The organism is Streptomyces sp. SDr-06 (assembly GCF_003324565.1).
Lineage (GTDB): Bacteria > Actinomycetota > Actinomycetes > Streptomycetales > Streptomycetaceae > Streptomyces.
Map to the genome: position 1 here is coordinate 342,360 of NZ_QOLA01000004.1, position 57,671 is coordinate 400,030.

Consider the following 57,671-nt stretch of genomic DNA (forward strand, 5'->3'; position numbering starts at 1 on the left):
ACGTTCGGCGGATTCGCCACCTGACCTCCCCCTCGGTCGCTGCCTAGGCAGTATGGCCGCAGGGACCGACAACCATCCAGGGGTGTCTGGATCTTGTTACCTGCGGATGCGTGCCCCTGGCGGTGTCCGCCGGAAACCCCCTTGCCCCCTGCCCCACGTCCCCACCATGTATACGCGGCCGAGGACCATTCGGTTCCCCGGGGCCGCCCACCCCATCGGCTACGCGTACTGGGCGCGCAGCCGCGCGTGGGCCGCCTCGGGCGCGCCCACGTGGTCCAGGCCGAGCAGCCCCGCACCGAGCACGGGCGAGGTGGTCACCACCCGCGGCACCGCCTTCGGGGCCCGGACCGCCAGCAACTCCCTTACGCCATCGTCCAGTTGGGGATGGCGGGCGGCGAGCACGCTGCCGCCGAGCAGCACGTGCGTCTCCACGCCGAGCAGGCCGAGCCGGTCCAGGGCGACCGCCGCCAGGGCCACGATCTCCTCGGCCTGCCGGTCCACGAGTGAGCGGGCCACCGGGTCCCCGGCCGCCGCGACCGCGAACAGGACCGGGCTCAGCTCGTGCCGGCGCGCGAGCGGGATCTTTTCCAGGTGCAGCGCCTCGATCAGGTCGTACATGGAGGTGAGCCCGAAGTGGGCGGGCAGCGCGGCCGCGAGCGCGGTCGGCCCGCCGCGGCCGTCCTCGGCGCGCGCCGCGAAGTACAGGGCCTCCTCGGCGAGTCCGCCGCCCCCGCCCCAGTCGCCGGAGATCTTCCCGATCGCGGGGAAGCGGGCGGTGCGCCCGTCCGGGGTCATCCCGACGCAGTTGATGCCCGCGCCGCACACCACCGCCACCCCGCACGGCTCGGCGCCGGCCGGCAGTCCGGCGCGCAGGATCGCGAAGGTGTCGTTGTACACCCGCACGGAGTCCCCCCAGCCGCGCGCCCGAAGGGCCGCCGCCAACTCCTTCTCCTCGACCGGCAGATCGGCGTTGGCCAGGCACGCCGAGACGTGCCCGACCCGCGGCGGGCCGGGCACGCGGGAGGCGAGGTGGGCCTCCTCCACCGTGGTGGCCAGCATGTGCATGGCCACCTCCACGCCCACCGACGGCGGGCGGAACCCGCCGCCCCTGGCGGTGCCGAGCACCGTTCCGTCCGCCCCGATCAGTGCCACATCGGTCTTGCTGTTGCCGGCGTCGATCGCCAGCACGCTCATGCCCACGCGAGGTGCTCCCGGTTGTGCGCGATCAGCCGGTCGGTGAGCCCGTCGGCGTATTCGTACTGCCCGACCAGCGGGTGGGCGAGCAGGGCCCGGAACACCCGGTCGCGCCCGCCGCGCAGGGCGGCCTCCAGCGCGAGGTCCTCGTACGTGGTGACGTGCGCGATCAGACCGGCGTACAGCGGGTCGAGTTCGGGCACCGCCAGCGGGACCGCGCCCGTGGCGTCCACCCGGGCCGGGACCTCGATGACCGCGTCGTCCGCGAGGAAGGGCAGGGTGCCGTTGTTGTACGTGTTGACGACCTGGAACGGGCTGCCCCCGTTGCCGAGCAGGGAGGCCGCGAGGTCGACGGCCGCCTCCGAGTAGAAGGCGCCGCCGCGCTTCGCGAGCAGCGCGGGCTTCTCGTCGAGCGCCGGATCGCCGTACATCGCGAGCAACTCCCGTTCCATCGCGGCGACTTCGGCCGCCCGGGACGGCTTGGTGCCGAGCTCGCGCACCACCTCGTCGTGCGCGTAGAAGTACCGCAGGTAGTACGAGGGGACCACGCCGAGCCGGTCGAGCACCTGGCGGGGCAGCCGCAGGTCGTCGGCGATGGCGTCGCCGTGCTCGGCTAGCAGTTTCGGAAGCACGTTGTCGCCCTGCGGTCCGCCGAGCCGCACCCCGAGCTCCCAGGTCAGGTGGTTGAGGCCGACGTGGTCGAGGTGGACCTCGGCGGGCGTCACGTGGAGCAGCGCGGCGAACTTGCGCTGGAGGCCGATGGCCACGTTGCACAGGCCGACCGCCTTGTGCCCGGCCTGGAGCAGGGCGCGGGTCACGATGCCCACCGGGTTGGTGAAGTCGATGATCCAGGCGTCGGGGTTGGTCCGGCGGACGCGTTCGGCGATGTCGAGGACGACCGGCACGGTCCGCAGGGCCTTGGCGAGGCCGCCCGCACCGGTGGTCTCCTGGCCCACGCAGCCGCATTCGAGCGGCCACGTCTCGTCCTGCTGACGGGCGGCCTGGCCGCCGACGCGGAGCTGGAGCAGCACCGCGTCCGCGCCCTCGACACCCGCGTCCAGGTCGGAGGTGGTGACGATCTTCCCCGGGTGGCCCTGCCGGGCGAAGATGCGCCGGGCGAGCCCGCCCACCAGCTCCAGGCGGTCGGCGGCCGGGTCGACCAGGACGAGCTCACTGATCGGCAGGGTGTCCCGCAATCGGGCGAAGCCGTCGATGAGTTCGGGGGTGTAGGTGGACCCGCCCCCCACTACTGCGAGCTTCAATGTGATCAGCCCTTCACTCCGGTCAGTGTGACGCCCTCGACGAAAGCCTTCTGTGCGAAGAAGAAGACGAGGATCACGGGGGTCATGACCAGGACGGTCGCGGCCATGGTCAGGTTCCAGTCGGTATGGTGCGCGCCCTTGAAGGACTCCAGGCCGTAGCTCAGTGTCCAGGAGGCGGGCGTGTCGGACGCGTAGATCTGCGGTCCGAAGTAGTCGTTCCAGGCGTAGAAGAACTGGAAGAGCGCGACGGCGGCGATGCCGGGGCGCGCCATCGGCAGCACCACCTTGATCAGCGTCCTGAGCTCCCCGCACCCGTCGACCTTCGCCGCGTCCAGGTACTCGTTGGGGATGGTCATCAGGAACTGGCGCAGCAGGAAGATGGAGAAGGCGTCGCCGAACGCCAGCGGGATGATCAGCGGCCACAGCGTGCCCGCCATGTCGAGCTGCTTCGCCCAGAACAGGTACATCGGGATGATGATCACCTGTGGCGGCAGCATCATCATCGAGATGACCAGCACCAGCGACAGGTTGCGGCCGCGGAAGCGGAACTTGGCGAGCGCGTAGGCCACCGGCACGGACGACACGACGCTCAGCACGGTGCCGAGCCCGGCGTAGAGCAGGGTGTTCTTCCACCAGGTCAAGAAGCCCGGGGTGTCGAACACCTTGCGGTAGTTGGACCATGCCCAGTGGTGCGGGACCAGGTCCCGGGTCAGGGTCTGCTGGTTGTCCATCAGCGAGGTGAGCAGCAGGAAGACGAAGGGCAGCACGAAGAACAGCGCGGCCGCGACGCCGAGCGAGTGGACCGCGATCCACTGGAGCACGGCCTTGCGGCGGGCCACCCTGGCCGCCGGCGTGGCGGCCGCGGCCTCCGGTGCCTCCAAGACGTAACTCATGTCACTCACCTGCCTGGATCAGTCCGCCGCGGCGCTTGATGAGGAGCGCGGTGAAGACCATGGAGAGGGCGAACAGGACCAGCGCGACCACACAGGCGGAGCCGTAGTCGAAGCGCTGGAAGCCCAGGTTGTAGATGACCTGGGGCAGGGTCAGCGTCGACTTGTCGGGGTAGCCGGGCTCGAACTGCTGGCCCGAGTTGCCGACGTGGCCGGAGGCGACCTTGCCCGCCACCAGCGGCTGGGTGTAGCTCTGCATCGCCTGGATGACGCCGGTGACCACGGCGAACATCACGATGGGCGAGATGTTCGGCAGCGTGACGTACCGGAACCGCTGCCAGGCGGACGCGCCGTCCAGCTCGGCCGCCTCGTACTGCTCCCTGGGCACGTCGAGCAGCGCGGCCATGAAGATGACCATGAGGTCGCCGACGCCCCACACCGCGAGCAGGGTGAGCGCGGGCTTGGACCAGGCGGGGTCGGTGAACCAGTCGGGCGTCGGGATGCCCAGATCGCCCAGGAGCGAATTGACCGGCCCGGTACCGGGGTTGAGCAGGAAGACGAAGCCGAGCGTCGCCGCGACCGGCGGGGCGAGGTAGGGCAGGTAGAACAGGGTGCGGAAGACGCCCGCACCCGTCTTGATCTTGGTGATCAGCATGCCGACGCCGAGCCCGAACACCACCCGGCAGGCGACCATCACGATCACCAGCCACAGGGTGTTGCGCAGCGCCGGCCAGAACAGCGGGTAGTCACCGAACACGTACGACCAGTTCTTGAGGCCGTCGAAGGTGGCCGCGCCGAAGCCGTCGTAGTGGGTGAAGGAGAAGTAGATCGTGGAGATCAGCGGGTAGGCGAAGAAGAGGCCGAAGCCGATCAGCCAGGGCGACAGGAACGCCGGGGTGCGCAGCGCGGAGCGGCGGTGCTTGGCGCGCAGGGTGTACGTGCTGCTCATGGCCGGGCTACTTCGCCTGCGCGATCGCGGCGTCGATCTCCTGGGCGGTCTTGGCGAGCCCCGCCTTGATGTCGCCCTGCTTGCCGCTCTCCACCTCGTAGCCGAGGTTCTGGAGCGACACCAGGTACTGGCCGCCGTTGACGGAGGCGGGGCTGGTGGTGGAGTTCGGGTTCTGCGCGATGTCCAGGAAGGTCTTGAAGCGCGGGTCGGCCTGGAGCTTGGGCGACTTGAGGGCGTCGAGGGTGGACGGCACGTTGTGGATGGCGTTGGCGAAGTTGACCACCGCGTCGGTGTCGGTGGTCATGAACTTGACCAGTTCCCAGGCCGCGTTCTGCTTCTTGGAGGTGGCCGCGATGCCCGCGATGGTGCCGGTCAGATAGCCCTTGCCCCAGGTGGCCACCTGGTCGTCCGGGACGGGCAGCGGCGCCACCCCGATGTCGAACTTCGGCTTGCTGTCCAGGGCCATGCCCAGGCGCCACTCGCCGTCCATGGCCATCGCCAGCTGGCCGGTGTTGAACGGGTTCTTGTCGCCGTACTCCTCACCGAAGGAGGAGCGGTACTTCTCCAGCCTGGCGAAGCCGCCGAGGTCGTCCACGAGCTGCTTCTGGAAGGCGAGGCCCTTCTCGAAGGCCGGGTCCTTGGCGATGTTCGACTTGCCGTCCGCGTCGAAGTAGGTCGGCGACCACTGCGCGAGGTAGTGCTCGGTCGTCGTCTCGTAGCCGTGGTAGTCCGGCATGAAACCGAGCTGCTCGAAGGAGTCGCCCTTGGGCCTGGTCAGCTTCTTGGCGTCCTCGGCGAACTGCGACCACGTCTTGGGCGGCTCGGTGATCCCGGCCGCCTTGAAGGCGTCCTTGTTGTAGTAGAGGGCGTAGGAGTCGCCGAGGAGCGGCAGGGTGCAGCGCTTGCCCTCGAACTGGGTGTACTGGTTCATGGTCTTGGGGAACGTCTTCGCCGGGTCGATGCCGTCCTTCTTCAGGAACGGGGCGAGGTCGACGAAGGCGTTGGACGAGCAGAACTTGCCGACGTTGTTCGTGGTGAACGACGACACCACGTCCGGTGCGCTCGAACCGCCCGCGCGCAGCGCCTGGTTGATCTTGTCGTCGTTGATGTCGCCGACGACCTTGACGTGGATGTTGGGGTGCGCCCGCTGGAAGGCGTCCACGTTGGCCTGGATGGCCTTGACCTCGTTGGGGGCGTTCCAGCCGTGCCAGAACGTGATCGTCGTGTCCTTGGACGCGTCGTCGCTCGCGCTGGTGCTGCTCTGGCCCGTACAGGCGGAGGCGAGCAGGGCTATGGAGGCGGTCGCGGCCAGGGCGACGGCCGGGGTCCGGCGGATTCTGGGCATGGCGGTGTCTCCCGACGGGGGGTGAGAGGGGGATCGGGTGGGTGTTCAGCGAGCGGTGTCGAAGACCTCGTCGCGCGTGGTGGCCAGGGCCGCCTCCAACGCGCCGCGCAGGACGGGTAGTTGGGCCACCTCTCCGATGACGAGCCGGGGCCGGGAGGCGGCCAGCTCGGCCAGTTCGTGCTGCACGAGCGCGCGCAGCGGCTCGCCCCCGGCGGCGATCAGGCCGCCCGACAGCACGACGAGCTCCGGGTCGAGCACCGCGACCATCGAGGCGAGGCCGGTCGCGAGCCCGGTCGCGAAGGCTTGGAGGAGTTCCCTCTCGGGGCCCCGCTCGGCCTCGGCGCCGCGCGTGATCAGGGCGGCGGCCACCTCGTTGACGCTCCCGCAGGGGAGGTCGCGGACGCCGAGCTCGCGGGCGAGCCGGGGCAGCGCCTGCCCGCCGGCCAGCTCCTGGAAGCCGCCCGAGTTCGCCTTGGTGACATGGCGGACGAGCGGGGCGCCGGGCACCGGCAGGAAGCCGACCTCGCCCGCGCCGCCGGTGAACCCGCGGTGCAGCCGCCCGCCGATGACGAGCGCGGCGCCGAGCCCGCCCTCGTTCCACAGCAGCACGAAGTCGTCGTGGCCGTGCGCCGCGCCCAAGCGCTGCTCGGCGATGGCGGCGAGGTTCACGTCGTTCTCGTACTCGACCGGCATCGGCAGGGCCGCCGCCAGCTCGTCGAGCAGCGTGGGGGAGTGCCAGCCCGGCAGGTGCGAGGCGTAGCGCAGGCGGCCGGTGCCGGGGTCGAAGGCGCCCGGGGTACCGATCACGACCCGGTGCACGTCGGCCCGCGCGAGCCCGGCGGCCTTCACCGCGCCGTCCAGGGCGTCGGTCACCTGCCGCACCACGGACGCGGCGCGCCGACCGGGCGTGGCGACCTCGAACTCACCGACCACGCTGCCCGCCACATCGGCGACGGCGGCCCGGATCCGCTCGGGCGTGACGTCGAGCCCCGCCACATGGGCGGCCGTCGCGTTCACCGCGTACAGCTGGGCGTTGGGGCCGGGCCGCCCCTCGGTCGTGCCGGTGGCGACGACGAGGCCCGCCGCTTCGAGCCGGGCGAGAAGCTGGGACGCGGTCGGCTTGGAGAGGCCGGTGAGCTTGCCGATCCGGGTGCGCGACAGCGGCCCGTGCTCCAGGAGCAGGTCGAGCGCGGCCCGGTCGTTCATGGCGCGGAGTACGCGCGGAGTTCCCGGGGTAGTACCGGCCACGACGAATCCACCTCCCCTTCGCCGTTCCCACATCACTGTTAGGAAAGTTTCCTATTCGATGAGAGGAACGTAGGGCGCACGTCATCGGCGCGTCAATGGCCCGGAGCGCCCCGGCTACCAAAGCGTTACCTGCTGGGGCACGCCCGGGGCACCGGGCCCGCAACGACCGAGGGGCGCCGCGCCGCGGTGTGCGGCGGGGCGCCCCTCGGCGCGAACGGCTACTTCGACAGGTTCGCGTTCGGGTTCGGGATCGGCGTCGTGGCCAGGGACTGCGGGGACGCCGGGTTGGCCAGCGCGGACGGGGCGGCCACGGCGGCCGACGGGTCGCTCGCGGACGGCTCCTCCGCCAGCGGCAGGCCGCCGACGACGCGGATGCCCGCCGCGTCCAGCGCGACCTTGATCCGCCAGCGCAGCTCGCGCTCCACGCTCAGCGCCTTGCCCGGCATGGTCTTCGCCGAGACGCGCACCACCATCGAGTCGAGCAGCACCTCGTCGAGACCGAGGATCTCGACCGGGCCCCACAGGCGCTCGTTCCACGGCTCGTCCTTCGCCATGGACTCGGTCGCCTCGTTGATCACCGTACGCAGCCGCTCCAGGTCCTCGCTCGCGCGGACCCGGACGTCCACCCCGGCCGTCGCCCAGCCCTGGGACAGGTTGCCGATGCGCTTGATCTCGCCGTTGCGCACGTACCAGATCTCGCCGTCCGCGCCGCGCAGCTTCGTCACGCGCAGGCCGACCTCGATCACCTCGCCCGAGGCCACCCCGGCGTCGATCGAGTCGCCGACCCCGTACTGGTCCTCAAGGATCATGAACACGCCGGACAGGAAGTCCGTGACCAGGTTGCGCGCACCGAAACCGATCGCCACACCCGCCACACCCGCGGAGGCGAGCAGCGGGGCCAGGTCGATGTTGAGGACGCCCAGCACCATCAGGGCGGCCGTGCCCATGATCAGGAACGACGCCACCGAGCGCAGCACCGAGCCGATGGCCTCCGAGCGCTGGCGGCGCCGCTCCGCGTTGACGAGCAGCCCGCCCAGCGCCGTGCCCTCGACCGCCTGGGCGCTGCGGTTCATCCGCTCTATGAGCTTGGTCAGCGCCCGGCGCACCAGCACTCTCAGGACCGAGGCGATGACGATGATCAGGAGGATGCGGAATCCGACGTACAACCACGTCGACCAGTTCTGCTCCACCCAGCCCGCGGCCTCCGTGGCCGACTTCTGGGCGTCCTCGAGCGTCGCGGGCGTGGGCGGTGGCGATCCGTCGGCCAGGACGGCGGACCAGTTCACGGCAGGAACCTCCAGCGTTGCGGTGCCGCGAAGACTGCGGCAGACCCACCACACTATCGGGGCAAGGACTGTGTTCCATTGACGTGTTCGAGGGAGAGCGACGCGGCGCGCGGGAATGGCAGGGGGTGTGGTCGAAAACACTTCGAGCCCGTTACCTGGACGTGGTGGCGCTTCGACCAGCCATGAGGAGAGACTGGAGAGCAGATCGTCCCGGCGCGAGCCACGCGCCGCCGGCGTAATAGGAGGCACCCGTGCCGCATGTCCTGGTCCTCAATGCGTCGTACGAGCCCCTCGGCGTCGTACCGCTCCGCCGCGCGCTCGTCCTCGTCCTCGAAAACAAGGCCGTCAGCCTTGAGGAGTCCGGCGCCTTCATGCATAGCGCGACCCGTGCCGTCGCGGCGCCCAGCGTCGTGCGGCTCAAAAGATTCGTGCGGGTCCCCTACCGGGGGCCCGTTCCGTTGACCCGCCGTGCCCTGTTCGCCCGGGACGGCGGCCGTTGCATGTACTGCGGTGGCGTCGCAACCAGCGTCGACCACGTCATCCCGCGCAGCCGCGGCGGCCAGCACGCCTGGGAGAACGTCGTCGCCGCCTGTCGGCGCTGCAACCACGTCAAGGCGGACCGTCACCTCCTGGAGCTCGGCTGGCGCCTTCGCCACCAGCCGGCCCCGCCCACCGGTCTCGCCTGGCGCATCATCGGCACGGGGCACCGCGACCCGCGCTGGCTGCCCTACCTCCAACCCTTCGGCGCGGACGACGCCCTGGCCCGGATCGACGGCATCTCCGCCTGACGCGATCCGGGCCCTGTCGTCGGCGGGGTCAGCGCGTCACGGCGTACGCCTCGACCGACCACAGGGAACACCCCGCCGTGGACGCCCGCTTCACCACCTGGACCCGGATGAAGCGGGCGTCCCGTGCGTCCATCCGCACCGACTCACGCCCGCCCTTCCCCGCGTCCACGGTCCCCGCCGTACTCCAGCTACGCCCGTCGGACGACACCCGCACCTCGTAGCGCGCGGCACCGGCCCCCTGCCACTGGAGCACCACCAGGCCGACCCGCGCGGGCCCGGCGAGCTCGGCCTGCCACCAGGCGCCGTCGTCCGGGAGCGAGGCCCAGCGGGTCGCCGGGTCGCCGTCGGCCGCCGCCCGGGCCGGGAACGCGGGGTCCGCGTCACCGGAGGAGGTCGCCCCGGCGCCCGCGATCAGATCGGGGCCGCCGGTGCGCGGGTAGGCCCGCACGGTCAGGGTGGTCTCCTGGCCCGCGAAGGCGAGTGGCACCCGGTACTCGCCCGCGGGCGTGCCCGGCGCCACGCTCACCTCGACCGGCACGCCGGTGCGGGTGCCGCGGGCCACGACGGTCCCTCCGGGCAGGCGCACCGTGATGCCCCGCGGGGGCCGTGCGGTGAGCGCGCCCCGCACGTCCGCGGGTCCCATCGCGGCCACCGAGGCCGTGATCCGCTGCGGGGCCCCGCCGATGTCGGCGTCGGCCGTGGCGCGGTCCAGGGCCAGCAGGGCCTGCGGGGCGTCCGCGTACCAGGGCACCAGGCGCCGCACGCCCGACGCGCCGCCGGACACCCGCACCGCGTCGGCCCGCACCCCGTTCGCCGCGATCTGCGTCCACCCGGACGCGTCGAGCCGGCCCAGGGTGCGCCAGTCGTCGCCCGGGATGTACGCCTGCACCTCGCCGGTCGTGCCCGGCTGCGCCATCACAGTCAGCGCCTGCACCGGGCGGCCGCCGCCGAGCCCGACCGTGTAGGCGTCCGGCGCCGCGGTGACGTCGGTGCGCGGATGGTCCGCGCCCGTCCACGCGTCGGCCCCCCGCGCCGCCCGGTCCAGGAACGCGCCGAGGACGCCCTTGCCCACGACGACCGGAGCGGCGGCCGCCGCCTCGCGCAGCGGGGCCAGCGCGAGCGAGGCCCGCCAGGCCGCCGCGCCGTCCCCCGCCGACTGGGCCTGGAGCAGGTCGACGGCGAGCTCCCCGGCCTGCCCGTAGCGGGCCAACTGGTCCAGCCAGGGCGCCAGTTCACCGCCCACCGCCGCGTTCGCGAGGCGCTGCGGGGCCTGCCGCATCACCGCGAACGCGGCCCGCAGTTCGGTGGCCGCGCGATCGCGCGCCGCCGCGTCCGGGCCGGTGCGGGCCGTCCAGAAGGCGTCCATGAGCGGGCGCAGATACGCCGACTCGGAACCGTCGAGCACCGACGAGGAGTCGTTGCCCGCCAGGGCCGTCAGCGCCTCGCGCACCTGCGGGTCGCCGCCCGCCAGGTCGTCGACGGCGGCCCGCCAGGACGCCCGCGGCTGGTAGGCGCGCGGGTTCCAGGCGAAGTCGGCGGCCGTGAACAGCGGGATGCGGGAGGCGGCGGGCTGCTCCATCGCGTTGGCGAGCAGGGCCGCCGAGCCCGCCGCGACCGCGGGCTCGCGGCCGGTGTACGGGCCGAGGAAGATGCGGCCCGGCGCGTAGTCGTTGACCGGGTAGTTGTCCATCGTGACGAGCGGATGGCCCAACGCGGCCCGGGCGTCGGTCAGTTCGGACCCGGTGATGGTGCGCGGCACGACCCCGACGCCGGTCCAGGCCACCTGGACGGCCGGGGCGAGCGCGGCCGACAGCGCGTCGCGGTAGGCGGTCGAGCCGTTCTGGTAGTACTCGGTCGGCATCAGCGACAGCGGCTCGGACCCCGGATGGGCCGCGGCGAGGTGGGCCGCGACCGCGTTGGCCACCCGGGCGTGCGCCCTGGCCGCGGCCGCCGGGCCCGAGCCGAACGTTTCCGCGTCCGCGTCGCAGTGCCACTCGCTGTACGAGACGTCCTGGAACTGCAGCTGAAAGGCCCGCACCCCGAGCGCCCACATCGCGTCGAACTTGCGGTTCAGCCGCGCCACGTCGGCGTCCGAGGACAGGCACAGCTCCTGGCCGGGCGCCACCGCCCAGGCCAGCGTCACGTGGTTGCGGGCCGCCCGTTCGGCGAGCGCCCGGAAGCCGTCCCGCTGCTCGGCGGGGTACGGGTCGCGCCACTGGGCCTGGCGGTAGGGATCGTCGCCCGGTGCGTACAGGTAACGGTTCTGCTTGGTGCGGCCCATGAAGTCCAGCTGGTCCAGGCGCTGTTCGAGGCTCCAGGACCGGCCGTAGAAGCCCTCGGTGGTGCCGCGCACGGCCGTGCCCGGCCAGTCGCGCACCATTGCGCCCGGGATCCGCCCGTCCCCGTGCCGGTCCCTGCCGAGCAGCTGGCGCAGCGTCTGTACGGCGTGGAACAGGCCGTCGTCGCCGACCCCGTCGAGCGCCACCGTGTCCCGGCCGCCGACCCGGCCGGACGCGATGCGGTAGCCCCCGGAGGGCAGATCGCCCCGCGCGGGCACCCGCAGCGCCCGCAGCGCGTCGTCGGCGCCGGACCCGCCGAGCCGGAACACCGGCCCGGCGCCCGGCAGTTGCAGGTGCAGGGTGCGCACCCCGGCCGCCTTCAGGAGGTCCGCGAGGGCCTGCACCGCGTACGGATCGGCGCCGGGGTCCGCGAGCAGCACCGCCTCGCCGCCGAACACGACCGGCGAGCCCGCGGGTGTCAGCGATTGTGGGCGGGGCCACACCTCGGGCAGCGGGCCGGTGTCCAGGGCCGGGTCCCGGGCGGTGAGGGCGGGTCCGGCCGGGGTGGCGAGAGCGCCGGGCGCGGCCCCGATCAGGCCGCCGATCACGGCGATGGCCAGGGCCGTCGCCCTCTTCCCGCGGCCGAGCTGCACGGGCCACTCCTCACCTGACACTGCGTGAGCCACGAGCCCACCACCCGTCTGCCGAGGGTGTCAATGCGCGTGGCCGATGTGTCTGATATGCCTGGTGTGATGGACCCGGTACGAGCTTGTGTGCGGCGGAACGTCTGGCGGGCCGTCCGCTGGGTAGGGCATCTCTGTCCCTGCCGTCCACCGAACCTGGAGGCCCCCGTGGTCGCCACCGCCCCCGAGCAGCCGCTGACCAGTGAGCCCCCCATGGCCGACGCCGAGCCCTTGATCAGTGAACCCCCGATGGCCGAGATCGCCCCGCTGACCAGCGAGCCCACGCCGGTGGCCGCTGCCGCGGGCTTCTGACGCCATGACCCTGGCCCGGCTCGCCGCCCGGCACGGCGTGGCCACGTCCTACTCCCCGTCGGCGGGCGTCACCGTCGATGTGCCGGACGCCACGGTCGTCGCCGTCCTCGCCGCGCTCGGCGTCGACGCGTCGACGCCCGCCGCGGTGCGCCGGGCCCTGGCCGAGGCCGAGGCCGCCGAGGCGGCGCGGCTGCTGCCCCCCACGCTGGTGCGCTGGGGCGACGGCCCGGTGCCGGGTCTGTCCGACGACCTGACGGTGACCGGCACCCCGGTCGCCCAACTCCCGCTCGGCGTACACCGGTTGCACGTACGCCACCGGGACGGGCGCACCGCGTCCGCGACGCTCGTCGTCGCGCCGGAGGCCCTGCCGCAGCCCGCGTCCCGCACGCACGGCTTCCTGGTCCAGCTCTACTCGCTGCTGTCCGCCCGCTCCTGGGGCATGGGCGACCTCGGCGACCTCGCGGAGCTCGCGAGCTGGTCGGGGCGCACCATCGGCTCGGGGTTCGTGCAGGTCAACCCCCTGCACGCGGCCGTGCCCGGCGCCCCCACCGACCCGTCCCCCTACCGCCCCTCCTCGCGCCGCTTCCCCGACCCCGTGCACCTGCGCGTCGAGGACGTCCCCGAGTACGCGTACGCCACCGGGCGCGCCGCCCTCGACGAGCTGATCGCGCGCGCCGCCTCGCTGCGCCAACGGGTGCTGGCCAAGGGTGAGTTGATCGACCGGGACGCCGTGTGGGAGCTCAAGCGCGAGGCCCTCGGCATCCTGCACCGGGTGCCGCTCGCGCCCGGGCGCCGGGCCGCCTACTGCGACTTCCTCGCCGAGCAGGGCCAGGCCCTGGAGGACCACGCCACCTGGTGCGCGCTCGCCGAGCGGTACGGGCCGCACTGGCGGCGCTGGCCCGAGGGGCTGCGTGACCCCCGGTCGGCCGCGACCGCCCGCGCCCGGCGCGAGCTCATCGACCGCGTCGACTTCCACTGCTGGCTCGCCTGGCTCACCGACACCCAGCTCGCCGCGGCCCAGCGCGCGGCCCGCGAGGCGGGCATGCCGGTGGGCCTCGTGCACGACCTCGCGGTCGGGGTGCACCCCGAGGGCGCCGACGCCTGGGCCCAGCAGGACGCCTTCGCGCCCGGCATGTCCATCGGGGCGCCCCCGGACGCCTTCAACGCGCGCGGCCAGGACTGGGGCCTGCCGCCCTGGCGCCCCGACGTGCTGGCCGCCCGCGGGTACGCCCCGTACCGCGGGCTGCTCCAGGGCCTCCTTCGCCACGCGGGCGCCCTGCGCATCGACCATGTGATGGGCCTGTTCCGGCTCTGGTGGGTGCCCGAGGGGCGGCCGCCCACCGACGGCACGTACGTCCACTACGACGCCGAGGCGATGCTCGCCGTCCTCGCCCTGGAGGCGCACCGGGCGGGCGCCGTCGTCATAGGGGAGGACCTCGGCACGGTCGAGCCCGGCGTACGCGAGACCCTCGCCGAGCGGGGGGTGCTCGGCACCTCGGTGCTCTGGTTCGAGCGGGACTGGGCGGGTGACGGGCGTCCGCTGGCCCCCGAGTCCTGGCGGCCCGGCTGTGTGGCCACCGCCACCACCCACGACCTCCCCTCCACCGCGGCCCGGCTCACCGGCGAGCACGTCCAGCTCCGCCACCGCCTCGGCCTGCTCACGAGCCCGCTCGCCCAGGAGCAGGGCGCCGCCCGCGCGGAGGTGACCGAATGGCTCGGCTACCTGGAGCGCCTGGGCCTGCTCCCCGACGCCCCCGGCGACGAGGAGGCCGAGATCCGCGCCGTCTACCGCTTCCTGCTGCGCACCCCGGCCCGGATGGTCGGGGTGTGGCTGCCCGACGCCGTCGGCGACCGCAGACCGCAGAACCTGCCGGGCACGTGGGACCAGTACCCCAACTGGCGCCTCCCGGTGGCGGGCCCCGACGGCCAGCCGCTGCCCCTGGAGGCCATCGCGGCCTCGCCCCGGCTGCACGAACTGATGCGGGTGTTCCCGCGGGCGGAGCGCCCCGGGCGCACCCTCTGAGGTGGGGCTTCCCGCCGTGCGGGCCCCCTACGGCACCCCCGGGCGCGCGGCCTGCTCGGGCGTTCGCTAACTTTGCACCGTGGACAAGAAGAACGCCCTGCGCGCCGGCGCCGTAGCAGCCGGTACGACGCTGATGATGCTGCTCATGTCGTCCCCCGCGCTCGCGCTCACGCGCGATGACGGTGACGACCCGGGCCCCGGTCTGAGCGTGATCGACACGATCGGTCTGTTCGTGGTCGCGCCCATCGCGCTGTTCGCGATCATCGCCGGTCTCGTGATGGTGCTGGACAAGTCCCGCAAGGCGCCGAAGAAGGCGTAGCCCTCCGGGTTTCTCCCCACCCGCCCGCCCGTTCCGCCCCCCCCGCGAGGGCCGACCCGGCGGGCGCCCGCGCTTGGCCCCCACCCCGGGGGGAATCCCCCACCCCGCCCCTCCCCGAAACCCTCCGGGGGCTCCCGAACCCCCTGAAGCGCGCTAGGGGCGCGGGGAACTGCGCGAGTAACCACGCACGGTCCGCAGGCGCCCTGGGGCTCCGCCCCAGACCCCGTTCGCGCCTTGAGGGCGCTCGTCCTCAATCGCCGGACGGGCTGAGGTTGCCCCTCCGGGCCAGCACGATGCCGCCAAGGGGCGCGGGGAACTGCGCGAGCAACCACGCACGGTCCGCGGGCGCCCTGGGGCTCCGCCCCAGACCCCGGTTCGCGCCTGAACGGCGCTCGTCCTCAATCGCCGGACGGGCTGAGGTTGCCTCTGCTGGCCAGCACGATGCCGCCAAGGGGCGCGGGGAACTGCGCGAGAAGCGAGTACGGCCCGCGGACGAAAGCGGGGTCGGGGCGCGGCAGCCCCCGGTGCGGGGGGCAAACACCCCCCGCGGGGCCACTCAGTGCGCGGCCAGCAGCTTGCGCAGCAGTCCCGAGAGCTGGTCGGCCTCGGCGTGGGAGAGGGCCGAGGCCAGAACCGAGGTCTGCGCGGCGAGACCGGCCGTCACGGACGCGTCCACCAGGCTCAGCCCCTTCTCCGTGAGGCTGACCCGCAGCCCCCGCCGATCGTGCGGATCGGGGCTGCGGCGCAGCAGACCCGCCTTCTCCAGCTTGTCCAGCCGCCCCGTCATCCCCCCCGTCGTGAGCATCAGCGTCGCCGAGAGCTGACGCGGGGACAGCGTGTACGGGTCGCCCGAGCGCCGCAGCGTGGCGAGGACGTCGAACTCCCCCCGCCCGATGCCGAACGTCGCGTACTCCTTCTCCATCCGGTCGCCCATCGCGCGCGCGATCCGGTAGATCCGCCCGTACACCGCCATCGGGACCGTGTCGAGGTCCGGGCGGACCGCCGCCCACTGGGCGGTGATGGCGTCCACCGCGTCCGAGGGGGCGTCCGGCGGGGTCGGGGGTGTCGTCTTCGCGGAGGTCATGCGTCCAGTATCCGAGCCGGGTCGATCGGGCGCAAGAAAGTTGCTTGACGAAAAGTAGCTTACGAGTAAGCTACTTTCCGTCAAGTCAACGCCCGCCCCGCCTCCTCGTCCCCGGAGTCCTCATGCGTACGTTCCGCAGTCGTACCCGCACCCCGCGCATAGCCGGGGAACGCCGGATGCTCGTCGCCATGGCGGTCGACGCGACCGGCTCCGGGATGTACGTACCGTTCAGCCTGGTCTTCTTCCACCATGTCACCGGGCTCCCGTTCGCCACCGTCGGCCTCGTGCTCACCGTCGTCGGACTGCTCGGGCTCGGCGCGCTGCCGCTCGCCGGGGCGGCCGTCGACCGGTACGGCGCCCAGCGCGTCCAGCTCCTGCTGTACGGGGTGCGCGGCGCGGGCTTCCTTCTCTACCCCTTCGCCCACGCACTGCCCGCCTTCGCCGCCGTCGCTCTCGCCACCGCCTTCGGCGACCGGGCCTTCCCCGCCGTCCAGCAGTCGCTGCTCGGCGAGGTCGCCCAGGGTGCCGACCGGGACCGGCTCCAGGCCTCCTCCCGCGCCCTGCGCAACGGCGGGCTCGGCGCGGGCTCGCTGCTCGCCTCGCTGGTCGTCGGGTTCGCGGGGGACGCCGGGTTCACCGTCGCGGCCTGGCTCAACGCGGCCAGCTTCGCGCTCGCCGCCGTCCTGATGCGGGGTGTGCGGGCCGAGCGGCAGGCACCCGCGGAAGGTGCGGCCCGGCCGTCCGCGGGCTACCGCCAGGTCTTCGCCGACCGGCCCTTCCTCGGCCTGACGGCGGTCAACTTCCTGAACGCGCTGGGCTATTCGGCCCTGTCGGTCCTCTTCCCGCTCTACATCACCACCTGGCTGCGCGGCCCGCAGGCCATCACCGGCATCGCGTTCACGCTCAACACCGTGATGTGCGCGGCGGGCGGGGTCGTGATCGCCGCCCGGGTCCGCTCCCGCGGGGCCCGTCGCACCCGCTCGGCGGCCCTCGGCTCGCTCCTGTTCGCCGCCGCCTTCGCCGCGCAGATCGTGCTCGGCACGATCCGGCCCGGCTCCGGGATCGTGCTGGGCGGGGCGCTCCTGCTCATCGTCGTCCTGTACACCCTGGGCGAGCTCGTCCACAGCCCCTCGGCCGGCGCGCTCTCGGTGACGGCCGCGCCCGAGGCCCTGCGGGGGCGCTACCTCGCGGCGTACCAGCTGTCCTGGTCGCTCTCCGCGGCCGTCGCGCCCTCGCTCTTCACGGCGCTGATGGCGGCCGACGGGCGGCTGCCGTGGCTGCTGCTCGTCGTCACGTCGCTGGCCGCGGCGGGGGGCCTGCTGCGCCTGGAGCGGGCGCTGCCGAAGAGCGCCGTCCAGGTCGCCCCGGTCGTCCCGGTCGCTTCCGTCGCGCCGATCGCGGCGGTGCCCGCGGCCGTCGCCGCCCGCTGAGCCGTCCCCGTCCCGACCCCACCGTTCACAGGGAGCCCCGTCATGAACCGCAACCGACTCGTCACCGTCGCCCTCACCGCGCTCGCGCCCGCCTCCTGGGGGTCCACCTACTTCGTCACGACCCAGTTCCTGCCCGCCGACCGGCCGCTGTTCACCGGCATGATGCGGGCGCTGCCCGCCGGGCTCGCCCTGCTGGCGCTCACCAGACGGCTGCCCCGAGGGGACTGGTGGTGGAAGGCGGTGGTGCTCGGGGCGCTGAACATCGGGGCGTTCTTCCCGCTGCTCTTCCTCTCCGCCTACCGGCTGCCCGGCGGCATGGCCGCGGTGATCGGCTCCGTCGGACCGCTCTGGGTGGCCGGGCTCGCCGCCCTGTTCCTCGGCGAGAAGCCCACCCTGCGCACCCTGCTCACCGGCATCGCGGCCGCCCTCGGGGTCAGCCTCGTGGTCCTGAAGGCGGCCGGTTCCTTCGACGCGATCGGGGTGCTCGCCGCGCTCGGCTCGTCCGCCTCGATGTCGGCGGGCACCGTGTTCACCAAGCGGTGGGGGCGGCCCGAGGGGGCCGGGCCGCTGGTCCTGACCGGCTGGCAGCTCACCGCGGGCGGACTCCTGATCGCGCCGGTCGCCTTCTTCGTGGAGGGCGCGCCGCCCGCCCTCGACGGGCGCAACATCGCGGGATACGTCTACCTCGCCCTGGTGAACACGGCCATCGCGTACTGGCTCTGGTTCCGCGGCATCGGCCGGATGACCGCGACCTCCGTCACCTTCCTCGGGCCGCTCTCGCCGCTCACCGCGGCCGTCATCGGCTGGGCGGCGCTCGGCCAGGCGCTCGCCCCCGTCCAGCTGCTCGGCATGGCGATCGCCTTCGGTGCCACGCTCGCCGGACAGGCCACGCCCAGGAAGCGGCCGGTCGCGACCACCCAAACGTTCAGTTCTGCTGAAGACATCAAACGGGAACTTTCGATGGACCTGACCGGTCCGGCGGTGCGACGGTAGGGGCCTGTCGGGGCCCGGGGGACACCAACCCACCCGGGCCCACCCACCCGCCGGGCGCACCCACCCGCCGCACGAAACGGAGTCATCGTGACCGTCCTGGACCGAGTCCCCAGCACACCGCGCGCCACCTCGGCCAAGAGGGCGGGGCAGGCCTCCGGGCTCGGGCTCGTGTTCGCGGCCGTCGCGACGGTCGTCTGGTCCGGGAGCTTCGTCGCGTCCCGGGCGCTGCACGACTCGGTCCCGCCCGTGCAGGCCGCGTTCTGGCGCTGGCTGATCGCCATCGCCGCGGTCACCCCGTTCGCCGCCCGCGAGGCCTGGCGCCAACGGGCCCTGATCCGGCGCCACTTCGGCTATCTGACGGCGGCCTCGCTGCTCGGCATCACGGTCTACAACACCCTGGTCAACCAGGCCGGTACCTCCACCTCGGCCGGCAACATGGGCATGATCATGGCTGCCTCGCCGGTCCTCATGGCCGTCCACGAGCGGCTCACCGGCGGCCGGCTCGGCGCCCGGCGCACGATCGGGCTGCTCGTCGCGGTGGCCGGGGTGCTCCTCCTCGTCACCAAGGGCTCGCTCGCCCTCGACCTCGCCCCGGGCGACCTCTGGATGGTCGCCGCCGCCCTCAGCTTCGCCTCGTACAGCGTGCTGCTGCGCCGCCGCCCGGCCGAACTCGGCGCTCTCGCCTTCCTGTTGACCACCTTCGTGCTGGGCGCGCTCATGCTGGCTCCCGCGTACGGGATCAGCCTCGCCGTCCAGGGCGGCTTCGCCGCGACGCCCGGCACCGTCGGCCCGCTCCTCTACGTCGGCGTCCTGTCCTCCGCCGTCGCCTTCTTCGCCTGGAACAAGGCGATCGCCCTGATCGGCGCCGCCCGCGCCGGGGTCGTCTACTACCTCCAGCCGGTCTGCGTGGCCCTGCTCTCCTACCCCCTGCTCGGTGAGGCGATGGGCCCGGCGCGGCTGGTGTCCATGGCGCTGATCCTCGGCGGGGTCGTCCTCGGATCCCGCCGCTAGGGGGCGCCGGTATGTTGCGTCCCATGAGCGAGTGGGACATCAAGAAGCTGCACATCCTGCGGACCCTGCGCGAGCAGGGCACCGTGACCGCGACCGCCGAGGTGCTGCTCATGACGCCCTCGGCGGTCTCGCAGCAGCTGTCCAACCTCGCCAAACAGCTCGGCGTGACCCTGCTCGAAGCACACGGGCGCCGCGTGCGGCTCACCGACGCCGCCCATCTCGTGCTGCGCCACGCCGAAGCGGTCTTCGCCCAACTGGAGCGCGCCGACGCCGAGTTGGCGGGCTACTTGCAGGGCGAGGCGGGCGAGGTGCGGATCGGGGCGTTCTCGACCGCCGTGCCCGCCCTCGTCGTACCGGCCGTGCAGCAGCTGCGCCGCAGCCACCCGGCTCTGGAAGTACGGGTGCGGGAGGCCGAGGCCGCCGAGGCCTACGAACTGCTCTCGGCCGGTGCCGTGGACCTCGCCCTCTCCCTCGCCGCGCACGCGCCGAGCGCCCGCGACCCGAAGTTCGCGCTGCTTCCGCTGCTCACCGACCCGCTCGACGTGGCGCTGCCCGCCGGGCACCCGCTCGCCGCCGAGCCGGGGCTCAGGCTCGCCGACCTCGCGCACGAGCCGTGGATCTTCGGTGGCAGCGGACCCTGGTCGGAGATCACCACGGCGGCCTGCGAGGCGGCCGGGTTCGTGCCGGAACAGGCGCACAGCGCGGCCGGCTGGACCGCGATCCTGGCCATGGTGGAGGCCGGGATGGGGGTCGCCCTGGTGCCCCGCATGGCCGCCGCAGACCGCCGCGCGGGCGTCGTCACGCGGATACTCAGCGCGGACCAGCCGCGGCGGCACGTCGTGGCGGCGGTGCGGCGCGGGGCGGAGGAGGGGCCCGCGGTGGCCCGGGTCCTCACCGCCCTGCGCGAGGTCGCGAACACCCGGCCGCCGGAGGGCGCCCGCTCCTAGGCGCCGATGTGGACCGCGTCCAGGCGGGCCAGTTCGTCCTCGGTGAGGCGCAGCGCGCCCGCCGCCACGTTGTCCACGAGGTGCTCCGGGTCGCCGGTGCCGGGGATGGCGAGCACATGCGGGCCGCGGTGCAGCGTCCACGCCAGGCGGACCCGCGCCGCGCTCACCCCGTGGGCGCGCGCCACGGCGAGCACCTCCTCGCTCTCGGTGCCGCCCGCGCCGCTCTCGCGCCCGGCCCCCGCGATCGCGTAGAACGGCACGAACGCGATGCCCCGCTCACCGCACAGCCGCAGCATCTCCTCCTGCGCTGCGGACGCGCCGATGCCGTACGGGTTCTGGACGCAGACGACCGGCGCGATGGCCAGCGCCTCGTCGAGGTGGGCGGGGCGCACATTGGACAGGCCCAGGTGCCGGATCAGCCCCGCCTCGCGCAGCTCGGCCAGCGCGCCGAAGCGCTCGGCGATCGGATCGGGGCCGACGATGCGCAGGTTCACCACGTCCAGGTGGTCGCGGCCGAGCTGGCGCAGGTTCTCCTCGACCTGCCCGCGCAGCGCCCCGGGCGTCCTGGCGTGCTCCCCCCACTCGCCCGACGGGACGCGGGTGGGCCCGACCTTGGTGGTGATGACGAGGTCGTCGGCGTACGGGGCGAGCGCCCGGTTGATCAGCTCGTTCGCGGAACGCAGCGGCGAGAAGTAGAACGCGGCGGTGTCGATGTGGTTGACGCCGAGCTCGACCGCCTTGCGCAGCACGCCGATCGACCGCTCCCGGTCGCTCGGCGCGGCGTCGGCACGCAGTGCCGGGCCCTGCTGCGGCAGGCGCATCGCGCCGAACCCGATCCGGTTGACGGTCAGGTCGCCGAGCTTCCAGGTGCCCGCGGCCGCCGCGGTGATCATCTCTGAGGTCGTGGTCATGGCGGGATTCTGGCATCGGTCGGCCGGGAGGCGGGGAGATGGCGGCAAGCCGCCACAGCTGTTCAGCAGTACTGAACGGACTGTGCGAAAACTTTCGATGGACGTGAGCTGTGGGGGCGGGCGAGAGTCAGGGCATGACTTCCGCCAACGAGAACACCGCCGCCGCATCCGCAGAGGACCCGCACGCCAACGACGCCGCCCCGTACGGAGGCGGCGACCCGTACGCCGACTACCGCTCCGGCGACTTCGCCTTCACCGAGCTCGTCGACCTCGCGGACCGACGGCTCGGCGCGGGAGTCATCGCCGCCAACGACGAGTTCTTCGCCGAGCGCGAGAACCTGCTCGTGCGCGAGCGGGCCGTGTTCGACCCCGAGCACTTCGGGCACAAGGGCAAGATCATGGACGGCTGGGAGACCCGCCGCCGTCGCGGTGCCGACGATCGTGATGGCGGATTCCCCGCGCCCGAGGACCACGACTGGGCGCTCGTCCGCCTCGGCGCGCCCGGCGTGATCAAGGGGATCGTCGTCGACACGGCGCACTTCCGGGGCAACTACCCGCAGCGGGTCTCGGTCCAGGCCACCTCCGTCGAGGGCTCGCCGAGCCCCGAGCGGCTCCTCGCCGACGACGTGAAGTGGGACGAGATCGTCCCGCCCACGCCGGTGCGCGGCCACGCCGAGAACGGCTTCGAGATCACCACCGGCCGCCGCTACACCCACGTCCGGCTCTGCCAGCACCCCGACGGCGGCGTCGCCCGCCTGCGCGTGCACGGCGAGGTCGTGCCCGACCCGGAGTGGCTCGACACGCTCGGCACGATCGACCTCGTGGCGGTCGTCAACGGCGGTGTCTACGAGGACGCGTCCGACAAGTTCTACTCCTCGCCGACGCAGATCATCCTGCCCGGTACGTCGCGGAAGATGGACGACGGCTGGGAGAACCGCCGTCGCCGCGTCCGCGACACCAACGACTGGGTACGGTTCCGGCTGGTCGCACAGGGGGCGATCAGGGCGGTCGAGATCGACACGGCGTACCTGAAGGGGAACGCGGCGGGGTGGGTGGCGCTGAGCGGGCGCAACGGTGAGACGGGGGAGTGGTTCGAGATCATCCCGCGTACGCGTCTTGAGCCGGACGCGCTGCACCGGTTCCGCCTGCCCGCGCAGGCGGTGGCGACGCACGTCCGTCTCGACGCGTTCCCCGACGGTGGGGTGGCGCGGATGCGGCTGCACGGGGCGCTGACGGCCGAGGGCTCGGCCGAACTCCGCCGCCGCTACACGGAGTTGACCGGCTGATCCGGTCCCGCCCTTTTCCGCCCGGCGGCACGGTTGCGCGTTCGACGCCCGTCCGCCGGGCGGTCTTCATTCCCCACCCCGCCCCTTCCCGAAAGCCTCCGGCGGTGAGGGGGGAAAGGTCAGTTTTCCTGGGGGCTGCGCCCCAGCCCCCAGCGGGGGCTCCGCCCCCTGCACCCCCGGCGGGGCTGCGCCCAGACCCTCAGCGGGGCTGTGCCCCCCTGCACCCCTGCGGGGGCTGCGCCCAGACCCCCGGCAGGGGCTCCGCCCCCAGACCCCCGAAGGGGGGCTTCGCCCCGATGGGGGCTGGCCGGCCCTTCCCGGGGCGCGGGGGCGGAATCAGCCTCTCCGGCGTTTGAGGAGCGGGGTTCGGGGTGGAGCTCCGAGGGGGTGTCGGGTGGGTAGGCCCCGCAGGGGGTCCCCACCCCGCTCCGCTACGCGGACTCCGCGTCGGCCGCCCGGGCCCGCAGTGCCCGCTCGACGCCCGCCCGGGACTCCGAGATCAGGCGGCGCAGGGACGCGTTCGGCTGGGCCGAGGCGAGCCAGGCGTCCGTCGCGTCCAGGGTGTCCTGGGAGACCAGCAGCGACGGGTACAGGCCCACCGCGATCTGCTGGGCGATCTCGTGCGAGCGGGACTCCCACACGCCCTTGACCGCCGCGAAGAACTTCGAGGAGTACGGCGCGAGCAGCTCACGCTGGTCGGTCTGCACGAAGCCGCCGATCACCGCTTCCTGCACCGCGTTCGGCAGGGTGTCGCCCTCCACGACCGACGCCCACGCCTCGGCCTTCGCCTCCGGCGTCGGCCGCGCGGCCCGGGCGGTCGCCGCGTGGCGCTCGCCCGCCGCCGTCTTGTCGCGCTCCAGCTCCGCCGCGATCTCCGGCTCGTCGAAGACGCCGGTCGCGGCGAGCCGCTCCACGAACGCCCAGCGCAGCTCGGTGTCCACGACGAGCCCCTCGATGACCTCCGCGCCCGTCAACAGGGCCTGGAGCAGGTCGAGTTGCTGCGGGGTCCGGGCCGTCGCGGCGAACGCGCGGGCCCAGGCCAGCTGGTGGTCGCTGCCCGGCTCGGCGGTGCGCAGGTGCGCCAGCGTCGCGTCGGTCCACTGGGTCAGGCCCGCGTCGCGCCACTCGGGCGCCGCGTACAGGTCGATGGCCAGCTTGACCTGCCGGTGCAGGGACTGGACCACGCCGATGTCGGACTCCTTGGCGATGCCGGAGAGGACCAGCGCCAGGTAGTCGCGCGTGGCGAGTTCGCCGTCGCGGGTCATGTCCCAGGCCGAGGCCCAGCACAGGGCGCGCGGCAGGGACTCGGTGAAGTCGCCCAGGTGCTCGGTGACCACCCGCAGGGACTCCTCGTCCAGGCGGACCTTCGCGTACGAGAGGTCGTCGTCGTTGAGCAGCACGACGGCCGGGCGGCGGGTGCCCGCGGGCAGCTCGACCGCGGTGCGCTCGGCGGCCTCGATGTCCAGCTCGAACCGGTTCGTGCGGACCAGCTTGCCCGACCCGTCCAGGTCGTAGAAGCCGATCGCGATGCGGTGCGGACGCAGCGTCGGCGCGCCCTGCGCGCCGGCGGGCAGCGCCGGGGCCTCCTGGAGGACGGTGAAGGAGGTGATGGTGCCCGCGTCGTCCACGACGAGCTCGGGACGCAGCACGTTGATGCCGGCCGTCTCCAGCCACGCCCGCGACCAGGCCTTCAGGTCGCGGCCGCTCGTCTTCTCCAGCGCCCCGAGCAGGTCGGACAGGCGGGTGTTGCCGAACGCGTGCGCCTTGAAGTAGGCCTGCACGCCCTGGAAGAACTCGTCCATGCCGACGTACGCCACGAGCTGCTTGAGCACGGAGGCGCCCTTGGCGTACGTGATGCCGTCGAAGTTGACCAGCACGTCGTCCAGGTCGCGGATGTCGGCCATGATCGGGTGCGTCGAGGGGAGCTGGTCCTGGCGGTAGGCCCAGGTCTTCATCGAGTTGGCGAACGTGGTCCAGGAGTGCGGCCACTTCGAGCCCTCGGCGTACGCCTGGCAGGCGATCGAGGTGTAGGTGGCGAACGACTCGTTCAGCCAGAGGTCGTTCCACCACTCCATCGTCACCAGGTCGCCGAACCACATGTGGGCGAGCTCGTGCAGGATGGTCTCGGCGCGCACCTCGTAGGCGGCGTCCGTCACCTTCGAGCGGAACACGTACTGGTCGCGGATGGTGACCGCGCCCGCGTTCTCCATCGCGCCCGCGTTGAACTCCGGCACGAAGAGCTGGTCGTACTTGGCGAACGGGTAGGCGTAGTCGAACTTCTCCTGGAACCAGTCGAAGCCCTGCCGGGTCACCGCGAAGATCTCGTCCGCGTCGAGGAACTCGGCGAGCGAGGGACGGCAGTAGATGCCCAGCGGCACGGACTGCCCGGCCGGGCCCTCGTACGAGGAGTGCACCGAGTGGTACGGGCCCACGATCAGAGCGGTGATGTACGAGGAGATGCGCGGCGTCGGCTCGAAGACCCAGACGTCGTCCTTGGGCTCCGGCGTCGGCGAGTTGGAGATCACCGTCCAGCCGCTCGGCGCCTTCACGGTGAACTGGAACGTCGCCTTCAGGTCGGGCTGCTCGAACGAGGCGAACACCCGGCGCGCGTCCGGTACCTCGAACTGCGTGTACAGGTAGGCCTGTTGGTCCACCGGGTCCACGAAGCGGTGCAGGCCTTCGCCGGTGTTGGTGTACGCGCAGTCCGCGACGACCTTCAGCTCGTTGGGGCCCGCTTCGAGCCCGGCCAGCGCGATCCGGCTGTCGGCGAACACGGCGGCCGCGTCCAGCGCGGTCCCGTTCAGGACGACCTCGTGCACGGTCGGCGCGACCAGGTCGATGAAGGTCTCCGCCCCGGCCTCGGCAGAATCGAAGCGCACGGTGGTCACGGACCGATAGGTGCCGCCCTCCTGCGCGCCGCTCAGGTCGAGCTCGATCTCGTACGAGTCAACGGTGAGCAGCGCGGCCCGCCGCTGCGCCTCTTCACGGGTCAGATTCGTGCCAGGCACCCGGTCATCTCCTTCAGATGCTTCAGTTCCATCAGATCGTGATGTTTCCGGCCATCCTTGCACGCACGACGCGCACAGCGCGATGTCCGTTTTCCGCCGGTGAACAGGGGCCCGCGCGACCACCCTTGCGGCATGACGACCTACACCGCACGCCCCATCGACCCCACCGTCCTCAAGCAGCTGCGCGACACCGACGACGCCGGGCAGCCGTGCCTCCCGTTCACCGACCACGAGGGCGGCTCCCCGCTGCGCTGCTGCCTGCGCCCGATCCGCCCCGGCGAGCGGGTGGCCCTCGTCTCGTACGCCCCGCTGCGCCGCTGGGCCGCCGAGACCTCGGCCACCCCGGGCGCCTACGACGAGCAGGGTCCCGTCTTCATCCACGCCGAGGAGTGCGAGGGCCCCGCCACCGAGGAGTACCCCTCCACCCGGCCGGGGGCGCTTCGGGTCCTGCGCCGCTACAGCCGGGACGGGCACATCCTGGGAGGGCGGCTCCTGACGCTCCCCGAGGAGGCGACCCCCGCCTTCGACGCCGCCCTCGACGAGGCGTTCGCCGACCCGGAGGTCGCCCTGGTGCACGTCCGCGCGGTCGAATACGGCTGCTTCCACTTCGAGGTGCGCCGCCCCTGACCGGCCTCCTTCAGCGCCTTGGCGAACTCCCGTAGCCGCGCGCTGTCCCCGCCCCGGGGCCCTGGAAGCCGATCCGCAGGGTCGCGCCGAGCCCCCGCGCCGAACGGTGTCAGGTGCGCTTCGCCGTTGTTCCCCGCGGCCGGGCGCCGAAAGGTGGGGGGCATGGACACCGCCCCCGAACAGCCTTCCTCCGCCAGGGTGTTGAGTCCGGCGCGCGGCCGGGCCGCCGTGCTCGCCGTCGCCGCCACCACCTTCAGCGTCGTCACCACCGAGATGCTGCCCGTCGGGCTGCTCAGCCCGATCGCCGTCGCCCTCCACGTCTCCGAGGGGACCGCCGGGCTCGCCGTCACCCTGCCCGGCCTGGTCGCCGCGCTCACCGCGCCCCTGCTGCCCGCCCTCGCGGGCCGCGCCGACCGGCGCTCGCTCCTGGTCGGCCTGGCCCTGCTGCTCGCCCTCGCCGACCTGGCGTCCGCGCTGGCCCCCGTCTTCGCGGTGCTCCTGGCGGCCCGGCTGCTCGTCGGGGTGTGCGTCGGCGGGATCTGGGCCGTCGCGGCCGGGCTCGGCCACCGGCTCGTGTCCGCGCGGGCGGTCGGCCGGGCCACCGCCGTCATCTTCAGCGGGATCGCGGTGGCCTCCGTCGTCGGCGTCCCCGCGGGCGCCCTGACCGGTCAACTCGCGGGCTGGCGCTGGGGGTTCGCGCTGGTCGGTCTCCTCGCCGCGATCGTCGCCGGGCTGCTCGCGGCCCTCCTGCCGCCGCTGCCCGCCGAGTCCGCCGTGCGCCCGGCCGCCTTCCGTGCCGTCCTGCGGCTCGCGTCGATCCGGAGCGGCCTGCTGCTCCTGGCCCTGCTGGTCACCGGCCACTTCGCCGCGTACACCTACGTCCGGCCGGTCCTGGAACGGGCCCATGGGATCGGCGACGGCGCCATCAGCGCACTGCTCCTGCTGTACGGCGTCGCGGGCGTCGCCGGGAACTTCCTCGGCGGCACCGTCTCGGCCCGCTCCCCTGGCCGGGCGCTGCGCACCATGGCGGCGGCGCTCGCGGCCACCCTGTTCCTCCTGGCCGCCCTCGGCGACGGCGCGGCCGTGGCCGTCACCCTGCTCGTGGTGTGGGGGCTCGCCTACGGCGGTGTCTCGGTCGCCGGGCAGAACTGGTTCTCGGCCGCCGCGCCCCGGGCGAGGGAGGCGGTGACGGCGCTGTTCTCGGGGGTGTTCAACGCGGCGATCGCGCTGGGCGCGGCGGCCGGAGGCCTGGCCGTGGACCGCGCGGGCGAGCCGGGCGTGCTGTGGCTGGGCGCCGCTCTCGCGGCGCTGGCCCTCGCGGTGGCGGCTCGTGCCCGCCGCACGGGCGGGTGAGCACGGGCGAGGGGGCGGCCGCCGTCGAAGCGCCCGCCCCCCTCGGCGGCCGAGACCCTCGGCCGTCCGCGGTCCTCAGCCCTTGAGCTCGGCCGCCACCAGTTCGGCGATCTGGACGGCGTTCAGCGCGGCGCCCTTGCGGAGGTTGTCGTTGGAGAGGAACAGCGCGAGGCCGTGCTCGACGGTCTCGTCGACGCGGATGCGGCCCACGTAGGAGGCGTCCTTGCCCGCCGCCTGGAGCGGGGTCGGGATCTCGGACAGCTCGACGCCCGGGGCGTCCTTCAGGAGCTCGTACGCGCGCTCCACGCTGATCGGGCGCTCGAAGCGGGCGTTGACCTGGAGCGAGTGGCCCGAGAAGACCGGCACGCGCACGCAGGTGCCGGACACCTTCAGCTCCGGGATCTCCAGGATCTTGCGGGACTCGTTGCGGAGCTTCTGCTCCTCGTCGGTCTCGAAGGAGCCGTCGTCGACGATGCTGCCCGCCAGGGGGAGCACGTTGAAGGCGATGGGGCGCTTGTAGACGCCGGGCTCGGGGAACTCGACCGCGCCGCCGTCGAAGGTCAGCCGGTCGGCCGTCTCGGCGACCTCGCGGGCCTGGGTGTGCAGCTCGGCCACGCCCGCCAGGCCGGAGCCGGAGACGGCCTGGTAGGTGGTGGCGACCAGGGCGGTCAGCCCGGCCTCGCCATGCAGCGGGCGCAGCACCGGCATCGCGGCCATCGTGGTGCAGTTGGGGTTGGCGATGATGCCCTTGGGGCGGTCCTTGACGGCGTGCGGGTTGACCTCGGAGACCACCAGGGGGACCTCGGGGTGGCCGCGCCAGGCGGAGGAGTTGTCGATCACGACGGCGCCCTGGGAGGCGACCTTCTCGGCCAGGGCGCGCGAGGTGGCGCCGCCCGCCGAGAACAGCACGATGTCCAGGCCCGTGTAGTCGGCGGTGGCCGCGTCCTCGACCGTCACGCCGTCCAGGACGGTGCCCGCGGAGCGCGCGGAGGCGAACAGGCGCAGCTCGTCGACCGGGAAGGCCCGCTCCACGAGGATCTTGCGCATGACCGACCCGACCTGCCCGGTGGCTCCGACGATTCCGACCCTCACGGTGACTCCTTTGGTGCTCACGTGCTTCACGTGCTCCTGTACGGCTCCGGCGCACCCATGATGCGTCGGGCCCCGGCGGACTTGTCCAATCCATTGTCCGGGGTGTGGGACGCCTGCCCACTTGTGACAAGTCCATGGCATCCGTGTTGCATCCGCCCCGAAATGCCCCATGGAGCCGTTTTTGCTGGCTACGGTCCTGGCAGGCCGGTCGATCATCGGCCGTACCGCACCGCATTCCGGAGGATTTCCCGTGCCCGTATCCCGCCGCAGCCGGGCCATAGCCGCCCTTGCCGCCGCCCCGGTGATCCTGTCCCTGGCGACGCCCGCCGTCGCCCGAGGGGGCCCCGACCAGCACCTCGCCAGGAAGCTGGTCAAGGAGGCGTCGGGAGAGAGCGCCTACCGCCACCTGGAGGCCTTCCAGAAGATCGCCGACGCCAACGGCGGCAACCGGGCCGCCGGCACCCCCGGCTACGACGCCTCGGCCGCCTATGTGCACGGAGAGCTGGAGCGGGCCGGGTACGACGTCTCGTACCAGGACTTCACCTTCTACGAGTCGAAGACCCTGCGTCAGAAGCTGACCACGGGCGGGCGCGAACTGCCCACCGCCGCCTACCAGTTCAGCAAGTCGACCCCGGCGGGCGGACTGACCGCCGAGGTGAAGGCGGCCCGGGTCGACGACACCCCCGGCTGCTCGCTCGACGACTACGCCTCCGGCACCTTCACCGGGAAGATCGCGCTGGTCAAGCGCGGCAGCTGCACCTTCCAGGAGAAGGAGGCCGTCGCGGCCAAGGCGGGCGCGGCCGGACTCATCGTCTACAACCACTCCGGCACCGACCCGGTGCACGGCACGGTCGGGGCGCCCGAGAACGCCCACGTCCCGGCCGCCGGGATCTCCCTCGCGGACGGCGAGGCGCTCGCCGCCCGGCTCACCAGGGGCCCGGTCGAGGTCACCCTGGACGTGGCCACCGAGGCCCTCGCCAAAAAGACCCGCAACGTGATCGCCGAGACCCGCACCGGCAGCCCGGACAACGTGGTCGCGCTCGGCAGCCACCTCGACTCGGTGCCCGCGGGCCCCGGCATCAACGACAACGGCTCCGGCTCGGCGGGCCTGCTCGAAGTCGCGCTCAAGCTGGCCAAGGAGACCAAGCAGACCCGCAAGCACCCCAAGCAGCTCCCCAACAAGGTGCGGTTCGCCTGGTGGTCCGGCGAGGAGCTCGGGCTGCTCGGCTCCGAGCACTACGTCAAGAACCTCACCGAGCGGCAGAAGAAGCAGATCAAGCTCTATCTGAACTTCGACATGATCGCCTCGCCCAACGCCGCCCAGCTCGTCTACGACGGCGACGACTCCGACAAGAAGGGCGCGGGCCCCGGGCCCGCCGGATCGGCGCAGATCGAGAAGCTGATCAACACCTATCTCGACCAGCGGCACGTCCCGCACGAGGGTTACGACTTCGACGGGCGCTCCGACTACGGCCCCTTCATCGCGGTCGGCATCCCGGCGGGTGGCACCTACACCGGCGCCGAGGAGATCAAGACGCCCGAGCAGGCGAAGAAGTGGGGCGGCCGGGCCGGTGAGCCCTTCGACCCCAACTACCACGGCGCGGGCGACACGTTGCGGAACATCGACAAGCGGTACTTCGACCTCAACATCGACGTCATCGCGCAGGCGGTCGGCACGTACGCGGTCGACCTGAGCTCGCTCAGGGACTGAGCGCACACGACGAAGCGGGGCGGGTGCTCGTGAAGAGCGCCCGCCCCGCCGTGTGGGGACGACCCGTTACGGGGTGACCTTCTGGATGAGCACGCTGCCGCTGCCCGCCGCGGTGCCGCGCTCGTTCACCAGCTGCACGGTGCCGAAGAACTGACGGCCCTCGGGAGCCGCGCCCGCCGCGACGACATCGGCCGTCACCTGGGCGGACGCGCCGCCCGCGAGCTTGACGGTCTTGCTCTCGTCGACCTTGACGGTGCCGAGCGAGGGCGCGAAGTACACGTCCTTGTAGGCGTACGTCGTCGACCCGGACGGGACCGCGTAGCCCGCGACCTGGATCGTGTACGTGCCCGGGGCCGGCTTGACCAGGCTCACCGACTCGTCCGAGCTGCTGGTCGTGGACTTGCCGACGGTCTTGCCGTTCTGGTCCAGGACGTACAGGTCGAGGTCGGCGCCCTTGTCGGAGGTGCCGCCGATGGACACGTCCAGGTGCTCGACGCCCGCGCCGATGGTGACGGTGCTGGTCTGCGTCTCACCGGCCTTGATGGTCGGCGTGGCGACCTTCGCGGAGCCCAGCGAGCCGCCCTTCAGGCTGCCCTCCAGAGCGGCGAAGCCGTTGGTGACCTTCCACTGCACGGGGGCCGGGGTGCCCACCTTGGCCTCGGGCACCGTCTGGGTGGCCGGGTCGAAGTTCACGCCGAGCACCGAGGCGTCCAGCTTGAAGGAGTTGTCCAGGTACGGCGACGTACGGCGCGCCTCGACCTCGATCTCCCACACGCCGGCCTGCGGGTTCGCGTACGAGCGCAGGTCGGGGCGGCAGGTGTTGGCCGGGTTGTCGTAGTTCGGGTAGCAGTTCGGCGTCCCCGTGGGGTCGACGGCCACACCGTAGGGGTGGATCGAGATGAAGCGGGTCTGGCTGCCCGAGCGCAGCGCGCCCATGCGGACCTCCAGGTTCTGCGCGCCCGCCGGGACGTTCAGGAAGTACGACTTGGTGGAGTTGCGCTGCACCGTCGAGGACGCCGTGAAGGTGAAGCCGGGGCCCGCGACCGGGGTCGCGACGATCACCGTGGCCATGATCTGCTGGTCGACGCCGACCGTCTTGGGGTCGTCGACCTGGAGGATCGCGCTGTGCACGCCGCCGGAGCGCGGCTGCGCCTGCACCTTGACGGTGACGGGCTTGCCGAGCGGCAGGTTCACCTCGTCGTCGCCGAGCACCCGGAACGTGCCGTCGTCGTTCTTGAACGACAGCCTGTGCCGGACGTTCTTGTCCGGGCCCGTGGTGCGGGTGACCGTGACGTCGTACGTCTTCTTCTGCCCGGCCTTCAGGCCGCTCTCGCGGTCGTAGATGCCGGTGCCGACGTTCGGCGTCTTCAGTGCGAAGGAGAGCGCGCTGGAGACCGGGGCGGTCACCGTGTACTCGTGGGCCGGGGCCTTCTTCTTCGCGGTCTGCTTGATCGCGTCCCAGGCGCCCACGATGTTGATCAGGCCGGAGCCCTCCTGGTAGGCCTGAACACCCTTGATGTGCTTGGCCGTCGAGGTCAGCGCGGTGCGCAGGTCGACCGGCGGCAGGTCGATGCCCTGCTGCTTGGCGGCCGAGAGGAGCAGCGCCGAGGCGCCCGCGGCCTGCGGGGAGGCCATCGAGGTGCCCTGGAGCATCGAGTAGCCGGCCGGCAGGCTGTAGCCCGACTCCTTGACCGGGCTGCCGGGCAGCCAGGTCTGGGTGGAGTTGATGGCCGCGCCGGGGGCGGTCAGCGTGGGCGTGAAGCCGCCGTCCTCACGCGGGCCGCGCGAGGAGAACGGCATCATCTGGTAGTCCGTGGACACCCCGGAGCCGTAGTTGGCGGCCCAGGTCTCCTTGGAGATGCTCGCGCCGACGGATATGACGTGGTCGGCGAGGCCGGGGTCGCCGATGGTGTTGACGCCCGGACCGTCGTTGCCGGCCGAGATCACCAGCTGCACGCCGTAGGTGTCGATGAGGCGCTTGTAGAGCTCGGCGCGCGCGTTGTTGCCGTCGTTGAGCGCCGGCAGGCCGCCGATCGACATGTTGACGATGTCGACGTGGCGGTTGGTGACGAGGTCGATCATGCCCTCGGTCAGCGCGATGTTGGTGCAGCCGCCGTTCCAGTTGCAGGCGCGCGAGGAGACGATCTTCGCGCCGGGCGCGGCCCCGCTCATCTTGCCGCCGAACAGCCCGTTGGCGGAGGTGATGCCGGCGACGTGGGTGCCGTGCTCCGATTCGATGACGCCGATGTTGACGTAGTCCGAGGTGTGCCCGGCCGCGTCGTAGGCGACGTTCTTGCGGATCTCGACGGTGAACGGGACGCGCTTGCTGGCGCCCGTGATCGGGTCCGTCTCGTCCTCGCCGAAGTAGCCGACCTGGTAGCCGTCCTTGTACGGCTTCATCGGCACGTCGTCCGTGAAGTCGTTGTTGTTGTTCAGGTCGACGCGGACGGTGCCGGCGACCGGGTCGTAGAGCACGCCCCAGGTGTCGGTGGTGTCGCCGTCCCGGTTCAGGTCACCGGCCTCGTCGCCGCCCGCGGTCGCCTTCTCGGCGAACGTGGAGAAGTCGTACGAGCCCGCGGGGGCCTTCCAGGTCTTGCCGCCGGCGGTGAACGTCGGCCCGGACACGGCGGTGTTGGCGCGCAGCCAGGTGCCGTCGCCGTCCTGCACCGGGTCGGTGGAGGTGACCCAGTCGACGATCTTGCGCTCGCCGGTGGTGGTCTTCTGGAGCGCAGGGTGGCCGAGGTCCACGCCCGAGTCCAGGATGCCGATGGTGACCCCGCGGCCGTCCGCCTCGGGGTGCTGCTTCACGAAGTCGACCGCACCCGTCTCGAAGTTCGGGTTGTACGGGTTCTTCGCGGGCGTGTCCCTGCCCGGCGCCGGGTAGCTGCCCGAGGTGCGCAGCTGCTTGGCGGACTTCGTGGTGTCGCCCGAGGGGGTCGGGTCGTCCAGCTGGATGTCCTGCTTGAGGTCGATGCCGTGCACCGAGGGCAGCTTCGCGGCCGCCTTCAGGGCCGCCTCGGCCTGCGCCATCGGCAGGGTCGCGCGGACGTAGCCGAGCCGGTCGTCCTGCTTGCCGACGGTCGCCCCCGCGACCGCGTGCAGCTGCTTGCTCACGTCGGAGGTGGCGCCCGGGGCGGTGGCCAGCATGACGGTGACGCTCTTCTCGCCCTTGGCCTGCGCCTCGGCGAGCCGCTGCTCGTCGGCCTTGCCGAGCTTGTCCTCGGGAGTCTTGGCCGGAGCGGTCTTCACCGAGGGCGCGGTCCACGGATCGTCGGTGCCGCTCGCCGCGAAGGCCGGCGCGGCGCCCGCCGTGACGAGCGCGGCCACCAGGCCGGCCGCCGCCGCTGTGCGGGCAGTGCGTCTCGCCCCGGGTATGGAGCGCGGGGATTCAGTGGTCATTCAGCATCCCTGTGAGATGGGTAAGGGGCCGGACCCGAACGGTTCGAAATTCGGTGCCGGATGACCGCTGAGCATTGCGTATAGGACTGTTGTTTGTGGAGAGTTGACCGTTACGTGATGTGAACATGGCGTGTTTCCGCCAGGGGGCGCGGACCGCCAGCCCGATCCGGGCCCCTCGCTCCGCCGGTCGGCGGCGCCCGCGCACGCCGCCCCGTAACCTCACCGAATGAACACGGAGTTGCGGGTGGCGGCCTACGCCGTATGCGTACGGGAAACCGGTGGTGCCCAGGAGATCCTGCTCGCGCGCTGGGTGGCCCGGGACGGCGGCAAGCGGTGGACGCTGCCGGGCGGCGGCATGGACCACGGCGAGGACCCCCTCGACACCGTGGTGCGCGAGGTCGACGAGGAGACGGGCTACGCGGTCGAGCCGGCCCGGCTGCTCGGCATCGACTCGATCAACCGGCGCTACCCGCGCAAGCTCGGCAGGTTCGCGGACTTCCAGGGACTGCGCATCGTGTACGAGGGCCGGATCACCGGCGGCGAGCTGCGCCACGAGACCAACGGCTCCACGGACCTGGCCGCCTGGCACCCGCTGAACGCGGTGGCCGACCTGGACCGGGTCGAACTCGTCGACGTGGGGCTCGAGTTGTGGCGCACCCGGCCGCCCACGGGCAGGGCGTCCCTCCCCGTGGGCTGAACCACGCGGTCCGGTCGCGGGCGGCGGGCCCTTCCCCTCCGAAGGTCCGCCGCCCGCGCCGGAGTTCAGCGGGGGAGCACCACCACATAGGCGGCGGGCTCCCGCTCGGAGGACGCCATCAGCGCCGTGCGCACCACGGTCGCCTGCTGCTCCAGCGACTCACGCAGCTTCCTCGGCGTCACGTGCACGACGGTGATCCCGAGCCGCTCCAGCGCCTCGCGCTTGCGGCTGTACTCCGACCACAGCTCGTCGTCCTCCTGCCGGGGCGCCCGCGTGTCCAGCTCCACCGCGACCGCGTGCTCGGGCCAGTACGCGTCCAGGCCGCCCAGGTGCGGGCCGCCCGGCAGGCGCAGGTCCACGTTCCACAGCGGGTCCGGAAGGCCGAACCCGCGCACCATCGCGTACAGCCGCTCCTCGGCGATCGAGCGCCCCTCGGCGAGCAGCGCGTCCACCGCGTCCACGACATGGGCCCGCGTCAGCAGCCGGGCCTGCGTCAACTCCCGTACGATCGCGGCCGGTTCGGTGTGGCCGCAGCGCACCGCCTCGGTGAGCAGCCGGCGTACCGCCTGGGCGTCGTCGAGGACGGCGACGGCGTCCGCGAGCGCCCGCGGCACCGGCGCCACCGGCACCCCCGCGACCATCTCCGCGCCGGGCATCACATGCGCCCGCACCAGCTGGACGAACCCCGTCGAGCGCAGCCGCCGGGTGCGCGGCACCAGCACCTCGATCCGGTCGAGCGAGAGCAGCGGGGGAGCCGAGGAGAAGCGGTGCATCGCGAGCGCCGCGAGCCCGGTGACGACGGCCTGCGGCGCCTCGGTGTGGGCCTGGCCCTGCGCCGGGATGACCTTGGCGCGTCCGGCGGCCGGCCACCCCGCGTAGAGCAGCGCGGCGTGCAGCCGCTCCTCGCTGGTGGCGGGGCCCGGGTGCAGCACGTACACCCCGGGAAGCAGCTGCTGCCAGGGGCCGCCGGGGCGGCACTGGGCGGCGGTGCGCGCGGCCGAAACCCCGTGCGCGCGCAGTTGGTTGGCGGAGAGCACGCGCCGCTGCACGTCGGTGAGGTGGCTCAGGGGGCGGGGGGAGAGCGGGGTGTTGTGGTTCATGCTGCGGGGTTTTCCGCAGCCGGAGGGCCCGCTAACCGCTGTTACACGCCCGTCGACAAATCCGGACAACCCCGTCCTAAAGTACGGGCGTTCGACTGCCGATCAGGGGGGCCCGTCCACGGGCCCCCCGAACCGGCGTCAGCGTGCGGCCACCGCCGCGTCGCAGGCCTGGCCGCGCAGGGTGCGCGCCAGGTCGTCACGGGCTTCGAGGACCAGACGGCGCAGCGCCGGAGCCGCACCCTCGTGCGCGGCGAGCCAGGCGTCGGTCGCCGCCAGCGTCGCCCCGTCGCCCTGGAGCGCCGGGAAGAGGCCCTTGACGATGTCCATGCCGATCTGGATCGAACGCTCGGCCCACAGCCGCTCGATCACCTCGAAGTACTTCGGGGCGTACGGCGCGGTCAGCTCCCGCTGCGAGGACTGGTTGAAGCCCGCGATGGTGGCCTCCACCAGCGCGTTGGACAGCGCGTCCGACTCCACGACCTGCGCCCAGGCCTGCGCCTTGACCGCCGCGGAGGGGCGCGCGGCCAGGCAGCGCACGTGGTGGCGCTTGCCGGACGCGGTGTCGTCGCGGGCCAGCTCCGCGTCGACGGCCGACTCGTCCGCGACGCCGTGCGCGGCCAGCGGTTCGAGCAGCGCCCAGCGCAGCTCCTGGTCCACGTCGAGGCCGTCGATCCTGGCCGAGCCCGCGAGCAGTCCCCGCAGGAGCTGGAAGTCGGCGTCGGTGGTGGCCGTCGCCGCGAAGAAGCGGGCCCAGGTGAGCTGGTGCTGGCTGCCCGGCTCGGCCAGCCGCAGCTCGTGCAGGGCGCCCTCGGCGAGCAGTCGCCCGCCCTCCTCGCGCCAGGCGGGCGCCGCGTAGTGGACGACGGCCGACCGGGCCCAGGAGTGCAGCATCTGGAGCACGCCGATGTCGGACTCGCGGCCCGCGTGCGCGAGGACGAGGGCGACGAAGTCGCGGGCGGGCATCAGCGCGTCCCGCGTCAGGTTCCACAGCGCCGACCAGCACAGGGCGCGCGCCAGCGGGTCGGTGATGTCGCCGAGGTGGGCGCGCAGGGTGGCGAGCGAGCCCTCGTCGAAGCGGATCTTGCAGTAGGTCAGGTCGTCGTCGTTGACCAGGATCAGGTCGGGCCGCTCGGACCCGGCGAGCTCCGCAACGACCGTGCGCGGGCCCTCGACGTCGACCTCGGCACGGGCGTAGCGCACCAGCGCGCCCGCCTCGTTGCGGTACAGGCCCACCGCGACCCGGTGCGGACGCAGCTCGGGGTGCGAGTCCGCCGCCTCCTGGACCACGGCGAGCTCGGTGACGCGGTCCCCGGCGTCGTACGTGGCAACGGGAGTCAGGGAGTTGACGCCCGCCGTCTGGAGCCAGGAGCGCGACCAGGTGGCCATGTCGCGCCCGGAGACCTCTGCGAGCACCGACAGCAGATCGGCCAGGCGCGTGTTGCCGTACGCGTGCCGCTTGAAGTACCGCCGGGCCCCTTCGAGGAAGGCGTCCCGGCCGACGTAGGCGACGAGCTGCTTGAGCACCGAGGCGCCCTTGGCGTACGTGATCCCGTCGAAGTTGAGCTTGGCGTCCTCCAGGTCACGGATGTCGGCCGTGATCGGGTGGGTGGACGGCAGCTGGTCGGCCCGGTAGGCCCACGCCTTGCGGTTGTTCGCGAAGGTCACCCAGCTGTTGGTGAAGCGGGTGGCCTCCGCCTGCGAGAAGGCGCCCATGAAGTCCGCGAAGGACTCCTTGAGCCACAGGTCGTCCCACCACACCATGGTGACCAGGTCGCCGAACCACATGTGCGCCATCTCGTGCAGGATGACGTTGGCCCGGCGCTCGTAGGCGGCCTGCGTCACCTTGCCGCGGTAGATGTACTCCTCGCGGAAGGTCACCAGGCCCGGGTTCTCCATCGCGCCCAGGTTGTACTCCGGCACGAACGCCTGGTCGTACTTCCCGAACGGGTAGGGGAAGTCGAAGTTGTCGTGGAAGAAGTCCAGGCCCTGCTTGGTGACCAGGAAGACGTCGTCGGCGTCGAAGTGCCGCGCGAGCCCCTTGCGGCACATCGCGCCCAGCGGGATCTCCAGCTTGCCGCCGTCGTCGAAGGTGCGCGTGTAGGAGTCGGTGACGTAGTGGTACGGGCCCGCCACCACGCAGGTGATGTACGTCGAGATCGGCTCGGTCGCGGCGAAGCGCCACACACCGTCCGCCTCCTGGCCGCCCGCGCCGTTGGACCACACCGTCCAGCCCTCGGGTGCCTGCGCCTCGAAGACGAAGCGGGCCTTGAGGTCGGGCTGCTCGAAGGTGGCGAACACGCGGCGCGCGTCGGCGGGCTCGTACTGCGTGTAGAGGTAGACCTCGCCGTCCTCCGGGTCGACGAAGCGGTGCATGCCCTCGCCGGTCCGGCTGTAGGCGCACTGGGCGTCGACCACCAGGACGTTGTCCTCGGCGAGGTCGTCGAGCGCGATCCGGCTGCCGTCGAAGACCTCGGCGGGGTCGAGCGCGCGGCCGTTCAGCGTCACCGAGGTCACCGACGGGGCGATGAGGTCCACGAAGGTGGCGGCGCCCGGCCGGGACGCGCGGAAGCGGATGGTGGTCAGGGACCGGAACGTGCGGAGCCCGTCCGGGGCGTCCCCGACCGCGGACCGCAGGTCGAGGGAGACGTCGTAGCCCTCGACGGACAGCAGCTCGGCCCGCTCGCGGGCCTCGTCGCGGGACAGATTCTCACCGGGCACGGGCACTCCTTCGTGTCTCGTTCGAACGGCCTCGATCCTCCCACGCCGCTCGGGCGGGCACGGCGCGGGAATGGGATCGGCCGCAGCGGATGTTGGACGGAATGCTTTCGGCCGGTGCCGGTGTTCGGCCGTAGAGACGCTTGCTTTGACCGACGTCGCACGATGCTGCCCGATGTTGCCCGAGGAGAGACATGTCCCAGACTGCCAAGACCCCCGTCGACTTCTGGTTCGACCCCATCTGCCCGTGGGCCTGGATGACCTCGCGCTGGATGCTGGAGGTCGAGAAGGTCCGCGACGTGGAGGTCCGCTGGCACGTGATGAGTCTCGCGGTCCTGAACGAGGACCGGCTGGACGAGCTGCCCGAGCAGTACGCCGAGAACATGCGGCCCGGAGGCAAGTCCTGGGGCCCGGTGCGCGTCGTGACCGCCGCCCGGGAACTGCACGGCGACGAGGTCGTCGGCAGGCTGTACACCGCGCTCGGCACCCGCTTCCACAACGAGGGCCTCGGCGTGACCCGGGACTCCATCGCCGCCGCGCTCAAGGACGCGGGCCTGCCCGCCGAGCTCATCGACTACGCCGACCAGGACACCTACGACCTCCAGCTGCGCGCGTCCCACAAGGAGGGCATCGAGAAGGTCGGCCAGGACGTCGGCACCCCGGTCATCGCGGTGCCGGGCGCCGACGGCGAGCAGATCGCCTTCTTCGGCCCGGTCGTCACGCCCGCCCCGCAGGGCGAGGCCGCCGCCAAGTTGTGGGACGGCACCCTGCTGGTCGCCGCCACCCCCGGCTTCTACGAGATCAAGCGCAGCCGCACCGTCGGCCCCGACTTCAGCAACCTCTGACCCCCGTCCCGGGCCGCCCCCAACCCCCTGGGGGCGGGCTGAGGATGCTCATGCCGACCAGCACCGGTGCTGTCAGGGGCGCGGGGAACTGCGCGAGACGCGACCATGGTCCGCAGACCGAAGGGCTTTTAGGGGCGCGGGGAACTGCGCGAAAAGCGGGCACGGTCCGCAGGCACCGGCAGGGTGGCGCTCCGCACGCCGCCGAAACGCGAACGGCCCCGCGAGTCACGTCCTCGCGGGGCCGTCCGTTTCATCCGCCCGCACGTGAAGGTTGAGAAGACGATCACGAGCAGGACGCTCACGCGCCCGTGGGGCGCTGTGCCAGGAGGTCCTACGGGGCCAGGATCAGGTTGTTGCCGGCCTGCTTGGCGGCGGCGTAACGCCGTGCCACGTCCTGCCAGTTGACGACCCGCCACATCGCCTCGATGAAGTCGACCTTCTGGTTCTTGTACTGGAGGTAGAAGGCGTGCTCCCAGGCGTCGAAGACCAGGATCGGGGTCGAGCCCTGGCCGACGTTGCCCTGGTGGTCGTAGATCTGCTCGACCACGAGGCGGCCGCTGATCGGCTCGTAGGCGAGGACGCCCCAGCCCGAACCCTGCGTCGTCGCCGCGGCCTTGGTCAGCTGGGCCTTGAACTTGGCGAAGGAGCCGAAGGACTCGGCGATGGCGTCCGCCAGCTCGCCGGTGCCGTCCTTGTCCAGGGGCTCGCCGCCGCCGTCGCCCGTCATGTTGTGCCAGTAGATCGAGTGCAGGATGTGGCCGGAGAGGTGGAACGCGAGGTTCTTCTCCAGGCCGTTGATCGAGCCCCAGGCATCCTTGTCGCGCGCCTCGGCGAGCTGCTCCAGGGTGTCGTTCGCGCCCTTCACATACGCCGCGTGGTGCTTGTCGTGGTGCAGCTCGATGATCTCCGGGCTGATGACCGGTTCGAGCGCGGCGTAGTCGTACGGAAGTTCAGGAAGGGTGTAAATGGCCATGTCCGAGCCCTCCGACTGCTCACTGCGAATGCTTATTGCAACTGATGTGCAAGTGCACGCTACCAGCAGCAATACGGACGCGCAGCCAAGGGTGACCTCAGCAAAAAGTCCTGCGTCCCGAGGCCTGGGGCCAAGGGACGCAGGACAGTTGAAAGGGTGCGGGCCGTCCGGTCAGGCGTCGAGCGGGGTGCGGACCGAGGTGCGCTGGCGGACGTAGCCGATGATCGCGAGGACCAGGGTGAGCCCGCCGGTGTAGTAGAGCTGCACCCGCGTGCCGTCCTCGCGGGCCATCAGGACGAAGACGACCGCCATGCCGAGGAGCGCGAGCCAGGTGAGCCACGGGTAGAGCCACATCTTCACGACCAGCTTCTCCGGCGCCTCGCGCTCGATGCGGCGGCGCAGCAGCAACTGCGAGGCGGCGATGAAGAACCAGACGACCAGGATGATCGCGCCGATGGTGTTCAGGAGCCACTGGAAGATGTCGTTCGGACGCCAGTAGCTGAGCAGCACGCACACGAAGCCGAAGGCGGAGGAGACGAGGACCGCGATCCGCGGCACCCCGCCGGAGATCTTCCCGAGCACCTGGGGGCCCTGGCCGCGCGAGACGAGCGAGCCCGCCATGCGCGAGGCGCCGTAGATGTTGGCGTTCATCGCCGAGAGCAGAGCGACCAGGATCACGACGTTCATGATGTGGCTCGCGGCCGGGATGCCGAGGTGGTCCAGGGTCGCGACGTAGGGGCCCTTGGTGGCGATGTCCTTGGCGGTCCACGGCAGCAGCGTCACGACGACGGCCATCGAGCCGATGTAGAAGATCGCGATCCGCCACATCGCGGTGCGCACGGCCTTCGCGACGCCCTGGACGGGGTGTTCGGACTCGGCCGCCGCGATGGTGACCGTCTCCAGGCCGCCGTACGCGAAGACGGAGGCGAGCAGTCCGACGATGAGGCCCTCGCTGCCGTTGGGCATGAAGCCGCCCTGGCCGGTGAGGTTGGCAAGCCCCGGGGCGCTGGTGTCCGGCAGCACGCCGATGATCGCGAGCACGCCGATGACCAGGAAGAGGACGATCGCGCCGATCTTCAGGGCGGCGAACCAGAACTCGAACTCGCCGAAGTTCTTCACGGCCGCCAGGTTGGTGCCGCAGAACAGCAGCATGAAGACGGCCACCAGGGCCCACTCCGGGACGCCCGGCAGCCAGCCGTGCACGATGCCCGCGGCGCCGATGCCCTCCAGGCCGACGGCCACGCAGAGCAGGAACCAGAACGCCCAGCCCGCGGTGAACCCGGCCCACGGTCCGATCGCCCGCTCGGCGTGCACCGAGAAGGAGCCCGAGGCGGGGTTGGCCGCCGACATCTCGCCCAGCATGCGCATCACGAGCATGACCAGGGCGCCGGATATCGTGTAGGCGAGGATGATCGAGGGCCCGGCGGCGGCGATCGCGGTGCCGGAGCCGACGAAGAGCCCGGCGCCGATGACGCCGCCGAGGGCGATCATCGACAGATGGCGCTGCTTGAGGCCATGCGTGAGCGGCGAGTCGGTTCGTGGCCGGCTGTCGTTCGGCGCGGGCGTGGTGGTCCGAGACATGGGCATGCCCTGTTCAGTAGCTGATCCACCGGGTCGGCGGCACGGGCCCACAGTCTCAGGGCGGCTCCGCTCAGAGGGAACACCCGACCGCTATGCGGACACCCGACTCACACAGCGTGAAGGCTCGGGTGCGGTTTGTTCACATGGATTTCACACGCGGCGCGTGCGCAACTCCCGTACCGCCGCCACCAGAAGGACCAGCGCCGTCGCCCCCGCCGACCACAGCACCTGCGGCCGGGCGGTGTCGTCGAGGAGCATCAGGACCAGGACCGCGGCCATCGCCGCGAGCGCGGCCCAGGTGAGGTAGGGGAAGGCCCACATCCTCAGCGTGAGCGTCTCGGGCGCCTCGCGCTCGATCCGGCGCCGCAGCCGCAGCTGCGACAGGGCGATCAGCGCCCACACGAACAGGAGCACCGCGCCGACCGCGTTGAGCATGTAGAGGAACACCGAGTCCGGCCACTTCAGGTTCAGCAGCACCGACACGAACCCGAAGGCCACCGACGCCAGCACCGCCCGGCGCGGCACCCCGCCGCCCGACACCTTCAGCAGCCCCTTCGGCGCCTCGCCCCGCTCGGCGAGCGAGAAGACCATGCGCGAGGACCCGTACAGGTTGGCGTTCAGGGCCGAGAGCAGCGCCACGAACACCACGATGTTCATGATCTGGCCGGCCGACGGGATGCCGATCGAGTCGAGGACCGCGACGTACGGGCTCTGGCCCGGCTTCATCGACGTCCACGGCAGCAGCGTCACGATGACCAGCATCGAGCCGACGTAGAAGAAGAGGATGCGCCACACCGCGCTGCGCACCGCGCGGCCGACCGCGCGCACCGGGTCGTCGGACTCGGCGGCGGCGATCGTGACGACCTCCAGGCCGCCGAACGCGAAGATCACCGCGAGCACCCCGGAGACCACCCCGCTCCACCCGGCGGGCAGGAAGCCGCCCTGCCCGGTCAGGTTGGACAGGCCCACCGCGGAGGTGTCGGGCAGCAGGCCGAAGACGGCGAGCAGCCCGAGCGCCAGGAACGCGACGATGGCGAAGATCTTCAGGGCGGCGAACCAGAACTCGAACTCGCCGAAGTTCTTCACCGCGGCCAGGTTGGCGCCCGTGAACACCACCATGAAGATCAGCACCCAGGCCCACTGCGGAACCCCCGGCGCCCAGCCGTTCGCGATCTTCGCGGCGCCGGTCGCCTCCACGGCGAGGACGACGACGAGCAGGAACCAGTACAGCCACCCGACGCTGAACCCGGCCCAGCGCCCCAGCGCCCGCTCCGCGTGCACCGAGAACGAGCCCGACGCGGGCATCGCCGCCGCCATCTCGCCCAGCATCCGCATCACCAGCATCGCGATCGCGCCCGCGATCAGATACGACACGACGATGCCCGGACCCGCCACCGCGATCCCCGCACCCGACCCCACGAAGAGTCCCGCGCCGATCACCCCGCCGAGGCCGAGCATGGTCAGATGGCGCTGCTTCAGCCCGTGCGAGAGGGGCTCCGCGGGCAAGGAGTCGTGCATGGCGCTCGTAACTTTCGATTTATGGGGAACCTACAGTCTCCCCGAGTCACGACCCCCGGCGCAAAAGGGATACCCGAGACCATCGCCGCAGTGACGAGGGTCACGCCCCGGCGGGCATGAATCCTGGCCTTTGTGCAGACCCCACCAAGGCTTCAACGCCCGCTTTGTGGGCGGCTGCTGGTGATCCAGTGAGATTCAGTGGGCTAACGTCACGGTGTCCCCAGCATGTCCCGCTGACCCAACACCCGCCGGAGTCCCGATGAGCACTGTGTCCGCCGCCGCCCCCCGCACCGGATCGGTCCTCGCCGACCTGCTGCCTGCCTCCCGCACCAAGGACATCGCGCTCGTCGTCGGCGGCGCGGCGCTGACCGGAATCGCCGCCCAGATCGCCGTGCCGGTCCCCGGTTCGCCCGTCCCGGTCACCGGCCAGACCTTCGCGGCGCTGCTCGTCGGCGCGGGCCTCGGCGCCGGCCGCGGCTTCCTCTCGCTCGCGCTGTACGCCCTGGTCGGCATGGCCGGGATGCCCTGGTTCGCGAACGGCACCTCCGGCGCGGGCGGCGCCTCGTTCGGCTACGTGCTCGGCATGCTCCTCGCCTCCACCGTCGTCGGCGCGCTGGCCCGCCGCGGCGCCGACCGCTCGGTGCCGCGCACCGCGGGCACGATGGTGCTCGGCTCGGCGATCATCTACGCGGTGGGCGTGCCCTACCTCGCCGCCTCGACCGGCATGTCGCTGACCGCGGCGGTCGCCGCCGGACTCACCCCCTTCCTGCTCGGCGACGCGCTCAAGGCCGCGCTCGCGATGGGGCTGCTGCCCGCCGCGTGGAAGCTCATCGGCCGCCGCGGCTAACGCGGTTCGATCGTGTAGTTGTTCCTGAAGAGGTTCGCCGGGTCGTACGAGGCCTTCAAAGCGGCGAGCCTCTTCTCGTTCTCCTCGCCGTACAGCCCCTCGACGCCGGTGAACCGCGCGCCGCCGAAGGCGAAGTTGAGCGCCCGGCCGAGCGTCCACGGCCGCAGCAGCGCGAAGACCTCCGTGTGGACGGCGCGCACCGCGGAGAGGCCGCCCTCCTCGAACGGTGTCAGCACCCGCAGCAGGAAGTCCGCCTCGCGGTGCGGCACCGCGTTCGGCGCGGGCCTGGACAGGGCGCCGCCCAGGTGGTTGAGCTGCACCACGCACATGGTCGGCGCCGCGGGGCCGGTCAGCCGCAGCGCCTCGGCGAGCGCCGCCGGGTCCGGCCGGCCCAGCATCGCGTTGTCGCCGTAGTAGGCGTGCGCGTGCTCCGGGTCGCGGTGGATGGACGGCGACTCGGTGTACGACATCTCCCGCAGGTCGTCCGCGAGGGCGGGTCCGATCTCCCGCAGCGGAGCCACCAGGCGCTCGCCCTCCTCGGCATCGCCGGTGAAGGCGAGGCGCACGGTCACCACATAGCGTCCGCGCACCGCGGGCGGCGCCCACGCGGCGTCGGGCCACTGGATGGTCTGGAGCGAAGAGGTCACCGTGTCCGGGACCGTCGCGGTCCAGCGCAGGTACCGCGCGAGGACGCGCTCGCCCAGCTCCGTCCCGTCGAAACTCAGCTGCCCCCCGTACAGCCGGGCCACCGGGACCAGGCTGGTCTCCAGGGCGGTCACCACGCCCAGATTGGCGCCGCCGCCGAGCAGCCCCCAGTACAGCTCGGAGTCGCTCTCGGCGGTCACCCGGCGCAGTGCGCCGTCGGCGGTGACGACCTCCAGGGCCCGCACGTGGTCGGCCGCGTACCCGAACTCCCGTGCCAGGATGCCGAGTCCGCCGCCCAGTGTGTAGCCGACCGCGCCGACGCTCGGCGCCGAGCCGTTCAGCGGGGCGAGCCCGTGCGGGGCCGCGGCCGCGACGACCTTGCCCCACGGCGTGCCCGCGCCGACCCGGACCGTGCGGCGCCCGGCGTCGACGGTGACCGTGTCCATCCGGCGGGTGGTGATGAGGACCCCGCCCTCGGTGGCGCCCGCCAGGCCGTGCCCGGTGGCGTGCACCCCCACGGCGAGGCCGCGCTCGGCCGCGTACCGCACGGCCTTCTGGACGTCCTCGGGGCTCTCGGCCGCGAAGACGACCGCGGGGTGCTGGGCGAACCCGAGCTGGTATCCGGCCAGTTCATTCGCGTACCCGCTGTCGCCGGGGTGGAACGTGCGCACGGGAAGCCCTCCGTCTGCCGGCCCACCGGAGGTGGGCTCTTCGCTGGACATGAGGAGAGCTTCCCGTGGAAACCTGACATCCGCCGTCAGGTTTTCCCGACCGGCGTTTCGGTCAGTGCTTCGCCGCCCACCTGCGGCCCCGGCTCGTCCACCACAGGCCCGTGCCGCCGGCGATCAGGAACAGCGCGCCGGCCGCGAGGAGCGGCAGCACCCCGTCGTTGGCCCCGGTCTTGGGGAGCTGGGGCGGTGCGGCGGGAGAGGACGGCGCCGGAGCTGTCGGCGTGCTGCTCGCCGGGGGAGAGGCCGTGCCCGACGGCGGGGCGGCCGGCACGTTGTCGGTGCCGAGCAGCAGCGGGGTGTCCGGCGCGTTCGGCGTCGGGTGGGTCGTGCCGAACGGCACCGGGCCCTGCTGCCACAGCACCTTGTCGCCGCTCCCCTCCGTCACGGGCAGGCAGATTTTGCCTGTCTTCGCCAGGTCGTACGTCGCCGAGACCGTGTACGCCCTCGACCGGCCGGGCGCCAGGTCCGGGATCGCGCAGCCGAACCCGCTGTTGGTGCCCGCGGGCAGCTTGCCCTTCGCGACCGGCACGCAGCCCTTGACGTCGGTGATCCGCATGCCGTCCAGGCCGAGGACGGTCAGGGTGACCGGTCCGGTGGCCCTGCTGCCGTGGTTGGTGACCCTGGCCGTCAGCGTGGTGCGGCCCGTCGCGTTGTTCACCTTGATCGTCGACGGCAGTTCGGTGGAGATCTGGAGGTCCGCCGGGGCGCTCGGCCCGGGCTTGCCGCCCTGGCTGCTGCCCGGTGTCGGATCGACCGCGAACGCCACCCCCGCCCCGAACGGAACAATCAACAGGGCCACGAATAGGGAAACAATTGGAGATCCTTTTTCTTTTCGAACACGCATGTCCCATCCCCCTCACCCGCGTTGGGTGCATCTGTGCACAGAAGGGTCCCACAAGATTTCCAGGAATTATGCTGTGATGGTGTCACCGTAGTGAATCAGTCCTGGTCACAGTGGGTGCTGAGGGGGTGGGTGGTCATGCCGGGAACACGGGGGCTATTGGTCGCTGGGCGTTACCGCCTGGGCGAAACAATTGGCCAGGGGGGAATGGGGCGGGTGTGGCGGGCGGCGGACGAGATACTCGACCGCCAGGTCGCCGTAAAGGAAATGCGCATCAATGAACTCGATGCAGAGGACAGTCGAATTCGCCGCGAGCGCACCCTGCGCGAGGCCCGCGCCACCGCCCGCATCGACCACCCCAACGTGGTGCGGGTCTACGACGTGGTGGCCGAGGAGAGCGACCGGCTGTGGATCGTGATGGAGCTCGTCGAGTCCCGCTCCCTGGAGAAGCTCCTCCTGGAGGACGGGCCCGTCTCCCCGCGCGAGGCCGCCCGCATCGGCGTCGGCCTCGCGGCGGCCCTCGTCGAGGTGCACGCGGTGGGCGTCCTGCACCGTGACATCAAGCCCGGCAACGTCCTGCTCGGCCCGGGCGGCCGGGTCGTCCTCACCGACTTCGGCATCGCCGCCATCCAGGACGCGGCCGCGCTCACCGTGGTCGGCATGCTGGTCGGCTCCCCGGACTACATGGCGCCCGAGCGGGTGGCCGGGAAGCCGCAGGGCCCGGCGTCCGACGTGTGGTCGCTCGGCGCCACCCTGTGCGCGGCGGTCGGCGGGCGCTCCCCCTTCTCCCGGCCCTCCACGCTCGCCACCCTGCACGCCGTGCTCTACGAGGAGCCCGAACTCCCGGAAGCGGCGGGCCCGTTGGGACCGCTCCTGGCGCAGCTCCTGGTCAAGGACCCGGAGCTGCGGCCGGGCCTGGCCGAGACCGCCACCCGGCTGATGCCGATCGCGGCGCCCCCCACGGTGCTCGCCGCGGGGCCCACGGGCGTCCCGCACCCGCCCACCGTCCAGGTGTTCGGAGATCCACCGCCCTGGCCGGGCGCCGTACGCGAGCAACCACCGCCCCCGCCCCCGCCCAGGGAAGTGCCCCCGTCGCCGGAGCCCGTACCCGAGGAGCCGCGGCCCGCGCCGCGCCGCCGCGGGTGGACCCGCGCCCGGATCGTGGTGGTGGCCGCCCTCGTGGTGGCGGCGGCCGTGACCGCCGTGCTGATCGCCGCCACGGCCGACCAGCACCTCGGCGGCGGTTCGGGCGGGTCCTCCTCGGCGGCCCCGCCCACCGTGGCGGGCACCGCGCGCCCGCCCTCGGCGACCCCGCCGCCCGGCTCGATCAACGAGACCGGGTTCGCCTGGATCCCGCCGAAGGACTGGACCCGTACCGCCAAGAGTCCCTCGAACGTCCACTACCACGCGCCGGACGGAAAACAGGAGATCGCCGCCTCGTACGCACTCGCACGCGGCGGCGATCTGATGACCCAGTGGCAGGAGGCCGAAGCGGGCTCCCACGACGTGCCCGGCTACCACAAGATCCGGCTCGCCCGGACGACCTTCCACGGGCAGCCCGCCATCATCTGGGACTACGACTTCACCCAGAACGGCGTCCCGTGGAAGGCCCGCCAGCTCGGCTTCGACGAGGGCGGCAAGTCGTACCAGATCAACACCTGGTACGAGGCCGACACGGAGTCCGCCGCCCTCGGCAGCTACGAGGCGGTGACGTCTTCCTTCACACCGCTGTAGGAGGAGGAGCGGGAGGCGAGCACCTTCTCCTTGACCACCGCGATCACGATGACGATCGCGGCCACCAGCAGCGACAGGAGCACCTGCTCGCGGCCGGACTTGTCGAACAGCATGTAGACCAGGACGAAGGAGATCATCCCGATCGTCAGCCAGGTGAGATAGGGGAAGCCCCACATCTTCACGGTCAGCTTCTCCGGCTGCTCGCGCAGGATGATCCCGCGCATCCGCAGCTGGGTGAAGCAGATGACCAGCCACACGAACAGGGCCACCGCGCCCGAGGAGTTCAGGAGGAACGCGAAGACGGTGTCCGGCCACTTGTAGTTGAAGAAGACCGCCACGAAGCCGAAGACGACCGAGGACAGGATCGCGACCTGCGGCACACCCCGCTTGTTCGTGCGGGCGAACGACTTCGGCGCGTCGCCGCGCTCACCGAGCGAGAACGCCATCCGGGAGGCCGTGTACAGGCCGGAGTTGAGGCAGGAAAGGACCGCCGTCAGGACGATCACGTTCATGATCTGGTCGGCGTGCGGAATGCCGATCGTCTTCAGGGCCGCCACGTACGAGCCGTCCGCGACGATCGAGGGGTCGCTCCACTTGAGCAGGGTCAGCACCACGAAGATCGAACCGAGGTAGAACACCGCGATCCGCCAGATCACGCTGTTGGTGGCCTTGGTCACGGCGCGCCGCGGGTCCTCGGACTCACCGGCGGCGAGCGTGACGATCTCGGAGCCCATGAAGGAGAACACGACCATCAGCACACCGGTCAGGATCGCGCCGTAGCCCTTGGGGAAGAACCCGCCCGCGTCCGTGAGGTGGGCGAAGCCGGCCCCCGGGTTGTCGGAGCCCGGCAGCACGCCGAACACCGCGAGCAGGCCGATGACCACGAAGGCGCCGATGGCGACGACCTTGATCCCGGCGAACCAGAACTCGAACTCGCCGTACGAGGAGACGGAGGCCAGGTTGCTGGCGGTCAGGACCAGCATCACGATGAGCGCCCAGCCCCACTGCGGGACCCCCGGCACCCAGTCGTGCAGGATCTTCGCGCCGGCCGTCGCCTCGACCGCGAGCACCACGACCCAGAAGAACCAGTAGAGCCAGCCGATCGAGAACCCGGCCCAGCGCCCGAGCGCGCGGTCCGCGTACGCCGAGAACGAGCCCGACGACGGGCGGGCGGCGGCCATCTCGCCCAGCATGCGCATCACGAAGACGACCATCACGCCGACGAGCGCGTACGAGAGCAGGATGGCGGGCCCGGCCGCGGCGATGCCGGAGCCGGAGCCCACGAACAGGCCGGCGCCGATCACGCCACCGATGGCGATCATGGACAGATGACGGTTCTTGAGACCGGCCTTGAGGCCGGAGTCGGGCACCTGTGAATCCCCGGGTCCACCGGGCAGGTGATCTTCCTTCGCAAGGGACGGCTGCGAGGTCATGGACGCTTCCTTACGTCTTCGGAGCACTCGGGTTACGAGCCCGGGTATTCAAACCTGGTCCGCTTCGGGACGGAAGGCCTGAATCCGGATCGTTAGACGGGACCAAGTGCGGGGACCAAAGTCCTCACCCCGCTAAGCCCTGCCCCGACCCGCGCATGCCACACTCGGGTACATGCGCGTGTACCTCGGCTCCGACCATGCCGGCTTCGAACTCAAGAACCACCTCGTCGAGTGGCTCACGGCCCATGGGCACGAGCCCGTGGACTGCGGTCCGCACATCTACGACGCCCAGGACGACTACCCGCCGTTCTGCCTGCGTGCCGCAGAGAAGACGGCCGCCGACCCGGACTCGCTCGGCATCGTGATCGGCGGCTCCGGCAACGGCGAGCAGATCGCCGCCAACAAGGTCAAGGGCGTCCGCGCCGCACTGGCCTGGAGCGAGCAGACCGCGGCGCTGGGCCGTGAGCACAACGACGCCAACGTGATCTCCATCGGCGGCCGGATGCACACCGAGGAGGAGGCGACCAGGTTCGTCGAGATCTTCCTCACTACCCCGTACTCGGGTGAGGCGCGTCACACCCGCCGCATCGAGATGCTCACCGCGTACGAGACCACCGGCAAGCTTCCCGAGATCCCGGCCCACCACCCGCAGCAGGGCTGAGCACGGGCCATGCCCGAGGGCCACACGATCCACCGCCTGGCCGCCGACCACGACCTGAGGTTCGGCGGCCGGCCGCTGCGCGCGTCCAGCCCGCAGGGCAAGTTCTCGGACGGCGCGGCCCTGGTCGACGGCCAGGTCCTGGAGAGCGCCGAAGCCCACGGAAAGCACCTGTTCCTCGGCTTCGGCCCCGCGGGCTGGGTCCACATCCACCTCGGCCTGTTCGGCAAGTACGGCCTCGGTGACGCCCCGGCCCCGCCGGCCACCGACACCGTACGGCTGCGGCTCCTGAACGACACCGCGTACGCCGACCTGCGCGGGCCCACCACCTGCGCGCTGATCACCGACGGCGAGAAGCGCGCGATACACGACCGGCTCGGGCCCGACCCGCTGCGCCCCGCCGACACGGGCGAGAAGGCCTGGCAGCGGATCTCCCGGAGCCGCACCACCATCGCCGCCCTGCTCATGGACCAGAAGGTCGTCGCGGGCGTCGGCAACGTCTACCGGGCCGAGGTCCTCTTCCGGCACGGCATCGACCCCTACCGGCTCGGCAAGGACATCGGCCGCGCCGCCTGGGACGCGATCTGGGCGGACCTGGTGGAGCTGATGCGCGAAGGGGTCCGGCTCAACCGGATCGACACCGTCCGCCCCGAGCACACCCCCGAGGCCATGGGCCGCCCGCCGCGCTTGGACGACCACGGCGGCGAGGTGTACGTCTACCGCCGGGCCCGGCAGGCCTGCCACATCTGTGGCGGCGAGATCCGCACCGCCGATCTCGCCGCCCGCAATCTGTTCTGGTGCCCCGGCTGTCAGAAGCCGTGAGGCAGCCAGGGGGCGAGCTCGCTGCCGAACGCCGTCGAGGCCTCGGTCAGCGCGCCCGGCCGCAACTCGCGCACCCGGCCCGCGCCCGCCAGTGCGGCGAGCGTGAACCCGCCGAGGTACGCGGCGCCCAACTCCCGCACGGACAGCGCCAGTTCGGCCGGGTCCTCGGTGCGGACACAGGACGCGCCCTTCGCGTCGCCGGTCAACCGCCAGCGGCCCGCGTTCCACGGACAGAACGCGTCCTCGACCTCCAGGACCACGTCGACGGGCGCCGCGTACGTCCGCGACTCCAGGGCCGCGCCCACCTCCACGAGGCGCACGTGCAGCGCGTCCTTGAGCCGGATCCCGCACCGGCGCACATCGGAGACCAGATGCTGGAAGGGGTCGTCGACCGGCCGGTTCCGCACCTTCAGCGTGTCCGTCAGATCGAGGTCGAACAGGTAGCGCCACAGCGTCGCGGAGACCGCCGGGTCCACCGCCTCCAGATCGAGCAGCGTCACCGTGCCGCTCACGCCCCGGGGCGTTGACGTCATGGACACCCGGTAGCGCGCGTACCCGACGAGCTCCCCGGCGCGCTCGGCGAGCACGCACTGCGCCGCGGAGGCGCCGTCACGGTAGGACTCCGGGTCGACCGTGGTGAGCCGGTCCCAGCCCGGCTGCCTGGCCAGCATGCCGGGCCGCAGCGGCACCTGGCGCGCGTACAGCGCCTCGCACGCCGCCAGGGAATCCCCCACCTTCGCGTACCGCAGCCGCACCTCGTCGCTGCCGGGCGGCAGGTCGAGCCGGACCCGGGTGGTGTCGATCTCCGCGGACAGCGCCATCGTGCCGACGCCGTAGCCGAACCGCCCGTAGATGGCCGGCTCGGACGCGGTCAGGACGGCGAGCGCCTCGCCCCGCTCCCGCAGGTCGTCCAGCTGGCGCCGCATCATCGAGGTGAGGATGCCGCGGCGGCGGTGGGTGCCCATGACGCCGACCCCGGTCACCCCCGCGGCCGGCACCACGGCCCCGCCGGGCACGCTCAGGCGGAACGGGAAGGTGCTGGTGGCGGCCACGCACCGCGCGCCGTCCCAGACCGCCGTCGACCGCGCGGGATCGATCAGCTCACGCCACAGCTCCACTTCCTCGGGCGCGTCCGGGATCCCCCCGAAGGCCACCACCAGGGCCCCGTACCACTCGTCCCACTCGGCCGGGTCCAGCACGCGCAGCTGTGTCGTCATGGGCCATGCCTAGCAGGGACCGTGCGGGCGGAGCGAACGTATTTCCGGGCCCGGCCGCCGGGGGCCGGTGTCCGCGCGCGGCGGGCCGGGACGGGTGGGGCGCCTGGTCGGTGCGTCCGGCGCGGAGTACGCCGCCCGAGCGACCGGTTTTCCACCGGGCCGCCCCCCGCGCCCGCCGGGGGCCATCTGCACGGGGAGCCGTCCGCTGGATAGGGTCCTGGGCAATGGCACGTGCGATGAGAGCGGACTCGTTCACCGCCCGGTGGCGCAAGGCGCTGCACCGGGTCCGCATCGCCGTGCGCCGCTCCGGCGTCGACTACTTCCGCGGCGACGGCTCCGACTGGATCGCCCTGGCCGGGCTGCTCCTCACCGTTCCCGCGATCACCTGCGCCACGCTCATCGCCCCCGCGTGGTGCGCCCCCTCCGCCCTGGTCCTGCCGATCGTCGCGGGCGGGCTCCTGTTGCGCCCGGCCAACCTGCTCGTCCTGTACGCGGCCGCCGCCACCGCCCTGATCGTGGAGTCGGTGCGGCTCGGCCCCTACACCGCGGGCCCCTCCAGGGTCACCCCGGGCATCGTCCTGGTGGTGGCCGCCTGCGGGCTCTTCGGGCTGCTCATCGCGCAGTTCCGGGCCCGCGTGGGCGTGCCCTGGCGGCGCGGCGGCACCATGCTCTTCGACCTGCGCGAACGCATCCGGGTGCAGAGCGCGCTGCCCCGCCTCCCGCAGGGCTGGCACCGCGAGATGGCGCTGCGCCCGGCGGGCGGCCAGTCCTTCTCCGGCGACTTCGTCGTCGCCGCCCGCACCGGCGGCGGCCGCACCCTGGAGGTCGTCCTCACCGACGTCTCCGGCAAGGGCATGGACGCCGGGTCCCGCGCGCTGCTCCTGTCCGGGGCCTTCGGCGGCCTCCTCGGCTCGCTCCCGCCGCACGCCTTCCTGCCCGCGGCCAACGGCTACCTGCTGCGCCAGGACTGGGACGAGGGCTTCGCCACCGCCATCCACCTGGTCCTCGACCTGGACTCCGGCGACTACGAACTCCTCTCGGCCGGCCACCCCCCGGCCCTCCAGCTCCACGCGGGCTCGGGCCGCTGGCAGGAGCAGTCCGCCGAAGGCCCGCTCCTCGGCGTCTACGACGGCGCGGAATTCCATCCCGCCAAGGGGTCGCTGGCGCCCGGCGACGTCCTGCTGCTGTTCACCGACGGCCTGGTGGAGACCTCCGAACGGGACATCGGCGAAGGCATCGACCGCCTGACCGGCGAGGCCGACCGGTACGTCTCGACCGGGTTCGGCGGCGCGGCGTGGCACCTGATCGAAGCGGTCGCCAAGGACGTCAACGACGACCGCGCGCTGCTGCTGATCAGGCGGGACGCCTGATTCCACCCCGCTCCGCCGCCGCGCCGGGACCCTCCCGGGGTGGGGTCAGCCCCACCCTTGATCCACCGGCGGCCGCCATGGCCGGCAGCCGTCCCGGTCCCTAGGTTCGAAGGGTCGGCGCGAGCGCGCCGTCCACGACGAACGGAGGGCAGGGGCCATGGCACTGCGACGGGCCAAGAACACACGGCGGGCGACCGCGGACGCGGCGCCCGCCCACGACTGGGCCGTCGAACTGCGCGGGGTACGGCGGCAGTACGGCCGCGGCGCCTCGGCCGTGCACGCCCTGCGCGGCATCGACCTCGCCCTGCCCCGGGGCAGCTTCACCGCGGTGATGGGCCCGTCGGGCTCCGGCAAGTCGACGTTCCTGCAGTGCGCGGCGGGCCTCGACCGGCCCACCGGCGGCTCGGTCCGGCTCGGCGGTACCGAGATCACCGGCATGAGCGAGAACAAGCTCACCGAGCTGCGCCGCTCCCGCCTGGGCTTCGTCTTCCAGGCCTTCAACCTGCTGCCCTCGCTGACCGTCGAGCAGAACGTGGTCCTGCCGATGCGGCTCGCGGGGGACCGGCCCGACCGGCGCCGCGCGGCCCAACTCCTCGCGCGGGTCGGCCTGGACGGGAAGGGAGCGCGCCGTCCCGGTGAGCTCTCGGGCGGTCAGCAGCAGCGCGTCGCGATCGCCCGGGCCCTGGTCACCAACCCCGACGTGATCTTCGCCGACGAGCCGACGGGCGCGCTGGACACCACCACGGCGGCCGAGGTCCTGGCCCTGCTCCGGGGCGCGGTCGACTCCCTCGGCGCGACGGTGGTGATGGTGACGCACGACCCGGTCGCCGCCGCCCACGCCGACCAGGTCCTCTTCCTGGCCGACGGCGCCCTGGCGGACGCGCTCCGCGCGGCCTCGCCGAGCCAGATCGCGTCCCGCATGACCACCCTGACGGCGCGGCCCTCCTTCGCAGGAGCGGCGGCGTAGCCGCCGCCGGCGCCGGACACCCGCCCTCGACGCCCCCCCCGGCTCTCAGCCAACCCCTCCGGCCGAGGCCGGGCCGAGCCGGTCGGCGGCGTCCGATCCGGTCCGGCCCTCTGGTCGGCAGCCGTTCGCAGCGAGCTGAACGGCCGGCCAAGTGGGAAGCCCTCTCCGGCCGGAGGCCCGGCCCCAGCGGCGGCGGGCGGCCGCCACCGAAGCCCAGCCACCCACCAGTCCCTCCCCTCATCGAGGGGGGCGGAACGGGCGGGCGGATGGGAAGACCGAGTACCCAGACCAAGCCCCCTCCGCAGGAGCCCCGTATGCACGCCCCCAACGGACTGGCCCGCGCAGCCCTCCGCTTCAAACCCTCCGCCTTCGCCGGAACCTTCGTCGCCCTCCTCATGGCCGCGATGATCGTCTCCGCCTGCGGCCTCCTGCTCGCCACCGGAATCACCGCCTCCGTCCCGCCCCAGCGGTACACCGCCGCCCCCGTCGTGGCCGCCGCCGACCAGCGCCTGCACTACACGATCGGCTCCGGCGAGGACCGCGACGAGGAGTCCCTCGCCCTCCCGGACCGGGCCCGCCTCGACAACTCCCTGGTCGCAAAGGCCGCTTCGGCCCCCGGCGCGGCCGCGGCGATCGCCGACCTCACCCTGCCGGTGCGTACCGGCGAGAACGTCCGCGCCACCGCCCACAACTGGGCCTCCACCGCCTTCACCGGCACCAAGCAGACCTCCGGCACCCCGCCCCGCCCCGGCGAGGCCGTCACCGCCTCCGGCGCCGTGGGGGAGACGATCACCCTCGACACCCCGGGCGGCAAGCGCGAGTTCAGGATCTCCGGCACCGCGGGCGCCCCCGGCACCCACGACATCTGGCTCAACGACGCCGACGCCCGCGCCCTCGGCGGACACCCCGGCAAGGTCGACGCGATCGCCGTGCTCCCCAGGCCCGGCACCTCCACCGCCACCCTCGCGGCCCAGGTCGAGCACGCCCTCGGCGGCCAGGCCCGGGTCCACACCGGCGACGACCGGGCCACGGTCGAGGACGCCGGCCTCGCCCAGGCCAAGGAGCTGCTCACGGGCCTCGGCGGCTCCTTCGGGGGCGTGGCCGCGATGGTCGCCGTCTTCACCGCCGCCGGCACGGTCGCCCTCTCCGTCGCTCAGCGCCGCCGCGAGTACGCCCTGCTGCGAGCGATCGGCGCCACCCCCCGCCAGATCCGCCGCACCATCGCCACCGAGGCCCTCTTCGTCGCCCCGCTCGCCGGCGTACTCGGCTGCCTGCCCGGTGTCGCGCTGGCCACCTGGTGGTTCGGCCAGCTCCACGACAAGGGCGCGATCCCGGCCGCCGTGGACCTCGCCGTCACCCCCCTCCCGCTGGGCATCGCCGTGGCCGCCACCGTGCTGACCGCGCTGTGCGCCTCCGCCGCGGCCGCCCGCCGCCCCGCGAAGATCAAGCCCGGCCAGGCCCTCGCCGAATCCGCCGCCGAACGCCTGCGCCCGGGCTGGATCCGTACGACCCTGGGCGTCGGCGCGCTCGCGGGCGGCTTCGCGTGCGCCGGGCTCGCGGCCTCCGAGACCGGCGAGAGCGCCGCCAACGCCGCCCTCGGCATCGTCATGCTCTTCATGATCGCCGTGGCCCTGCTCGGCCCGCTGCTCGCCCGTGCCTGCGCCGCTCTCTTCGGCCTCCCGCTGCGCGCCGCCGGCGCGGCCGGCTCGCTCGCCGCCGCCAACACCCGCACCAACGCCCGGCGGCTGGCCTCGGCGATCACCCCCATCGTGCTCGCCATGGCCTTCTCGTCGGTCCTGGTCTTCATGCACACCAGCGAGGAGCGGGCCATCGAGGACCAGCAGCGGGCGGGCATCACGGCCGACCAGGTGATCACCGACCCCGCGGGCCTGCCCTCCGACGCCGTCACCCGTGCCGCGGTCGTCCCCGGCGTTCAGAAGGCGGTCGGCCTCACCCGTACCTCCGTCCTCGTCCCGAACGGCGGCAGCGGCTACACCCCCCGCGAGGCCACGGCCCAGGGCGTCACCGGCACCGGCGCCGACCTCGCCGAGGTCCAGGACCTGGGCGTACGCAGCGGATCGCTGACCGCCCTCGTCCCCGGCACGGTCGCGATCGACGCCTCCCTGGCCGAGGCCGCGCACGTACGTCCCGGAGACCGCCTCCCACTGCTGCTGCCCGACGGCACCAAGGCCGCCCCGAAGGTCGTCGCCACCTACGACCGGGGTCTGGGCCTGGCCCAAGTCACCCTCGCGCAGGCCGACTTGGCGGCCCACGTCACCGTGCCGAACCCCACCGTCCTGCTCACCCGGGCCACCCCCGCCGCGACCGCTCCCCTCGCCGCGCTCGGCCACGTCACCGACGCCGCGGGCTACGCTACCGCGCAGAGCACCGACCGCGAGGTCAACGCCTGGGCCAACAGCGTCATGGCCGCGGTCCTGGGCGGCTTCGCCGCCGTCGCCGCCGTCAACACCCTGGTGATGACGGTGCTCGACCGCCGCCGCGAACTCGGCACCCTGCGCCTCATCGGCACCACCCGCAGCCAGGTCCTCGGCATGATCCGCTGGGAGGCCCTCCTGGTGGTCGCCGCGGGCGTCGTCATCGGCAGCGCGATCGCGCTGGCCACCCTCGTCCCGATGGTGAACGGCCTGACCGGCCGCGCCCCCTACGTGCCGCCGCTCCTGTACGGCTCGTTCGCGGGCGGCGTCCTGGCCCTCGGGCTCGCGGCGACCTCCCTGCCGGCCAGGGCGGCGATGAAGTGAAGCACCCCGGGACCGTAGAGTCGCCGGCATGTCTGTGAAGCCGATGACCCTGAGCGAGGTCGAGACCGTCGCCCGAGCCGCCCACGAGGGCCAGACCGACAAGGCGGGCCGCCCCTACGCCGAGCACCTGGCCGCGGTGGCCGAGGGCGTTCGGGCGCGGGGCGGCACCGAGGACCAGATCAAGGCGGCCTGGCTGCACGACGCGATCGAGGACGACGCGCTCTCCCTCCAGTGGCTGGAATCCGCCCAACTCCCGCGCTCCGTCAAGGAGTTGGTGCTCGCCCTCACCAAACGCCCGGGCGAGCCGCTCGCGTCGTACACCGGGCGGATCCTCGCGACCGAGGGCGCGCTCCTGATCAAGGTGGCCGACCTCGCACACAACGCCGATCCGGCCCGCCTGGCCGTCCTCGACGAGGCGACCCGTACCCGCCTCGCGGCCAAGTACACCGAGGTACGCGGCCTGCTGGGCCTCCCACAACCCCTTGAGCCCGACTCGCGGTTGGCCTGATCCTTACCTTGGCGATCCGTCACCCGGGAAGCACCACAGGGGTGTTGGTGGCACGATAGTCATCGCGGGGGTGTGCGCGGCATGCTCCCGGGCCGGCAAGGCGGACCGACCAAGGGTGTGTGATCAGTTGTGGCCATTTCACTGTCAGTGGTGCTGCTGTTGGCGGTCGTCCTCGTGGTGCTCATCCGCGGCGGCTCGATCAAGGCCGGGCCGGCCATCGTCGCGATACTTTTCGGCTTCTTCCTGGCCTCCACGGGCATGGCCCCCTCGATCCAGCGGT

Annotated in this window: 46 protein-coding genes (2 of these 46 cut by a window edge); 23 read left to right on the top strand and 23 right to left on the bottom strand. The window is 72.5% G+C overall.

The annotated features are described in order from the left end of the window. The 8 genes from DT019_RS12405 to DT019_RS12440 all read right to left on the bottom strand — a co-directional run. Positions 1 to 20: the 5' end (the start) of a hypothetical protein gene (locus DT019_RS12405; protein ID WP_411292702.1), read on the bottom strand. Its footprint begins 1,399 nt before the window's first position; 20 of the gene's 1,419 nt are visible here — the first part of the coding sequence; it begins with the start codon at positions 18 to 20; its stop codon lies beyond the left edge, outside the window. 199 nt (positions 21 to 219) lie between these two features. Next, positions 220 to 1,194 carry an N-acetylglucosamine kinase gene (locus DT019_RS12410; RefSeq protein WP_114036925.1) on the bottom strand — a complete coding sequence of 325 codons (975 nt, stop codon included), beginning with the start codon at positions 1,192 to 1,194 and terminating at the stop codon, positions 220 to 222. Then, on the bottom strand, positions 1,191 to 2,456 hold the full coding sequence (locus tag DT019_RS12415) for a 6-phospho-beta-glucosidase (protein WP_114036806.1): 1,266 nt from the start codon (positions 2,454 to 2,456) through the stop codon (positions 1,191 to 1,193). The genes DT019_RS12410 and DT019_RS12415 overlap by 4 nt, the downstream gene beginning before the upstream one ends. 5 nt (positions 2,457 to 2,461) lie before the next feature. Then, positions 2,462 to 3,349 carry a carbohydrate ABC transporter permease gene (locus tag DT019_RS12420; protein WP_114036807.1) on the bottom strand — a complete coding sequence of 296 codons (888 nt, stop codon included), beginning with the start codon at positions 3,347 to 3,349 and terminating at the stop codon, positions 2,462 to 2,464. Position 3,350: 1 nt separating this feature from the next. After that, the gene (locus DT019_RS12425) at positions 3,351 to 4,295 is read right to left on the bottom strand and encodes a carbohydrate ABC transporter permease (protein WP_114036808.1); all 945 of its coding nucleotides are present in this window, start codon (positions 4,293 to 4,295) and stop codon (positions 3,351 to 3,353) included. Between the two features lie 7 nt (positions 4,296 to 4,302). Continuing rightward, positions 4,303 to 5,640 carry an ABC transporter substrate-binding protein gene (locus tag DT019_RS12430; protein ID WP_114036809.1) on the bottom strand — a complete coding sequence of 446 codons (1,338 nt, stop codon included), beginning with the start codon at positions 5,638 to 5,640 and terminating at the stop codon, positions 4,303 to 4,305. A gap of 45 nt (positions 5,641 to 5,685) precedes the next feature. Then, positions 5,686 to 6,888 carry an ROK family transcriptional regulator gene (locus DT019_RS12435; protein WP_114036810.1) on the bottom strand — a complete coding sequence of 401 codons (1,203 nt, stop codon included), beginning with the start codon at positions 6,886 to 6,888 and terminating at the stop codon, positions 5,686 to 5,688. A gap of 218 nt (positions 6,889 to 7,106) precedes the next feature. Further along, on the bottom strand, positions 7,107 to 8,174 hold the full coding sequence (locus DT019_RS12440; RefSeq protein ID WP_114036811.1) for a mechanosensitive ion channel family protein: 1,068 nt from the start codon (positions 8,172 to 8,174) through the stop codon (positions 7,107 to 7,109). A gap of 251 nt (positions 8,175 to 8,425) precedes the next feature. Here DT019_RS12440 and DT019_RS12445 point away from each other — a divergent pair, with 251 nt between their 5' ends. Next, positions 8,426 to 8,962, top strand: coding sequence for an HNH endonuclease (locus tag DT019_RS12445; RefSeq protein ID WP_114036812.1), 537 nt, complete (start codon positions 8,426 to 8,428; stop codon positions 8,960 to 8,962). A gap of 28 nt (positions 8,963 to 8,990) precedes the next feature. Here the strand turns inward: DT019_RS12445 and DT019_RS12450 are convergent, their stop codons facing one another. Further along, positions 8,991 to 11,894: a beta-N-acetylglucosaminidase domain-containing protein gene (locus DT019_RS12450; RefSeq protein WP_114036813.1), complete on the bottom strand. Its 2,904-nt coding sequence runs from the start codon at positions 11,892 to 11,894 to the stop codon at positions 8,991 to 8,993. A gap of 120 nt (positions 11,895 to 12,014) precedes the next feature. On the opposite strand from DT019_RS12450, the gene DT019_RS41050 reads away from it, so the two are divergent. From DT019_RS41050 to DT019_RS12460, 3 genes are all read left to right on the top strand, one after another. Next, positions 12,015 to 12,236 carry a hypothetical protein gene (locus DT019_RS41050; RefSeq protein WP_388978409.1) on the top strand — a complete coding sequence of 74 codons (222 nt, stop codon included), beginning with the start codon at positions 12,015 to 12,017 and terminating at the stop codon, positions 12,234 to 12,236. Positions 12,237 to 12,240: 4 nt separating this feature from the next. Continuing rightward, the gene (gene malQ / locus DT019_RS12455) at positions 12,241 to 14,259 is read left to right on the top strand and encodes a 4-alpha-glucanotransferase (RefSeq protein ID WP_114036814.1); all 2,019 of its coding nucleotides are present in this window, start codon (positions 12,241 to 12,243) and stop codon (positions 14,257 to 14,259) included. A gap of 79 nt (positions 14,260 to 14,338) precedes the next feature. After that, positions 14,339 to 14,578 (top strand): hypothetical protein, encoded by a 240-nt coding sequence (locus DT019_RS12460; RefSeq protein WP_078966529.1) that lies wholly within the window; start codon positions 14,339 to 14,341, stop codon positions 14,576 to 14,578. A gap of 556 nt (positions 14,579 to 15,134) precedes the next feature. On the opposite strand, the gene DT019_RS12465 is transcribed toward DT019_RS12460, so the two are convergent. After that, a complete protein-coding gene (locus tag DT019_RS12465; protein WP_114036815.1) occupies positions 15,135 to 15,662 on the bottom strand; it encodes a MarR family winged helix-turn-helix transcriptional regulator in 528 nt (175 codons plus the stop codon). Between the two features lie 122 nt (positions 15,663 to 15,784). Between DT019_RS12465 and DT019_RS12470 the strand changes: the two genes are divergently transcribed. The 4 genes from DT019_RS12470 (at position 15,785) to DT019_RS12485 (ending at position 20,043) form a co-directional block, all read left to right on the top strand. Continuing rightward, a complete protein-coding gene (locus DT019_RS12470; RefSeq protein ID WP_114036816.1) occupies positions 15,785 to 17,092 on the top strand; it encodes an MFS transporter in 1,308 nt (435 codons plus the stop codon). A 42-nt stretch (positions 17,093 to 17,134) separates the two neighbouring features. Continuing rightward, the gene (locus DT019_RS12475; protein WP_114036817.1) at positions 17,135 to 18,085 is read left to right on the top strand and encodes an EamA family transporter; all 951 of its coding nucleotides are present in this window, start codon (positions 17,135 to 17,137) and stop codon (positions 18,083 to 18,085) included. A gap of 87 nt (positions 18,086 to 18,172) precedes the next feature. Further along, the gene (locus DT019_RS12480; protein ID WP_411292703.1) at positions 18,173 to 19,096 is read left to right on the top strand and encodes a DMT family transporter; all 924 of its coding nucleotides are present in this window, start codon (positions 18,173 to 18,175) and stop codon (positions 19,094 to 19,096) included. Between the two features lie 23 nt (positions 19,097 to 19,119). Beyond that, positions 19,120 to 20,043, top strand: a complete 924-nt coding sequence (locus tag DT019_RS12485) for a LysR substrate-binding domain-containing protein (RefSeq protein WP_114036818.1) — start codon at positions 19,120 to 19,122, stop codon at positions 20,041 to 20,043. Here DT019_RS12485 and DT019_RS12490 read toward each other — a convergent pair. Continuing rightward, a complete protein-coding gene (locus DT019_RS12490) occupies positions 20,040 to 20,954 on the bottom strand; it encodes an aldo/keto reductase (protein WP_114036819.1) in 915 nt (304 codons plus the stop codon). The two genes, DT019_RS12485 and DT019_RS12490, sit on opposite strands and share 4 nt — an antisense overlap. A 134-nt stretch (positions 20,955 to 21,088) precedes the next feature. Between DT019_RS12490 and alc the strand changes: the two genes are divergently transcribed. After that, positions 21,089 to 22,240, top strand: coding sequence for an allantoicase (alc, locus tag DT019_RS12495; RefSeq protein WP_114036820.1), 1,152 nt, complete (start codon positions 21,089 to 21,091; stop codon positions 22,238 to 22,240). A gap of 431 nt (positions 22,241 to 22,671) precedes the next feature. Here the strand turns inward: alc and pepN (DT019_RS12500) are convergent, their stop codons facing one another. Continuing rightward, complete coding sequence (gene pepN, locus DT019_RS12500; RefSeq protein ID WP_114036821.1) at positions 22,672 to 25,248, bottom strand: aminopeptidase N; 2,577 nt, start codon at positions 25,246 to 25,248, stop codon at positions 22,672 to 22,674. Between the two features lie 132 nt (positions 25,249 to 25,380). On the opposite strand from pepN (DT019_RS12500), the gene DT019_RS12505 reads away from it, so the two are divergent. Continuing rightward, positions 25,381 to 25,875 carry a DUF1203 domain-containing protein gene (locus DT019_RS12505; protein WP_114036822.1) on the top strand — a complete coding sequence of 165 codons (495 nt, stop codon included), beginning with the start codon at positions 25,381 to 25,383 and terminating at the stop codon, positions 25,873 to 25,875. 162 nt (positions 25,876 to 26,037) lie between these two features. Beyond that, positions 26,038 to 27,228, top strand: coding sequence for an MFS transporter (locus tag DT019_RS12510; RefSeq protein WP_114036823.1), 1,191 nt, complete (start codon positions 26,038 to 26,040; stop codon positions 27,226 to 27,228). A 75-nt stretch (positions 27,229 to 27,303) separates the two neighbouring features. Here the strand turns inward: DT019_RS12510 and DT019_RS12515 are convergent, their stop codons facing one another. Further along, complete coding sequence (locus tag DT019_RS12515) at positions 27,304 to 28,320, bottom strand: aspartate-semialdehyde dehydrogenase (RefSeq protein ID WP_114036927.1); 1,017 nt, start codon at positions 28,318 to 28,320, stop codon at positions 27,304 to 27,306. A gap of 250 nt (positions 28,321 to 28,570) precedes the next feature. On the opposite strand from DT019_RS12515, the gene DT019_RS12520 reads away from it, so the two are divergent. Next, the gene (locus tag DT019_RS12520; protein WP_223279439.1) at positions 28,571 to 30,031 is read left to right on the top strand and encodes a M28 family metallopeptidase; all 1,461 of its coding nucleotides are present in this window, start codon (positions 28,571 to 28,573) and stop codon (positions 30,029 to 30,031) included. Positions 30,032 to 30,097: 66 nt separating this feature from the next. On the opposite strand, the gene DT019_RS12525 is transcribed toward DT019_RS12520, so the two are convergent. Further along, positions 30,098 to 33,430, bottom strand: coding sequence for a S8 family serine peptidase (locus tag DT019_RS12525; RefSeq protein WP_114036825.1), 3,333 nt, complete (start codon positions 33,428 to 33,430; stop codon positions 30,098 to 30,100). Positions 33,431 to 33,656: 226 nt separating this feature from the next. Between DT019_RS12525 and DT019_RS12530 the strand changes: the two genes are divergently transcribed. Further along, positions 33,657 to 34,127 (top strand): NUDIX hydrolase, encoded by a 471-nt coding sequence (locus DT019_RS12530; RefSeq protein ID WP_114036826.1) that lies wholly within the window; start codon positions 33,657 to 33,659, stop codon positions 34,125 to 34,127. Between the two features lie 65 nt (positions 34,128 to 34,192). Here the strand turns inward: DT019_RS12530 and DT019_RS39525 are convergent, their stop codons facing one another. Both DT019_RS39525 and pepN (DT019_RS12540) read right to left on the bottom strand, forming a co-directional pair. Further along, positions 34,193 to 35,227 carry a hypothetical protein gene (locus DT019_RS39525; RefSeq protein ID WP_189389477.1) on the bottom strand — a complete coding sequence of 345 codons (1,035 nt, stop codon included), beginning with the start codon at positions 35,225 to 35,227 and terminating at the stop codon, positions 34,193 to 34,195. Positions 35,228 to 35,365: 138 nt separating this feature from the next. Next, entirely contained in the window at positions 35,366 to 37,945 is a 2,580-nt protein-coding gene (pepN, locus tag DT019_RS12540) for an aminopeptidase N (RefSeq protein ID WP_114036827.1), read from the bottom strand. A gap of 191 nt (positions 37,946 to 38,136) precedes the next feature. On the opposite strand from pepN (DT019_RS12540), the gene DT019_RS12545 reads away from it, so the two are divergent. Continuing rightward, on the top strand, positions 38,137 to 38,787 hold the full coding sequence (locus DT019_RS12545; protein ID WP_114036828.1) for a DsbA family protein: 651 nt from the start codon (positions 38,137 to 38,139) through the stop codon (positions 38,785 to 38,787). 331 nt (positions 38,788 to 39,118) lie between these two features. Here DT019_RS12545 and DT019_RS12550 read toward each other — a convergent pair whose 3' ends face one another. From DT019_RS12550 to DT019_RS12560, 3 genes are all read right to left on the bottom strand, one after another. Then, on the bottom strand, positions 39,119 to 39,760 hold the full coding sequence (locus DT019_RS12550; RefSeq protein ID WP_114036829.1) for a superoxide dismutase: 642 nt from the start codon (positions 39,758 to 39,760) through the stop codon (positions 39,119 to 39,121). A 171-nt stretch (positions 39,761 to 39,931) separates the two neighbouring features. Continuing rightward, positions 39,932 to 41,341, bottom strand: coding sequence for an amino acid permease (locus DT019_RS12555; protein ID WP_114036928.1), 1,410 nt, complete (start codon positions 41,339 to 41,341; stop codon positions 39,932 to 39,934). Between the two features lie 150 nt (positions 41,342 to 41,491). Further along, the gene (locus tag DT019_RS12560) at positions 41,492 to 42,859 is read right to left on the bottom strand and encodes an amino acid permease (RefSeq protein WP_114036830.1); all 1,368 of its coding nucleotides are present in this window, start codon (positions 42,857 to 42,859) and stop codon (positions 41,492 to 41,494) included. 259 nt (positions 42,860 to 43,118) lie between these two features. On the opposite strand from DT019_RS12560, the gene DT019_RS12565 reads away from it, so the two are divergent. After that, positions 43,119 to 43,706: a biotin transporter BioY gene (locus DT019_RS12565; protein ID WP_114036831.1), complete on the top strand. Its 588-nt coding sequence runs from the start codon at positions 43,119 to 43,121 to the stop codon at positions 43,704 to 43,706. Here DT019_RS12565 and DT019_RS12570 read toward each other — a convergent pair. Both DT019_RS12570 and DT019_RS12575 read right to left on the bottom strand, forming a co-directional pair. Next, a complete protein-coding gene (locus DT019_RS12570) occupies positions 43,703 to 45,022 on the bottom strand; it encodes an FAD-binding oxidoreductase (RefSeq protein WP_223279441.1) in 1,320 nt (439 codons plus the stop codon). The two genes, DT019_RS12565 and DT019_RS12570, sit on opposite strands and share 4 nt — an antisense overlap. Positions 45,023 to 45,134: 112 nt before the next feature. Beyond that, complete coding sequence (locus DT019_RS12575) at positions 45,135 to 45,881, bottom strand: LPXTG cell wall anchor domain-containing protein (RefSeq protein WP_223279443.1); 747 nt, start codon at positions 45,879 to 45,881, stop codon at positions 45,135 to 45,137. A gap of 249 nt (positions 45,882 to 46,130) precedes the next feature. On the opposite strand from DT019_RS12575, the gene DT019_RS12580 reads away from it, so the two are divergent. Then, on the top strand, positions 46,131 to 47,657 hold the full coding sequence (locus tag DT019_RS12580) for a serine/threonine-protein kinase (protein WP_411292704.1): 1,527 nt from the start codon (positions 46,131 to 46,133) through the stop codon (positions 47,655 to 47,657). Here the strand turns inward: DT019_RS12580 and DT019_RS12585 are convergent. Next, positions 47,621 to 49,090, bottom strand: coding sequence for an amino acid permease (locus DT019_RS12585; RefSeq protein WP_114036834.1), 1,470 nt, complete (start codon positions 49,088 to 49,090; stop codon positions 47,621 to 47,623). The genes DT019_RS12580 and DT019_RS12585 overlap by 37 nt on opposite strands. 172 nt (positions 49,091 to 49,262) lie before the next feature. On the opposite strand from DT019_RS12585, the gene DT019_RS12590 reads away from it, so the two are divergent. Both DT019_RS12590 and DT019_RS12595 read left to right on the top strand, forming a co-directional pair. Beyond that, positions 49,263 to 49,751, top strand: a complete 489-nt coding sequence (locus tag DT019_RS12590; RefSeq protein ID WP_114036835.1) for a ribose-5-phosphate isomerase — start codon at positions 49,263 to 49,265, stop codon at positions 49,749 to 49,751. 9 nt (positions 49,752 to 49,760) lie between these two features. Then, positions 49,761 to 50,570 (top strand): Fpg/Nei family DNA glycosylase, encoded by an 810-nt coding sequence (locus DT019_RS12595; protein ID WP_114036836.1) that lies wholly within the window; start codon positions 49,761 to 49,763, stop codon positions 50,568 to 50,570. On the opposite strand, the gene DT019_RS12600 is transcribed toward DT019_RS12595, so the two are convergent. Then, positions 50,558 to 51,787, bottom strand: a complete 1,230-nt coding sequence (locus DT019_RS12600) for a GNAT family N-acetyltransferase (protein ID WP_114036837.1) — start codon at positions 51,785 to 51,787, stop codon at positions 50,558 to 50,560. The genes DT019_RS12595 and DT019_RS12600 overlap by 13 nt on opposite strands. A gap of 224 nt (positions 51,788 to 52,011) precedes the next feature. On the opposite strand from DT019_RS12600, the gene DT019_RS12605 reads away from it, so the two are divergent. From DT019_RS12605 to DT019_RS12625, 5 genes are all read left to right on the top strand, one after another. Beyond that, entirely contained in the window at positions 52,012 to 53,157 is a 1,146-nt protein-coding gene (locus DT019_RS12605; protein ID WP_114036838.1) for a PP2C family protein-serine/threonine phosphatase, read from the top strand. A 157-nt stretch (positions 53,158 to 53,314) separates the two neighbouring features. Continuing rightward, on the top strand, positions 53,315 to 54,124 hold the full coding sequence (locus DT019_RS12610) for an ABC transporter ATP-binding protein (protein ID WP_114036839.1): 810 nt from the start codon (positions 53,315 to 53,317) through the stop codon (positions 54,122 to 54,124). A 314-nt stretch (positions 54,125 to 54,438) separates the two neighbouring features. Beyond that, positions 54,439 to 56,883: an ABC transporter permease gene (locus DT019_RS12615; protein WP_114036840.1), complete on the top strand. Its 2,445-nt coding sequence runs from the start codon at positions 54,439 to 54,441 to the stop codon at positions 56,881 to 56,883. Between the two features lie 28 nt (positions 56,884 to 56,911). After that, a complete protein-coding gene (locus DT019_RS12620) occupies positions 56,912 to 57,391 on the top strand; it encodes an HD domain-containing protein (RefSeq protein WP_114036841.1) in 480 nt (159 codons plus the stop codon). 129 nt (positions 57,392 to 57,520) lie between these two features. Then, positions 57,521 to 57,671 carry the 5' portion of a hypothetical protein gene (locus tag DT019_RS12625; RefSeq protein ID WP_053727400.1) on the top strand. 44 nt of this gene lie beyond the right edge of the window, so the window shows 151 of its 195 coding nt (coding positions 1–151); it begins with the start codon at positions 57,521 to 57,523; its stop codon lies beyond the right edge, outside the window.

What these genes read in the sequence shown, in the direction of transcription:
- DT019_RS12410 (WP_114036925.1), bottom strand. Translation starts at nt 1,194, where the DNA reads ATGAGCGTGCTGGCGATCGACGCCGGCAACAGCAAGACCGATGTGGCA.
- DT019_RS12420 (WP_114036807.1), bottom strand. Translation starts at nt 3,349, where the DNA reads ATGAGTTACGTCTTGGAGGCACCGGAGGCCGCGGCCGCCACGCCGGCG.
- DT019_RS12425 (WP_114036808.1), bottom strand. Translation starts at nt 4,295, where the DNA reads ATGAGCAGCACGTACACCCTGCGCGCCAAGCACCGCCGCTCCGCGCTG.
- DT019_RS12430 (WP_114036809.1), bottom strand. Translation starts at nt 5,640, where the DNA reads ATGCCCAGAATCCGCCGGACCCCGGCCGTCGCCCTGGCCGCGACCGCC.
- malQ (WP_114036814.1), top strand. Translation starts at nt 12,241, where the DNA reads ATGACCCTGGCCCGGCTCGCCGCCCGGCACGGCGTGGCCACGTCCTAC.
- DT019_RS12465 (WP_114036815.1), bottom strand. Translation starts at nt 15,662, where the DNA reads ATGACCTCCGCGAAGACGACACCCCCGACCCCGCCGGACGCCCCCTCG.
- DT019_RS12470 (WP_114036816.1), top strand. Translation starts at nt 15,785, where the DNA reads ATGCGTACGTTCCGCAGTCGTACCCGCACCCCGCGCATAGCCGGGGAA.
- DT019_RS12475 (WP_114036817.1), top strand. Translation starts at nt 17,135, where the DNA reads ATGAACCGCAACCGACTCGTCACCGTCGCCCTCACCGCGCTCGCGCCC.
- DT019_RS12485 (WP_114036818.1), top strand. Translation starts at nt 19,120, where the DNA reads ATGAGCGAGTGGGACATCAAGAAGCTGCACATCCTGCGGACCCTGCGC.
- DT019_RS12490 (WP_114036819.1), bottom strand. Translation starts at nt 20,954, where the DNA reads ATGACCACGACCTCAGAGATGATCACCGCGGCGGCCGCGGGCACCTGG.
- alc (WP_114036820.1), top strand. Translation starts at nt 21,089, where the DNA reads ATGACTTCCGCCAACGAGAACACCGCCGCCGCATCCGCAGAGGACCCG.
- DT019_RS12505 (WP_114036822.1), top strand. Translation starts at nt 25,381, where the DNA reads ATGACGACCTACACCGCACGCCCCATCGACCCCACCGTCCTCAAGCAG.
- DT019_RS12510 (WP_114036823.1), top strand. Translation starts at nt 26,038, where the DNA reads ATGGACACCGCCCCCGAACAGCCTTCCTCCGCCAGGGTGTTGAGTCCG.
- DT019_RS12525 (WP_114036825.1), bottom strand. Translation starts at nt 33,430, where the DNA reads ATGACCACTGAATCCCCGCGCTCCATACCCGGGGCGAGACGCACTGCC.
- DT019_RS12530 (WP_114036826.1), top strand. Translation starts at nt 33,657, where the DNA reads ATGAACACGGAGTTGCGGGTGGCGGCCTACGCCGTATGCGTACGGGAA.
- DT019_RS39525 (WP_189389477.1), bottom strand. Translation starts at nt 35,227, where the DNA reads ATGAACCACAACACCCCGCTCTCCCCCCGCCCCCTGAGCCACCTCACC.
- DT019_RS12545 (WP_114036828.1), top strand. Translation starts at nt 38,137, where the DNA reads ATGTCCCAGACTGCCAAGACCCCCGTCGACTTCTGGTTCGACCCCATC.
- DT019_RS12550 (WP_114036829.1), bottom strand. Translation starts at nt 39,760, where the DNA reads ATGGCCATTTACACCCTTCCTGAACTTCCGTACGACTACGCCGCGCTC.
- DT019_RS12555 (WP_114036928.1), bottom strand. Translation starts at nt 41,341, where the DNA reads ATGTCTCGGACCACCACGCCCGCGCCGAACGACAGCCGGCCACGAACC.
- DT019_RS12560 (WP_114036830.1), bottom strand. Translation starts at nt 42,859, where the DNA reads ATGCACGACTCCTTGCCCGCGGAGCCCCTCTCGCACGGGCTGAAGCAG.
- DT019_RS12565 (WP_114036831.1), top strand. Translation starts at nt 43,119, where the DNA reads ATGAGCACTGTGTCCGCCGCCGCCCCCCGCACCGGATCGGTCCTCGCC.
- DT019_RS12580 (WP_411292704.1), top strand. Translation starts at nt 46,131, where the DNA reads ATGGGGCGGGTGTGGCGGGCGGCGGACGAGATACTCGACCGCCAGGTC.
- DT019_RS12585 (WP_114036834.1), bottom strand. Translation starts at nt 49,090, where the DNA reads ATGACCTCGCAGCCGTCCCTTGCGAAGGAAGATCACCTGCCCGGTGGA.
- DT019_RS12590 (WP_114036835.1), top strand. Translation starts at nt 49,263, where the DNA reads ATGCGCGTGTACCTCGGCTCCGACCATGCCGGCTTCGAACTCAAGAAC.
- DT019_RS12595 (WP_114036836.1), top strand. Translation starts at nt 49,761, where the DNA reads ATGCCCGAGGGCCACACGATCCACCGCCTGGCCGCCGACCACGACCTG.
- DT019_RS12600 (WP_114036837.1), bottom strand. Translation starts at nt 51,787, where the DNA reads ATGACGACACAGCTGCGCGTGCTGGACCCGGCCGAGTGGGACGAGTGG.
- DT019_RS12605 (WP_114036838.1), top strand. Translation starts at nt 52,012, where the DNA reads ATGGCACGTGCGATGAGAGCGGACTCGTTCACCGCCCGGTGGCGCAAG.
- DT019_RS12610 (WP_114036839.1), top strand. Translation starts at nt 53,315, where the DNA reads ATGGCACTGCGACGGGCCAAGAACACACGGCGGGCGACCGCGGACGCG.
- DT019_RS12615 (WP_114036840.1), top strand. Translation starts at nt 54,439, where the DNA reads ATGCACGCCCCCAACGGACTGGCCCGCGCAGCCCTCCGCTTCAAACCC.
- DT019_RS12620 (WP_114036841.1), top strand. Translation starts at nt 56,912, where the DNA reads ATGTCTGTGAAGCCGATGACCCTGAGCGAGGTCGAGACCGTCGCCCGA.